The organism is Psychrobacter sp. S4(2024) (genome assembly GCF_036861305.1).
GTDB classification, from domain to species: Bacteria; Pseudomonadota; Gammaproteobacteria; order Pseudomonadales; family Moraxellaceae; genus Psychrobacter; species Psychrobacter cryohalolentis.
Genome location: NZ_JAZAQR010000001.1, coordinates 115,343 through 173,013 on the forward strand (window position 1 = coordinate 115,343; position 57,671 = coordinate 173,013).

General features: G+C 42.4%; 54 protein-coding genes and 1 pseudogene (2 of these 55 running past the window's edge). 28 read left to right on the plus strand and 27 right to left on the minus strand.

Annotation, left to right across the window (positions count from 1 at the left end; all coding sequences use genetic code 11):
• From VLA57_RS00465 to VLA57_RS00490, 6 genes are all read left to right on the plus strand, one after another.
• Nucleotides 1-150: the 3' portion of a methylenetetrahydrofolate reductase gene (locus VLA57_RS00465; protein WP_011513780.1), read on the plus strand. Its footprint begins 699 nt before the window's first position; 150 of the gene's 849 nt are visible here — the last part of the coding sequence; its start codon lies beyond the left edge, outside the window; it ends in the stop codon at nt 148-150.
• A gap of 173 nt (nt 151-323) precedes the next feature.
• Nucleotides 324-1,223 (plus strand): 16S rRNA (uracil(1498)-N(3))-methyltransferase, encoded by a 900-nt coding sequence (locus VLA57_RS00470; RefSeq protein WP_201532167.1) that lies wholly within the window; start codon nt 324-326, stop codon nt 1,221-1,223.
• Between the two features lie 233 nt (nt 1,224-1,456).
• The gene (locus VLA57_RS00475) at nt 1,457-3,181 is read left to right on the plus strand and encodes a putative bifunctional diguanylate cyclase/phosphodiesterase (protein WP_227673057.1); all 1,725 of its coding nucleotides are present in this window, start codon (nt 1,457-1,459) and stop codon (nt 3,179-3,181) included.
• 327 nt (nt 3,182-3,508) lie between these two features.
• Nucleotides 3,509-5,302, plus strand: coding sequence for an acyl-CoA dehydrogenase C-terminal domain-containing protein (locus tag VLA57_RS00480; RefSeq protein WP_149491699.1), 1,794 nt, complete (start codon nt 3,509-3,511; stop codon nt 5,300-5,302).
• Between the two features lie 292 nt (nt 5,303-5,594).
• Entirely contained in the window at nt 5,595-7,379 is a 1,785-nt protein-coding gene (locus VLA57_RS00485) for an acyl-CoA dehydrogenase C-terminal domain-containing protein (protein WP_201532165.1), read from the plus strand.
• A 366-nt stretch (nt 7,380-7,745) separates the two neighbouring features.
• Nucleotides 7,746-10,226: a site-specific recombinase gene (locus VLA57_RS00490; protein ID WP_133104607.1), complete on the plus strand. Its 2,481-nt coding sequence runs from the start codon at nt 7,746-7,748 to the stop codon at nt 10,224-10,226.
• Between the two features lie 45 nt (nt 10,227-10,271).
• On the opposite strand, the gene VLA57_RS00495 is transcribed toward VLA57_RS00490, so the two are convergent.
• Nucleotides 10,272-11,114, minus strand: coding sequence for a symmetrical bis(5'-nucleosyl)-tetraphosphatase (locus VLA57_RS00495; RefSeq protein ID WP_133104606.1), 843 nt, complete (start codon nt 11,112-11,114; stop codon nt 10,272-10,274).
• Nucleotides 11,115-11,194: 80 nt separating this feature from the next.
• Nucleotides 11,195-12,058, minus strand: coding sequence for a 16S rRNA (adenine(1518)-N(6)/adenine(1519)-N(6))-dimethyltransferase RsmA (rsmA, locus tag VLA57_RS00500; protein ID WP_011513787.1), 864 nt, complete (start codon nt 12,056-12,058; stop codon nt 11,195-11,197).
• Between the two features lie 408 nt (nt 12,059-12,466).
• Here rsmA and VLA57_RS00505 point away from each other — a divergent pair, with 408 nt between their 5' ends.
• Both VLA57_RS00505 and VLA57_RS00510 read left to right on the plus strand, forming a co-directional pair.
• Nucleotides 12,467-12,829, plus strand: a complete 363-nt coding sequence (locus VLA57_RS00505) for a hypothetical protein (RefSeq protein ID WP_020443286.1) — start codon at nt 12,467-12,469, stop codon at nt 12,827-12,829.
• Nucleotides 12,830-13,064: 235 nt separating this feature from the next.
• Complete coding sequence (locus VLA57_RS00510; protein WP_333954007.1) at nt 13,065-13,358, plus strand: hypothetical protein; 294 nt, start codon at nt 13,065-13,067, stop codon at nt 13,356-13,358.
• Between the two features lie 184 nt (nt 13,359-13,542).
• On the opposite strand, the gene pdxA is transcribed toward VLA57_RS00510, so the two are convergent.
• Nucleotides 13,543-14,652 carry a 4-hydroxythreonine-4-phosphate dehydrogenase PdxA gene (gene pdxA, locus VLA57_RS00515; protein ID WP_333954008.1) on the minus strand — a complete coding sequence of 370 codons (1,110 nt, stop codon included), beginning with the start codon at nt 14,650-14,652 and terminating at the stop codon, nt 13,543-13,545.
• A 323-nt stretch (nt 14,653-14,975) separates the two neighbouring features.
• Between pdxA and dnaB the strand changes: the two genes are divergently transcribed.
• From dnaB to argF, 3 genes are all read left to right on the plus strand, one after another.
• Nucleotides 14,976-16,379 (plus strand): replicative DNA helicase, encoded by a 1,404-nt coding sequence (gene dnaB / locus VLA57_RS00520; RefSeq protein ID WP_011513790.1) that lies wholly within the window; start codon nt 14,976-14,978, stop codon nt 16,377-16,379.
• Between the two features lie 127 nt (nt 16,380-16,506).
• Nucleotides 16,507-17,607, plus strand: coding sequence for an alanine racemase (gene alr / locus VLA57_RS00525; RefSeq protein WP_333954009.1), 1,101 nt, complete (start codon nt 16,507-16,509; stop codon nt 17,605-17,607).
• A gap of 200 nt (nt 17,608-17,807) precedes the next feature.
• Complete coding sequence (gene argF, locus VLA57_RS00530; RefSeq protein ID WP_011513792.1) at nt 17,808-18,725, plus strand: ornithine carbamoyltransferase; 918 nt, start codon at nt 17,808-17,810, stop codon at nt 18,723-18,725.
• 125 nt (nt 18,726-18,850) lie between these two features.
• On the opposite strand, the gene rpiA is transcribed toward argF, so the two are convergent.
• From rpiA to VLA57_RS00555, 5 genes are all read right to left on the minus strand, one after another.
• Complete coding sequence (gene rpiA / locus VLA57_RS00535; RefSeq protein ID WP_333954010.1) at nt 18,851-19,510, minus strand: ribose-5-phosphate isomerase RpiA; 660 nt, start codon at nt 19,508-19,510, stop codon at nt 18,851-18,853.
• Between the two features lie 147 nt (nt 19,511-19,657).
• Nucleotides 19,658-20,962, minus strand: a complete 1,305-nt coding sequence (locus VLA57_RS00540) for an arsenic transporter (protein WP_333954011.1) — start codon at nt 20,960-20,962, stop codon at nt 19,658-19,660.
• Between the two features lie 122 nt (nt 20,963-21,084).
• A complete protein-coding gene (arsH, locus tag VLA57_RS00545) occupies nt 21,085-21,831 on the minus strand; it encodes an arsenical resistance protein ArsH (RefSeq protein WP_333954012.1) in 747 nt (248 codons plus the stop codon).
• Nucleotides 21,821-22,225 (minus strand): arsenate reductase (glutaredoxin), encoded by a 405-nt coding sequence (arsC, locus tag VLA57_RS00550; protein ID WP_333954013.1) that lies wholly within the window; start codon nt 22,223-22,225, stop codon nt 21,821-21,823. The genes arsH and arsC overlap by 11 nt, the downstream gene beginning before the upstream one ends.
• Before the next feature lie 58 nt (nt 22,226-22,283).
• Nucleotides 22,284-22,655, minus strand: a complete 372-nt coding sequence (locus VLA57_RS00555; protein WP_333954014.1) for an ArsR/SmtB family transcription factor — start codon at nt 22,653-22,655, stop codon at nt 22,284-22,286.
• 297 nt (nt 22,656-22,952) lie between these two features.
• On the opposite strand from VLA57_RS00555, the gene ilvA reads away from it, so the two are divergent.
• From ilvA to VLA57_RS00595, 8 genes are all read left to right on the plus strand, one after another.
• Nucleotides 22,953-24,506, plus strand: a complete 1,554-nt coding sequence (gene ilvA / locus VLA57_RS00560; RefSeq protein WP_149409470.1) for a threonine ammonia-lyase, biosynthetic — start codon at nt 22,953-22,955, stop codon at nt 24,504-24,506.
• A gap of 23 nt (nt 24,507-24,529) precedes the next feature.
• Nucleotides 24,530-24,661 (plus strand): excalibur calcium-binding domain-containing protein, encoded by a 132-nt coding sequence (locus VLA57_RS00565; RefSeq protein ID WP_442968861.1) that lies wholly within the window; start codon nt 24,530-24,532, stop codon nt 24,659-24,661.
• 97 nt (nt 24,662-24,758) lie between these two features.
• On the plus strand, nt 24,759-25,199 hold the full coding sequence (locus VLA57_RS00570; protein ID WP_133104596.1) for an RNA-binding S4 domain-containing protein: 441 nt from the start codon (nt 24,759-24,761) through the stop codon (nt 25,197-25,199).
• A 225-nt stretch (nt 25,200-25,424) separates the two neighbouring features.
• Nucleotides 25,425-25,919 carry a low molecular weight protein-tyrosine-phosphatase gene (locus VLA57_RS00575; protein WP_333954015.1) on the plus strand — a complete coding sequence of 165 codons (495 nt, stop codon included), beginning with the start codon at nt 25,425-25,427 and terminating at the stop codon, nt 25,917-25,919.
• Between the two features lie 97 nt (nt 25,920-26,016).
• Complete coding sequence (murB, locus tag VLA57_RS00580) at nt 26,017-27,138, plus strand: UDP-N-acetylmuramate dehydrogenase (protein ID WP_333954016.1); 1,122 nt, start codon at nt 26,017-26,019, stop codon at nt 27,136-27,138.
• Nucleotides 27,122-27,901 (plus strand): YdcF family protein, encoded by a 780-nt coding sequence (locus VLA57_RS00585; protein ID WP_259275410.1) that lies wholly within the window; start codon nt 27,122-27,124, stop codon nt 27,899-27,901. The genes murB and VLA57_RS00585 overlap by 17 nt, the downstream gene beginning before the upstream one ends.
• 130 nt (nt 27,902-28,031) lie before the next feature.
• Nucleotides 28,032-28,334 (plus strand): cbb3-type cytochrome oxidase assembly protein CcoS, encoded by a 303-nt coding sequence (gene ccoS, locus VLA57_RS00590; RefSeq protein ID WP_333954017.1) that lies wholly within the window; start codon nt 28,032-28,034, stop codon nt 28,332-28,334.
• Between the two features lie 97 nt (nt 28,335-28,431).
• Entirely contained in the window at nt 28,432-29,253 is an 822-nt protein-coding gene (locus VLA57_RS00595) for a sulfite exporter TauE/SafE family protein (protein ID WP_149491711.1), read from the plus strand.
• A gap of 113 nt (nt 29,254-29,366) precedes the next feature.
• Here VLA57_RS00595 and VLA57_RS00600 read toward each other — a convergent pair whose 3' ends face one another.
• Nucleotides 29,367-30,521: a DEAD/DEAH box helicase gene (locus VLA57_RS00600; protein ID WP_333954018.1), complete on the minus strand. Its 1,155-nt coding sequence runs from the start codon at nt 30,519-30,521 to the stop codon at nt 29,367-29,369.
• A gap of 257 nt (nt 30,522-30,778) precedes the next feature.
• Complete coding sequence (locus VLA57_RS00605) at nt 30,779-30,994, minus strand: cold-shock protein (protein ID WP_333954019.1); 216 nt, start codon at nt 30,992-30,994, stop codon at nt 30,779-30,781.
• Between the two features lie 480 nt (nt 30,995-31,474).
• Between VLA57_RS00605 and aroQ the strand changes: the two genes are divergently transcribed.
• Together aroQ and VLA57_RS00615 are read left to right on the plus strand one after the other, a co-directional pair.
• Nucleotides 31,475-32,011 (plus strand): type II 3-dehydroquinate dehydratase, encoded by a 537-nt coding sequence (aroQ, locus tag VLA57_RS00610; protein WP_333954020.1) that lies wholly within the window; start codon nt 31,475-31,477, stop codon nt 32,009-32,011.
• A gap of 191 nt (nt 32,012-32,202) precedes the next feature.
• A complete protein-coding gene (locus VLA57_RS00615) occupies nt 32,203-33,504 on the plus strand; it encodes an ABC1 kinase family protein (protein WP_333954021.1) in 1,302 nt (433 codons plus the stop codon).
• A gap of 44 nt (nt 33,505-33,548) precedes the next feature.
• Here VLA57_RS00615 and VLA57_RS00620 read toward each other — a convergent pair whose 3' ends face one another.
• On the minus strand, nt 33,549-34,379 hold the full coding sequence (locus VLA57_RS00620; RefSeq protein WP_011513809.1) for an ion transporter: 831 nt from the start codon (nt 34,377-34,379) through the stop codon (nt 33,549-33,551).
• Nucleotides 34,380-34,732: 353 nt separating this feature from the next.
• Between VLA57_RS00620 and VLA57_RS00625 the strand changes: the two genes are divergently transcribed.
• A complete protein-coding gene (locus tag VLA57_RS00625; protein WP_011513810.1) occupies nt 34,733-35,482 on the plus strand; it encodes a YebC/PmpR family DNA-binding transcriptional regulator in 750 nt (249 codons plus the stop codon).
• 92 nt (nt 35,483-35,574) lie between these two features.
• Here the strand turns inward: VLA57_RS00625 and VLA57_RS00630 are convergent, their stop codons facing one another.
• Both VLA57_RS00630 and ftsY read right to left on the minus strand, forming a co-directional pair.
• On the minus strand, nt 35,575-36,147 hold the full coding sequence (locus tag VLA57_RS00630) for a methylated-DNA--[protein]-cysteine S-methyltransferase (protein WP_333954022.1): 573 nt from the start codon (nt 36,145-36,147) through the stop codon (nt 35,575-35,577).
• 66 nt (nt 36,148-36,213) lie between these two features.
• Nucleotides 36,214-37,308: a signal recognition particle-docking protein FtsY gene (ftsY, locus tag VLA57_RS00635; protein ID WP_084674211.1), complete on the minus strand. Its 1,095-nt coding sequence runs from the start codon at nt 37,306-37,308 to the stop codon at nt 36,214-36,216.
• 717 nt (nt 37,309-38,025) lie between these two features.
• On the opposite strand from ftsY, the gene VLA57_RS00640 reads away from it, so the two are divergent.
• The 3 genes from VLA57_RS00640 to VLA57_RS00650 all read left to right on the plus strand — a co-directional run bounded on the left by VLA57_RS00640 (nt 38,026) and on the right by VLA57_RS00650 (nt 41,463).
• A complete protein-coding gene (locus tag VLA57_RS00640; RefSeq protein ID WP_333954026.1) occupies nt 38,026-38,178 on the plus strand; it encodes a hypothetical protein in 153 nt (50 codons plus the stop codon).
• Nucleotides 38,179-38,350: 172 nt separating this feature from the next.
• Nucleotides 38,351-39,832: a M16 family metallopeptidase gene (locus VLA57_RS00645; RefSeq protein WP_333954027.1), complete on the plus strand. Its 1,482-nt coding sequence runs from the start codon at nt 38,351-38,353 to the stop codon at nt 39,830-39,832.
• 83 nt (nt 39,833-39,915) lie between these two features.
• Entirely contained in the window at nt 39,916-41,463 is a 1,548-nt protein-coding gene (locus VLA57_RS00650) for a M16 family metallopeptidase (RefSeq protein ID WP_333954029.1), read from the plus strand.
• A gap of 83 nt (nt 41,464-41,546) precedes the next feature.
• On the opposite strand, the gene VLA57_RS00655 is transcribed toward VLA57_RS00650, so the two are convergent.
• Nucleotides 41,547-42,413 carry a D-Ala-D-Ala carboxypeptidase family metallohydrolase gene (locus tag VLA57_RS00655; protein ID WP_440824612.1) on the minus strand — a complete coding sequence of 289 codons (867 nt, stop codon included), beginning with the start codon at nt 42,411-42,413 and terminating at the stop codon, nt 41,547-41,549.
• Between the two features lie 333 nt (nt 42,414-42,746).
• On the opposite strand from VLA57_RS00655, the gene rodA reads away from it, so the two are divergent.
• Both rodA and VLA57_RS12545 read left to right on the plus strand, forming a co-directional pair.
• Nucleotides 42,747-43,889, plus strand: a complete 1,143-nt coding sequence (gene rodA, locus VLA57_RS00660; RefSeq protein WP_011513816.1) for a rod shape-determining protein RodA — start codon at nt 42,747-42,749, stop codon at nt 43,887-43,889.
• 1,290 nt (nt 43,890-45,179) lie between these two features.
• Nucleotides 45,180-45,527: pseudogene (locus VLA57_RS12545) on the plus strand (septal ring lytic transglycosylase RlpA family protein); the annotation flags it as partial.
• 165 nt (nt 45,528-45,692) lie between these two features.
• Here VLA57_RS12545 and radA read toward each other — a convergent pair.
• The 11 genes from radA to VLA57_RS00720 all read right to left on the minus strand — a co-directional run bounded on the left by radA (nt 45,693) and on the right by VLA57_RS00720 (nt 56,678).
• Nucleotides 45,693-47,138, minus strand: a complete 1,446-nt coding sequence (gene radA / locus VLA57_RS00670) for a DNA repair protein RadA (protein WP_133104583.1) — start codon at nt 47,136-47,138, stop codon at nt 45,693-45,695.
• A 243-nt stretch (nt 47,139-47,381) separates the two neighbouring features.
• On the minus strand, nt 47,382-48,092 hold the full coding sequence (lptB, locus tag VLA57_RS00675) for an LPS export ABC transporter ATP-binding protein (protein WP_333954461.1): 711 nt from the start codon (nt 48,090-48,092) through the stop codon (nt 47,382-47,384).
• A gap of 192 nt (nt 48,093-48,284) precedes the next feature.
• Nucleotides 48,285-48,854, minus strand: a complete 570-nt coding sequence (gene lptA / locus VLA57_RS00680; RefSeq protein ID WP_011513820.1) for a lipopolysaccharide transport periplasmic protein LptA — start codon at nt 48,852-48,854, stop codon at nt 48,285-48,287.
• Nucleotides 48,855-48,929: 75 nt separating this feature from the next.
• Complete coding sequence (gene lptC / locus VLA57_RS00685) at nt 48,930-49,514, minus strand: LPS export ABC transporter periplasmic protein LptC (RefSeq protein WP_333954032.1); 585 nt, start codon at nt 49,512-49,514, stop codon at nt 48,930-48,932.
• Complete coding sequence (locus VLA57_RS00690; protein ID WP_149409482.1) at nt 49,511-50,077, minus strand: KdsC family phosphatase; 567 nt, start codon at nt 50,075-50,077, stop codon at nt 49,511-49,513. Before VLA57_RS00690 ends, lptC begins: the two co-directional genes overlap by 4 nt.
• Nucleotides 50,078-50,116: 39 nt before the next feature.
• Entirely contained in the window at nt 50,117-51,109 is a 993-nt protein-coding gene (locus VLA57_RS00695; RefSeq protein WP_133104578.1) for a KpsF/GutQ family sugar-phosphate isomerase, read from the minus strand.
• A gap of 273 nt (nt 51,110-51,382) precedes the next feature.
• Complete coding sequence (gene hfq / locus VLA57_RS00700) at nt 51,383-51,934, minus strand: RNA chaperone Hfq (RefSeq protein WP_020443643.1); 552 nt, start codon at nt 51,932-51,934, stop codon at nt 51,383-51,385.
• 455 nt (nt 51,935-52,389) lie between these two features.
• Nucleotides 52,390-53,613, minus strand: a complete 1,224-nt coding sequence (gene miaA, locus VLA57_RS00705; protein WP_333954033.1) for a tRNA (adenosine(37)-N6)-dimethylallyltransferase MiaA — start codon at nt 53,611-53,613, stop codon at nt 52,390-52,392.
• Between the two features lie 103 nt (nt 53,614-53,716).
• A complete protein-coding gene (mutL, locus tag VLA57_RS00710) occupies nt 53,717-55,459 on the minus strand; it encodes a DNA mismatch repair endonuclease MutL (RefSeq protein WP_333954034.1) in 1,743 nt (580 codons plus the stop codon).
• 71 nt (nt 55,460-55,530) lie between these two features.
• A complete protein-coding gene (tsaE, locus tag VLA57_RS00715; protein WP_333954035.1) occupies nt 55,531-56,073 on the minus strand; it encodes a tRNA (adenosine(37)-N6)-threonylcarbamoyltransferase complex ATPase subunit type 1 TsaE in 543 nt (180 codons plus the stop codon).
• A 5-nt stretch (nt 56,074-56,078) separates the two neighbouring features.
• Nucleotides 56,079-56,678: a 6-pyruvoyl trahydropterin synthase family protein gene (locus VLA57_RS00720; protein WP_020443647.1), complete on the minus strand. Its 600-nt coding sequence runs from the start codon at nt 56,676-56,678 to the stop codon at nt 56,079-56,081.
• Between the two features lie 224 nt (nt 56,679-56,902).
• Here VLA57_RS00720 and VLA57_RS00725 point away from each other — a divergent pair, with 224 nt between their 5' ends.
• Entirely contained in the window at nt 56,903-57,025 is a 123-nt protein-coding gene (locus VLA57_RS00725) for a hypothetical protein (protein ID WP_020443648.1), read from the plus strand.
• 257 nt (nt 57,026-57,282) lie between these two features.
• Here the strand turns inward: VLA57_RS00725 and VLA57_RS00730 are convergent, their stop codons facing one another.
• Complete coding sequence (locus VLA57_RS00730) at nt 57,283-57,615, minus strand: YnfA family protein (RefSeq protein WP_020443649.1); 333 nt, start codon at nt 57,613-57,615, stop codon at nt 57,283-57,285.
• 3 nt (nt 57,616-57,618) lie between these two features.
• On the minus strand, nt 57,619-57,671 hold the end of the coding sequence (locus tag VLA57_RS00735; protein WP_333954037.1) for a PhzF family phenazine biosynthesis protein. Its footprint extends 760 nt past the window's final position; only the last 53 of its 813 coding nucleotides appear in the window; its start codon lies beyond the right edge, outside the window; it ends in the stop codon at nt 57,619-57,621.

The window sequence follows — 57,671 nt, forward strand, 5'->3', positions numbered from 1 at the left end:
AGTAAGGCGATTCGCGAGTTTGGCTTTGAAGTGGTCTACCGTTTATGCGAGCGTTTAATTAGCGAGGGCGTACCTGCCATGCATTTTTATAGCATGAATAAGGTTGAGCCAAACAAGCGCTTAATTGAAGCCTTAGGTTTGATTGCTTAAATATTTACCCAATGTATTGCTTAATGACTGGCGTTCCTAGGAGCGCCAGTCTTTTTTGGTATGGGAATTGCAGTTATGCGAATTCCATTAGTGACAATCCCTTTACCCACTCAAATGATATTCTGCTAAGATATTGAAAAATATCATGACCCTCATTATAGGAATAAGTAATTTTGCGACGTTTCTTTTATGCCACTAATAGCAACATTAGTAATGACGTTACCAATGAAAAGGCTGCGACCTACCCTCAGCTTGGCACCTTGCCTATCGGTGCCAGCGTCGAATTAACTGAAAGTATCGTCCATCATTGGTGCCGTGTATTACGAGCAACTATTGGTGACCAAGGTGTTTTGTTTGATGGCTTTGGCGGTGAATATCAGGTACAGCTACTGACCATCAGTAAAAAAAACGCGACTGTGACCCTGCTTTCTCACACAAATAATGATAATAGTGCACCCATATTTACCAAAATCGGGCTGGTAATGAGTCGTGGCGAACGGATGGATTACGCCATTCAAAAATCTACCGAGCTTGGCGTCACTGCCATCCAATTGCTAAGCAGTCATCATGGCGAGGTCAATCTGAAGCCTGCCCAAGTAGAAAAAAAGCTTGCTCATTGGCAGCAGGTTGCGATTGCTGCCTGTGAGCAATGCGGTCTTAACCGTCCACCGCTTATTATTGCGCCTATTCCTATTAACGATTGGCTTAAGCCTATCACAACGACCACGCCTGTGAAGATAGAAGCGACTATCAGCTCTATGGTTACCACCCTTAGTCAGGATGCTTATTATCAAGTATTACAACGACCCGCTGATTTGCGTCTACAGCTTAGTGTACCAGCGGCAGGACAACCTGCTATGCCTGATTCGCTACTGACTGTATTACAGCAACCAGTGCCTTATATTGAATTGTTGATTGGTCCTGAAGGTGGCCTAAGTACTGACGAATGCGCTCAAGCAGCAGACGTTGGTTTTGAGCCTTGGCAAATTGGTGCGAGGGTGTTACGTACAGAAACTGCCCCAGTGGTCGCCTTGGCAACATTGCAAGCACTGTTGCCATGTGTCAATCCTTAGTAGTAGTACAAAGAGTCATATAGTCAGTTCACAATAAAAAATACAAATGAAATAGCATTTTACTGAGACAAATTTCGCTTGCTGTTCACTATGCGTATGAGCACCAGATTCTTCAAAAATTTGTCCTAGTAGCACTGTATCTTTTTAAACTGCACTAATTACATTAAAACAGCGCTAATTGCCAATACGAAAAGCTCTCTTTATCGATTTACCTCTATTTTATGAGTTCATTTATGACTGCTTTTACACCAATGCCACTGGCGGATAAACAGCAACTATTGGTCAAACTCTGTGAGCAATATGAAGATGCTATCTTTATCCTAGATGCAAATTTGTATTATTTATCGGTCAATGCAACTTATGAGCAAATGATCGGTTACACAGAAGATTTTTTGCTTGGGCGTCCGCTTGGCATATACGCAGCTGAATTGTTATCAGAAGATGAACAATTGGTATTAAAAAATCTGATTAGCAGTTTGGACAGCACAGGGTTCTGTGAAATTGATTTTTCCATGGCAAACCGTTACGGGCACAATGTTGATTGCCATATCACTTACCGCAGAATCTACCTAGATGATACGCCGTACTATGTCGGCACGATTCGAGATACCTCGATCGTTGTAAAAAATAAAAAGAAAATGGTGCATTTGCTCAATCATGATGAGGTGACTGGACTGCCAAACCGTAAGGTGTTTTTGAGTCAGACCAGTGAGCTGCTGTTAGAGAGCTATCAAGAAGTGGTGATTGTCCGTGTCAATATCGATCGTTATCGCAACCTTGCCACATTGTTAGGACCTGAATACATCAACACTTTGGTTGAGGATTTTGTATTGCGGATTAAAGCACTGGCACTTGATCATTTGCGCTGTTTTTCACATTTTGGCGGTGATGACTTTGCTTTATTGTTTGAGTGTAGTGACGCCAATATGGTGCGCCATCAACTAGATATTTTGATGCAAATGTGTGAGCGTCCTTTCTTTATTAGTGATAATGGAGCCACAAATACCGAGGTGTATTGTCATGTCTCTGTTGGGGTCAGTTACTATCCTGAAAATGATAATGAGTTTATCGGCTTATTAACCAAAGCTGAAAGAGCATTAAATTATGTCAAGCAGCAAGGTGGCGACGATGTCTGTTGGTATAACAAATCCCTTATTGAGCTCAATGCTGATCATTTGCAATTAGAATATGAGCTTAAAAGAGCCACTAACGAAGGTCAGTTTGTCGCCTATTATCAACCCAAATTCGCCCTAGATACAGGTGATATTTCAGGCTTTGAAGCTTTGGTACGCTGGCAGCATCCCATTCGCGGATTGCTGCAACCTATTGATTTTATTGATGCCATTATCTCTCACAAGTTATCGCTTGAGTTGTTCTCTCAAGTGGCAACCCAAATCGCTGAGCAGCTAAAGATTTGGCAAGGTTTGGGCTTTGACCAACATATTTGTATCAATGCCGATGCCGCTGAATTCAGCAATCCAGAATTTTTTGATGTGGTCAGTAATTTACTGGCACAGCATCAAATTGCAGCGCACCAATTACATATTGAGGTGACAGAATCTTCTTTGATGAAGCGCCACTCTAATGTTAAAGAACAGCTAAATTCGTTAAAAGCGCTAGGGGTTTGCTTGGCTTTAGATGACTTTGGTACCGGCTATGCTTCTTTGAGTTATCTGCAAGAATATCCCTTTGACTTCATTAAAATCGATAAAAGTTTTATCTCTAAGATTACCGCAGACAAAACTCAACGTGCCATTGTTAACGCTATTTTGGCATTAGCAGAAGCACTGGATATGCAGGTCATCGCAGAAGGTATCGAAAACGAGCAACAGCGCGATTTGCTCTTGGCTATGGGTTGCCAGTATGGTCAAGGCTATTGGTTTGGCAAACCTATGTCTGCTGAAGTTACAACCAACATGTTAATGCAACAACATTTGTCCAAAAATAACAATGGCTAGAGAGCGAGTATAAAACATCCTCATATCGTTCCTCTACCATATCGATAAACGTGCTTAGCGTGTAGGCTATATTGTACATAGGATGCAAGATAGGTTGATGACTTATCAGTATTGTCTCCAAACTTGTATATTTTCCAGTGAACGCCTATCTTTTACCAAGAATTTACAGATACGGTCTTAATTCTTTTCTCAATGTTATTTCATATGATCGGTATCGTTGTTTGTTAATAATGCAGACACACTCCATGCCAGCAAGATACTAGCAACTCAGACTTACAACAGTCATCCCATCGCTGTCGGTCATACACCAAAAAAGGACAGGAAGTTATGCAATACAAAGCACCCTTACGTGATATCCAATTCGTGATGCATGAGTTACTTGACAGCGAAAGCCATTATAAAACCTTACCAGCATTCCAAGAAGCAGATCGTGAGCTAATGGACAGTCTGTTTGAGATGGCCGCAAGCTTTGCTGAAAATGAGCTATCACCACTCAACCAAAGCGGTGATGCTGAAGGCTGTCAGTTCAACAATGGTCAAGTGACGACGCCAAAAGGCTTTAAAGAAGCATACAAAGCGTATTGTGAGCTTGGCTTCCCAGCCCTATCTGCTGAAGAAGACTTCGGCGGTCAAAACATGCCCTTTTCATTATCGACCGTCATTAATGAAATGGTTGGTACAGCTAACTGGTCATTCTCTATGTACCCTGGTTTATCTCATGGTGCCATTCAAACCATCGAGCATCACGGTACAGACGAGCAAAAACAAACTTACCTAGAAAAAATGGTCAGCGGCGAATGGTCAGGCACCATGTGCTTGACTGAAGCACATGCAGGTTCTGATTTGGGTATTATCCGCACCAAAGCCGAGCCTAAAGAAGATGGCAGCTATAGCATCACTGGTCAAAAAATCTTCATTTCAGCTGGTGAGCATGACTTAACGGACAACATCATTCACATTGTATTGGCTCGTCTACCAGGCGCGCCTGCTGGTACAAAAGGCATCTCACTGTTTATCGTTCCTAAGGTAACGGTCAACGAAGATGGCAGCCTAGGTGAAAACAATAACGTCGTTTGTGGCTCTATCGAACACAAAATGGGCATCAAAGCCTCAGCCACGTGCGTGATGAATTTTGATGGCGCAACGGGTTATCTAATTGGCCCAGAAAACCGTGGTCTACAGTGCATGTTTACCTTTATGAACGTGGCGCGTATTGGTACCGCAGTTCAAGGTTTGACAGCAGCAGAATATGCGTTCCAAGGCTCATTAACTTATGCCAAAGATCGTCTAGCGATGCGTTCATTATCTGGTGTTAAAGCCCCTGAAAAAGTAGCTGACCCTATCATTGTACATCCAGCGGTTCGTAACATGCTGTTGACTGAAAAAGCCTTTGCTGAAGGTGGCCGTGCTTTAGTCTATTACCTCTCACATTTTGCAGATACTGTCGCAAAAGGCGAAGGCGATGCGCTTAAATTTGCTGACCAAATGCTGTCATTATTGACGCCTATTGCCAAAGCATTCTTGACTGAAACTGGTCTAGAAGCGGCTAACCATGGCGTACAGGTTTATGGTGGTCATGGCTTTATCAGCGAATGGGGTATGGAGCAAAACGTGCGTGATACACGTATTGCATGTCTTTACGAAGGTACCACTGAAATCCAAGCGCTTGATCTATTAGGTCGTAAAGTATTGGGTTCACAAGGCAAGCTGCTAGCAAACTTCGTCAAAATCATTCAGACATTCTGTGAAGAAAACAAAGAAAACGACGAGATGGGTCAGTTTATTCGCCCACTTGCCAAACATCTTAAAGAATGGGGCGATTTGACTGCACGTATCAGTATGCAAGCGACTGAAAATCCAGATGCAGTTGGCGGCGCGGCGGTTGATTATATGTATTTCAGCGGTTATGTGACGCTAGCCTACTTATGGGCACGCATGGCATTAGTGGCACAAACTGAACTTGCTAACGGTAGTAGCGAACAAGCATTCTACGACGCGAAAGTCAAAACTGCGCAGTTCTACTTTGCCAAACTGTTGCCACGTACCACCACTCACGTACAGCGTATCAGCACTGGTGTTGAGCCGTATATGAGCATGGATGTTGATCAATTTGCGTTTTAATTAACACCAAAAAACATTGATCGATCATTTTTTTGTAGCGCTAAATAATGTATTTTTTATCGGCAACATACCAAGGTGTGTTGCCGATTTTGTTTACTATCACTTAAAATCTGCCATAGTCATTTTTTAAATAAAATAATCCATACTTTTGGTGTACGCATAATTCACGAACAAATACACCCGTGCGCAAGCTAATTTGCTAAACTTTAATAATGAATATTAAGCCCAACTCAAAAGATCTCTTATAAATTTGTTCAACTCACTTTTATTTATTTGAACCAAAGGAATGTTTATGGCTGTTTATAATGCCCCTCTTAATGACATGCGCTTTATCTTAAATGATGTATTTAACGCGCCTAAATTTTGGCAAAATAACGAGAATCTTGCTCATGTCGATATGGAAACGGTCGATATGATTTTGGAAGAAATGGCAAAACTGACAAAAAACGTTTTGTTACCTATCAACCGTAGCGGTGATGAAGAAGGCGCAACCTTCCAAGGTGATGGCGTTGTTACGACTCCAACTGGCTTTAAAGAAGCTTATAAGCAGTATGCTGAATCTGGCTGGGTCGGCTTAAGTGGTAATTCTGAATACGGTGGTCAAGGTTTCCCAAAAATGGTGACCATGCTAACTGAAGAAATGGTTTTTACCGCCAACCAATCATTTGCTCTCTACCCTAACCTAACCGTTGGCGCAACACTGTGCCTAAACGCGGCTGCCTCTGAAGAGCAAAAGCAAACTTACTTAGAGAAAATGTACAACGGCGAATGGGCTGGCACCATGTGCTTGACAGAGCCACATGCTGGTACTGACTTAGGTATCATCAAAACCAAAGCTATTCCTAATGATGATGGCAGCTATGATATCTCTGGTACCAAAATCTTTATCACTGGCGGTGAGCATGACCTAACTGACAATATCATTCATCTGGTACTCGCAAAAACCCCTAACGCGCCAGAAGGCTCAAAAGGTATCTCACTATTTGTCGTACCGAAATTCTTGGTCAATGAAGATGGCAGCTTAGGCGAGCGCAACACCTTAGCAGTCGGCTCTATCGAGCATAAAATGGGTATCAAAGCCTCAGCCACTTGTGTCATGAACTTTGACAGCGCTAAAGGCTGGATGGTTGGTGCCGAAAACACTGGTCTGTCATCAATGTTCATTATGATGAACTATGAGCGTGTCACCATGGGTCTACAAGGGCTTGGTGGTTCTGAGCTTGCTTATCAAAATGCGGCGTTATATGCCAATGACCGTGGTCAAGGTCGTAGCGATACCCAACTGCAAAGCCCAGAAAAACCAGCGGATGCCATCATTCATCATGCCGATGTACGCCGTATGCTATTGAATGCCAAAGCCAACACTGAAGCGTCACGCTGCTTTGCGATGTACGTTGCCAAAAACCTTGATGAAGAGAAGTTTAGTACCGATCCAGAGGCCGCTCAAGCTGCTGCCGCACGTGTTGCACTATTGACGCCCGTGGCTAAAGCATTCTTGACTGACAAAGCATTAGAAGCCACTATTGATTGCCAGCAAGTATTTGGCGGTCATGGCTATATACGTGAATGGGGTATGGAGCAAATCGTTCGTGATACGCGTATCGCCCAGATCTATGAAGGTACCAATGGTATTCAAGCACTTGATTTACTAGGTCGTAAAGTGGCGAAAAATAACGGCAAATACGTTACCCATTTCTTAGGTGAAATTCGTGATTTTGTCAATAATATGCAAGCAGAGCACGGTATCAAGCAAGCGACGCTAGATGCTGCTGATACAATTGAAGCACTAACCACAACGGTGCTAAATAATATTGGTGAGCGTAAGAATGAAATTAATGGCTGTGCCGTTGACTACATGCATGCCTTTGGTTACCTAGCCTACTCGTATATGTTTGCGTTGATGGTTGAAGCAGCTGATGGTAAAGAAGGTGATTTTTACACCAATAAAGCCAAGCTTGCTGATTATTTCGTTGGTCGTATCTTGCCACGTATCGATGCCCATGCTCAGATGGTTCAAGCTGGTAGTGATCCGATGATGAACTTTGACCTGAATTACTTTGACGTACCTGCTAGCTAATTGGTTACTTTTATAATAAAGTAAGCCCTGCCGCACTATGATAAAGGGACAGTCACGCTACTGTCCCTTTTTTTGCCAAAAATATCTTCATAAAATTGACACAATAGTCATCAAAATACCTGCTAACAAAATAGTTGACTATTGATGAGCCGTTACGATTAAAATAACGCAAAACCAGATGCCTTAAACTTAATAAAAATATACTAAAACTTATAAATGAGGGCGCAGTACATTAACAAGCGGTAAATTAATAAAGATATGTACCGCCATAGTGATAATTACAGCCAGTCACTAAAAGAAGAATATGTCTTATTTCATATACTACATAATAACGATGATTGAAATAACTACCATAAGGGATACGATGTGTCAGAGATAAAACACATTTTACAACAGATTACTGCCTTAAGTGATGTACCAGATCCCGCGGTACTTAAGCGCTTAATCGATGAGCTACGAGTAAGTGATAAAGAGCCTACTTTAGCCAATCAGAATATTCAAAATCTTATTGAGGTTTTACGTCAGCATCCAGAATATGGCGATGGGCTGTCGAGTTTCGTCCTAAAACTTATTATCGAATACCGCCAGATCGCTCTTTATACCGATACTGGCATTATGTCAGATCAGGGTTTCTTTTACAGTTTGCGCCGTTTGATTGGTCATCGTTTTTTGCCACTACTGCCACAAGAAGATTCTGTCGTAGAATTGGTCGGTTATTTATTTGATAAACGCTCTGATGAGCGCTGGCTTGCCCATATCGAAAAAGAAAAATGGGATGAGCTGGTCGGGCTACTCAAAGTCCATGAGCAGCATCTAAACTTAGTCGCGACGGCAAAAAACAGTATTTTGAACGCGATTATCATTTTATCGTATCGTATTAGCGGTATTGGCTTGCATCCAGACTTGATGGAATCTTACCCGCAAATGCTGAATTATTCAGCGTCGTTTGTGGCACAAAATCAAGAAGCAGTCTTGTACGTCAATCAGTACCGAGAAGCACATGAGCTCGACACCTTAACCGACATTATTCCTGAAAAAGCCGTGGATCCAGCGCCTCTATTGGTCATGATTGAGCAATGCGAAGACATCGTTGCCACCATACGCAAGCGCATTTACAAAACCGGTATCTCTATTCGCTTAACCAACATGATGCTACGATTAGATCAAAGCTTACAGCGCATGCGCATATTGACTGAGCTGGTAGCAAACAACTACGATAAGCGTGATCGGGCAATAATTGAATTGATTCAAGCGCTAATTACGACTGCCAGTCATCGTTATAGTATTGGCTATTTGATTGACAATAATACTAAGCTGCTATCGCGAAAAGTCACTGAAAACGCCAGCCGCGTTGGCGAACATTATATTAGTACTGATAAATCCGGTTATCAGAAGATGTTTAAAAAAGCCTCTATCGGTGGCTTTATTATTGCTTTTATGGCGACGACTAAGATATTGGCATATCACTTAGCTCTCGCACCAATGGGTCGCGCCTTTGTCAATAGTATGATTTATGGTTTGGGCTTTGTTTTCATCCATATCGTCCATGGTACAGTCGCTACCAAACAGCCTGCCATGACAGCGGCAGCTATCGCCTCAACCATATCAGACAGCTCGGGTAAAAAGTCCCATCAGTTAAATAAACTGTCTGAATTGGTGGTCGATATTTTACGCACCCAGTTCATTGCCATTATGGGTAATATTATGATGGCTATACCAGTCGCCTTGATCATCTCTTTTGCTTGGTTGCAATATACCGGCGCGCCGATGATTGATACCGATAAGGCCGCTCACCTACTTCATGATCTCGACCCTTTTCGCTCACTAGCTTTGCCACATGCTGCTATTGCTGGTGTGTATTTATTCTTATCGGGTCTGATTGCTGGCTATTATGATAATTTGGCGGTCTACAACCAGATAGGCGCCCGTATTCAGCGTCATAAGCTATTACAGTATTTATTGCCCAAAGCATGGCTACAACGTTTAGGCGGCTTTATAGAAGCCAATCTTGGTGCCATCATGGGCAACTTTATCTTTGGGGTTTTCCTAGGAAGTACTGCAACGATTGGTTTCTTATTTGGCTTACCAATTGATATTCGCCATATTGCCTTTGCTTCAGCGAACTTGGCTCATGGCTTATTTAATATGTCGTCCAATCAGCTAGAGTGGCAAGTGGTGCTGCTTTCTGTCTTTGGCGTCTTATTTATCGGTATGGTCAACTTGATCGTCAGTTTCTCACTGGCACTTCTTGTCGCTTTACGCTCAAAAGAGGTGAAATTCGTTGATTGGAGTCGCTTAACTAAGCAACTCTTCAGCCACTTAATGACGCATCCTTCTGACTTTTTTTGGCCACGCGACAAACCGATGAAGTATGCACGTATTGATAGCCAAGGTCAGATGATTTTCGATGATACCGCCCCACAAAATAGCAATCAGCCACTTCCCAAAAACTATGTGGTAAGGCGCTTATCTGATGTCAAAGTGCTCCCAAAAGCCTTGCAGAAGAAGACAGAAGGACAGCAGGCGGTCACTGATATACATTATGCTAATCCATCAGCAGAACATCAGCTGAGTCCTGAACTAAACAACCGCGAAGCTCATATTACCGTCAATAAACCAGCCATCAATAAAACCATTGAGCTTGATGATGGTCTGACAGAGGAAGCACTTAGCAGCGTCCCTTATAGTCAGGATATTCAATATGGTAAGACACATGCTGCGTTTGATGAGAATAATCAGACGGTATCTGATGCGATTAGTCAAGACAGCACTGCTGATAGCAAAGTTGCAGGCGACGCCAAAACGCCACTACCTAAGCCAAAAAAGCCACCAAATCTACCCAGTTAATGGGTTAATTTGATGGCTTGATTGGTTTTTGGAATCACTAAAAAATTAAGAAGATATCGGCAAGCACTGCGCACTTGACGTGATGGTCTTGCCATCACTTAAGCGATAGGCTAGCAAATGATTGCCCCAAACACAGCCACCATCTAGTGCACGAGCATAAGGCAGATCAACCTCACCTTTGAGCGCGGCCCAATGCCCAAATAACACCTTACGCGTGCGCGGCACTTGCCATTCAAACCAAGGCAAAAAATCCTCTGGCATGCGCTCATCTAGCCCTGAGGTAAAGCTAAATTCAAGCAGCCCATCCTGCTGACATAAGCGCATGCGAGTAAAATAATTGGCAATCGCTCGCATTTTCGTAAATCCATGAATGTCTGCATGCCACTTATCTGCCGTCTTGCTATAGAGATTTGGCAACAATCTATCAAGCTGTTTTAAATGACTGCGCAACTGCGACTCTAACTGATGTGCATATTTTTCGGCGTCTTCAATACTCCAATGCGGCGGAATACCGGCATGCACCAGCACCGTATGCTTATCAGGATAAACCAATAATGGCTGATGACGTAGCCACTCTAGCAACTCATCACAATCATCGACCGCAAAAATCGGTGCTGTCTTATCTTTTTTCTTAATTTTTGTCGCCCCACGCCATACGGCTAGCAAATTGATATCATGATTGCCAAGTACGGTCGCGGCTGCCCCTTGCTCACACAAATCTTTGACATGACGCAAGGTATTTAAAGAGTCCTCGCCACGTGCCACTAAGTCGCCTGCAAACCATAATTTATCTTGCTCAGGATCAAAATCCAACGTTTCAAGTAGCTGAAGATACGCAGCATAGCAGCCTTGCAAATCACCGATGACATACTGATGACGATAACTCATAAGCTCTCAATCTTTCTTGTGGATATTGTAGATACTACTTAGCAATCAATGATATCTGCGGTATGAATAACACTGATAAATCAGCCTTCTACTTTACGCGCTTGATTGCTCAAATTGACAAAATCTTTCACGCTTAAGGTTTCAGGACGGGCTTGTGGATCAATGGCGCAAGCTGCAAAATCGTCTTCGCTCAACGTCGGCAATAAAGTTGATTTTTTGAATATAGCGCGCAACGTTTTACGGCGATGATTAAAGGTTTCGCGCACCACCAATGCGAAATACTCTTCATCTTCTGCCACGACTGGCTTAATAATGTGCGGCGTCAGACGAAATACGGCACTGGTCACTTTTGGCGGCGGATTAAAAGCACCGCGTGGTACGGTGAGCAAATAATCCGTATGGCAGTGATACTGCATAATGACCGATAGGCGACCATAGGTTTTGCTACCGACGTCAGCGGTGATACGTTCAACCACTTCTTTTTGCAGCATAAAGTGCATGTCTTCAATCACATCGGCATAGCTGAGTAAGTGAAAGAGTATGGGCGTTGAGATGTTATACGGTAGATTACCCACCACGCGTAATTTGCCGCGCTCATCGCTATAAAGCTCCCGATAATCTACATGCATGGCATTGTTTTTGATAATCTCAAAATTTGGATGACTATTAGCCCCGATACGGATACGCAAGCTATCTGCCAAATCACGATCCAACTCGACTACAGTCATCGCATCTACTTCTGCCAATAGCGGCTCAGTCAGTGCGCCCATCCCTGGCCCAATCTCAATCAAATTGTCATCACGCTCTAAGCGAATGCTCTCAACAATCTCACGGATAACACTACGGTCATGTAAGAAGTTTTGACCAAAGCGTTTACGCGGTTGGTGTTTGGCAGCACGTAGGCTGTTGGTAATAGATTGAGCATCAAATGTAGTTTTTGACATAGAATAGTCTTAATGAGTAAGAGGTAAAAGTGAGCAATGACGATAAAATGAGTGTTTTATTGGGATGAATTATATCACAGCTTATTATTTGACTGTGTTTTTGAGATATTTGATCTATAAACTACCCATACCTTGGCGCAACCAACACAGTAGCTTTTTGTTCTAAACTATTTGATATAATACGGTTCCCTAGTGAGGACTTGAATGTCCGGCTGTAGGCTATATACGATAATTGATCAAACTATTTAGGGAGACATAGTGTACTTAGTAATGTACATCATGTGAGCTTTTCGAAAAAAATTATCTCTATGATTTGTTATAACGAACCTAATTTCCACTTGAGCTATCCATAAAATTATGAAATTTTACTATATTATTCTAATGAACTAGCTCTAACAGAGAAGGAAAATGGAGTTAAATAATCGCGAAAAATTAGCACTACTGAATAATTTTGAAATCGACTTCGAGTATGGTGAGGTTACGCTTTTGGATAATTTCGATTACTTTTTGATTTTTAATAAAGAAAGATTCTCTAGAAATACAGACTTTGTAGCAAAGGTATATGATAAAGCAGGTACTTATGTATTAACTATCCCATTTCCCGAGGTTGAAATGCATTATCAAAAGCTTAAGCTTATATTTAGCTGGTGTTGGGAGGTTGAACGTGGAGTTAGGATAGTATTCAATGCAGATGACAGAATCATGTGGGATTTCTGGTATGAATTTGATTTAATAAGTCGTAAATACACTAATTGTAATAGAGCTTATTAATGTTAAATCCTGATCGGTGCGCTATACAGGCATCGAACAGTAGGTTTCAGATATAATCTTAATACCTATGAGGTCATTGATTGAAAACTATTAAGTTAGCTTTTGCAATCTCTCCATCGTAGCTTATGTTGAGGGTGCTTTAAGCTATATTCTAGATATGTTTGGATATTTATTTTCTGGAACTTAAGTAGAGGTATAAGTGAATATCTGTAGCGTTAGTACTCAAATTAGGAAAATGTCTGAAGCAAAAGTAGATGCAGATATGGGGGCATGGAGAGATGTTTTCAGTAAATTTGATAAAGCAGTAGAAGAATGCTTCGATGTTGATATGTTAGTTAATTGCTTATTAGAAGATGACTCATGGTATATACCTTTTGATTCTAGAATGAAGCTTATGGAAAAAGCAAAATCTTTAGGCGGATGCTCATTGGATTTTTTGGCAGATTACTATTCATTTAAAACAGCATTTCTAGATCCAGGCAAAGAATATGATGATGCTGTCGCAAAACTAGATGAGCTATTTCAATAGGTTTGGTTAGACTATAACCTAAGGGAACCATCTAAAAAGCCCCAAAAACCTATTAACAGACCACTTAAAACAGACTGGTATAATGGAACCACTTATATTAGGAAGTGTTTGATGATTCATAAATAGGCATGGTTGATTAAGAAGTTGCCCAATATTGCGTAATAAACCTCGCTAAGGCATCGACTTATGCAAGAGGTCTATTTATGAGTGATTTATCCGCCATCTCATTTGCCATGAGGAGTGCCTGATATAGACTTGTGGCACTGGCACCGCCGCGTCCTGCTAAATCAAGCGCAGTACCGTGATCGACAGAAGTACGAATATAAGGCAGTCCCAAAGTCAAATTGACTGTATCACCAAAGCCATGTGACTTGAGTACAGGCAACCCTTGGTCGTGATACATGGCAATCACTGCATCGCAGTTGGCTAAATGTCTCGGCGTGAATAAAGTATCCGCTGGCATCGCCTCTGATATATCTATCCCAATATTGATAAATTCTTGTAGCACTGGATTGATAATCTCAATCTCCTCAATGCCCAAATGCCCGCCCTCGCCCGCATGCGGATTTAGACCGCAAACTAAGATACGCGGCTGCGTCAAGCCAAATTTCTCACACATATCATCGATAACAATTTGCACTGTTTGGCGTACGTTATCGGCAGTGATGGCTGCAGGGATATCTTTTAACGCCAAGTGCGTTGTAACAAGTGCCACTTTCATGGCTTCATTAGCAAGCATCATGACGACTTTATCACAGCCACTTTGCTGCATAAAAAATTCGGTATGACCGCTGAACATAGTGCCATCTAACAGTTTAATATCAGCCTCTATCAATGCAGATTTTTGTAGTGGTCCGGTGACGATAGCGGCGACTGTTTTGTTTGCTGCCAGCTTATGCGCTATTTCCAACTGCGTTACCACCATTGCGGAGTTATTGATATCAATTTTCCCACAAGCGACGGGCGCAGCACAGGGAATATTGAATAAGATAAAAGCATTATCATTATTAATAGTGCCACTGTTAATACTCTGCTGTGACATTTGATTTAAAAAATCATCGTCTTCTATAATTGCCTCATTTGCATTGATCGTTTTCCAAGGTGGGCAGCTTTTTAATATGCCCGCAGCAATGAGCTCATCGGCACGTTTTTGCATTGCCTTGCTATCTGCCGTGACCCAAACTGGACGATCAAAATCCTGTAACTTACCCTCAGCCGCTAGCAGCAGTACGATATCCATACCAATACCCGCAGGTTCACCAGTCGTGATTAATAATGGCAATTTTTTTTGCATAGCACTAACATCCTATTATTATATTAAGAAGCTGATTCTATTGTATTTTTTATGATAAATGAGCGTATTTGAAGCTGTGTTATATGCCATGAACTTCATTTCATAGAAGCAAGCATTTTTATAGATAATTACTTATCTGAGCTGAAAAAATCACATAATGTGTTAAACTTTCGCTTTTGATTGTAGCATTTACTGGCACGCGTGAGATGACGTTTTGGTACTTCTCTCATCGAGATGCATTGCGCTTGCTTTGCTGTATCATGACTAAAATAAATACTTACAACAATACCCATCTATACCGACTTTTGAAATATTAGGCACTCATGGCAGATACTGAAAAAACCGACGACTTACTCAATCAAACACCGCCGCACAATATCGATATTGAAAAGGCGCTGCTGGCGTCTTTGATGAGTATCGAAGAGGCATACGATAAGATTGCAGATATCGTCACCAAAGACGATTTTTATGCTGGGCGACATCAGTATATTTTTGATGCTATTGCGCATTTAGCTGCAGTCAATGAGCCTTATGACACGGTTATGGTACATGATTGGTTAGAGGCACAAAAGCTGCTAAAAAGCGCAGGCGGCGACAGCTATTTGGCGGATATCTTGAGCCAAAGTCCAGCAACTTTGTTTAACCTGACGGCTTACGCCCAGCGTGTACGCGAGCTATCTACACTACGTCAGCTGATTACTACCGGCAATGATATGTTGACCTTAGCCTATAATCCTAAAGACCAAACCGTCAGCGATATTTTGGATAACGTAGAAGCAAAGATATTTAGCATCAATGAGCAGCATAATAAACGTGCAGAGCAGCGTGGACCTGTCGGTATTACTGCCGTATTGACCAATGTCATTGATAAAATCCAAGAGCTCAAATCAAATCCAGATGGCATGATTGGACTGCAAACCCCATTTGTTGAGCTCAATAATAAAACCCAAGGCTTGCAAGCAGGCGATTTAGTCATTGTGGCTGCGCGTCCATCAATGGGTAAAACCACCTTTGCGATGAACTTAGCAGAAGGGATTTTATTTAATGAAGATTTGCCCGTAGTGGTATTTTCAATGGAGATGCCCGCAGAATCTATCGTGATGCGTTTGCTATCATCTTGGGGCGCAATCAACCAAACACATCTGCGGTCAGGGCAAATGAATGAAGATGAATGGGCAAAAATGATGAACGCCATTCAGCATTTGCAGTCAAAGCATCTATATATTGATGACAGTACTGCCCTGCCACCCTCTGAGCTGCGTTCACGCTGCCGCCGTATTGCCAAAAATCATGATGGCAAGCTTGGCGCTATCATTGTCGATTATCTACAATTAATGAAAGTACCCGGTCTAGATGGCAACCGTGTTGGGGAAATCTCTGAGATTTCTCGAAGTTTAAAAGCCCTAGCACGTGAGCTTGAATGTCCAGTTATCGCCTTGTCGCAGCTTAACCGTAGTCTAGAAAATCGCCCTAACAAACGTCCTATTATGTCGGATCTGCGTGAATCTGGTGCGATTGAGCAGGATGCCGATTTGATTATGTTCATCTATCGTGATGAGGTTTATAATGAAAACTCAGATCACAAAGGTGTGGCTGAAATCATTATTGGTAAGCAGCGTAACGGCCCTATCGGCACCATACGTTTGGGTTTTGAAGGACAATTTACCCGCTTTATCAATTTGACGCCAGAATACTATCAAAATGTCAGTTTTGAGAACGACGAATAATAAAACTGACAGATAATTACGCATCAAAATTGCTCGTAAAAATGGCCAGTGACTCATCAACTCAATTGATGAATTACTGGCTTTATAAATTTATTCCTTCATAACTTTGCTAAAAAAGAAGACGATTATGCGCACAATCACTATCAAGCCTGCCGCCATTACTCATAATCTTAGTCAAGTAAAAGCGTTAGCACCAAAATCTAACGTCCTTGCGATGGTAAAAGCCAATGCCTATGGACATGGTGTCGCCGCCGTCCTACCAGCGTTACAGCAAGCAGATGGTATCGGGGTCGCTACTTTAAGAGAAGCGTTAGAAGCACGGCAATTGGGCTGGGATAAAACTATTGGGCTTATTGAAGGGGCCTTTACTGTTGATGAATGGCGACAAGCAATTGAACACGATATCAGTTGCGTGATTCATCATGCGCCGCAATTGGACTGGGCATTAGAGCAAATACCACCTGTTGATAGTGCCACTAGAGTGGTTTGGATAAAGTACAACACGGGTATGAATCGTTTAGGTTTTAATAACCAAACGCTTATTTCAGCCGCAAAATCTCTGCATGATGCTGGCTATCAGCTGATTTTGACCACCCATTTTGCCAATGCCGACAATCAAGATCACCCATTAAATGCCATACAAATCCAGCGTTTTAATGACATGCTAAGTACTTTACGACAAACAGTCAGTACTAATATTAAAGGATCATTGTGCAACTCTGCTGGTATCGTTAATTTCCCAGAGCATCATCATGATTGGGTACGTCCAGGCATTATGTTATATGGCAGTGCGCCTGTCATCGACCAAAGCGCGTATACGCTAAATTTGCAGCCAGCCATGGAATTTAGCGCACAAATTATTGCCTTGCAGACCGTACAAGCTGGCGACGCCATCGGTTATGGCAGCCGCTGGATAGCCCAGCAAGATGTTAAAACGGCTCTCGTTAGTATTGGTTATGGTGATGGATATCCCCGCGTTGTCAATGAGGATGCTTATGTTTCAGTCATTGACGCCGTAAATCAGCAACGCTACTCATGTGCAGTGATTGGGCGTGTCGCAATGGATATGATTGTCATCGATGTGAGCGCTGTACCAGAGAGTAGCGCTTTAAATAGCAAGGTCATACTATGGGGTGATGCGCCGCATGTTGATGAAGTTGCCACCCATGCTGATACGATTGGCTATGAGCTACTATGTCGTCTAAGCGTACGCCCAAATCGTATATAAATGTTATCGCCATGTCAGATAATGTCTCATCGAATGCAGGTTTGCATGACTGATAAATCATGGCAAATTGGATATTTACATTGAGAGTAATTGCGCTATACTAAAAGTTTGTTGTCATTCCAGTATACGCATTGACGCGATATCATTGCCGGCTGATAACGTATCATTTTCATTGACTTTGTTCGACTGCTAGGATTGCTATGAGTTTGCGCCATTTTTTGACCTTATCTGATTTAACCAAACAAGAACTAGAAAATCTCATCAAACGCGCCAGCGAATTGCGTCATATGCAACATGCAGGCGAGATATACCAGCCCTTTGTTGGTCGTACGCTCGGTATGATATTTGAGAAGTCATCCACCCGTACACGCATCTCATTCGAAACCGGCATGGGACAGTTTGGTGGTAGCGCTATCTTCTTATCGCCAAATGATACCCAACTTGGACGCGGTGAGCCAATTGAGGATTCCGCGCGCGTTATCTCTAGCATGGTCGATATCATTATGATTCGCACCTTTGGTCACGAAAAAGTCGAAACCTTTGCAAAGTACTCAAGCGTACCAATCATTAATGCCTTAACGGATGAATTTCATCCCTGCCAGTTGTTAGCTGATATGCAAACTTATTACGAGCATCGCGGTAGTATCGAAAATAAAATCGTCACTTGGGTCGGTGATGGCAACAATATGTGTGCATCCTATATGCAAGCTGCCAATCAGTTTGGCTTTGAGCTACGAGTAGCCGCGCCTTATGGCTTTGAGCCTGACCCTGAGCTGATGAAACGCTTCTCACATTGCGTGAGTATCGTTGAAAACGTACAAGAAGCGGCAAAAGACTCTCACTTAATTGTCACTGATGTGTGGGCAAGCATGGGACAAGAGTCTGAACAAAACACGCGTGCGCGTCGTTTTTCCTCTTATCAAGTGACACCATCACTGCTAGATAAAGCCGATTCTGAAGTGGTCTTTATGCACTGTTTGCCAGCGCATCGTGGTGAGGAGATCTCTCATGATATGCTTGACGATCCACGCTCAGTGGTATGGGATGAAGCTGAAAACCGCTTACATGCGCAAAAAGCCTTGATGGAGTTTTTGCTAAAAGACAAAATCAAAATATAGGTACACATTTTCAAAAGTTATTTATACAATCATAGATATTAAAAAAGGCAGAGCACATAACTTGTGCTCTGCCTTTTTTAATATGTGATAATCAAGTTAGTGTCTAATAGACAAGCGCTTATTGATTATCGAGTCAGCACTTCAACCCCATTACTGCTGGCTTTTAACAACACATCGGCTTGATTGGCAGCAAAGATACCATTACAGACCACACCGACGATATTATTAAGCTGCTGTTCAAGTGCTATTGGATTACTGACATCTAAATCATAAGTATCCAAAATCACATTGCCATAATCGGTGACAAAGTCTTCACGATAAACAGGCTCACCGCCCATTTTGGCCAACTCGCGCGCCACATATGAGCGGGCTTGTGGCAATACCTCTATCGGCACTGGGAATTCGCGCCCTAGTATCTCAACACTTTTACTAGCGTCAACCATACAAACAAATTTGTTCGATGCAGCAGCAACGATTTTTTCACGCGTGAGCGCACCGCCGCCACCTTTAATCAGTTGCAAATGCGCGTTTACTTCATCAGCACCGTCAATATACACATCAAGCTGACCGGCAAAATTTAAGTCAATAATCTCGATACCAAGTGCACGCAACCTATCTTCTGTCACCTGCGAGCTTGCAACTGCGCCAGCGAGCTTTACTGTTGGTAATAACTCAATCAGACAGTTCACTGTACTTCCTGTCCCTACGCCAAGTATCATATCATCTTCGATATAGCGTAGGGCGGCGCGGGCGGCGGCTTGCTTTTGTGCTTGCTGATCACTCATCATAAGTCCTTGGCAAAATAAACGTATCGCTTTAAAAAAAAGTAAAGGGTAAAAGAGGTAAAATGCGCCGCTATTATAACCGATGACTTTGAGTGATGTCAGCGTAATAGCACCTCTAGTAATAAGATATGACGTTAATTTTTAAGACTAAGACAAATAGGGCAACCAAAATACTAAAGCTAACAAGGTGACTAATAACACTGGCGGGGTGATAATCAAACCAATCTTCATATACTGCCCCCAGCTGATTTTATAATCTTTTTCTGCCAATACATGCAGCCATAGTAAAGTCGCAAGACTGCCCATAGGCGTAAATTTGGGTCCTAAATCATTGCCAATAACGTTGGCATAAATCATAAGCTCACGAGTGGCGGTCGGTACTTGGGCGCTATCAATCGCTAGTGCGCCTATCAAGGTAGAGGGCATGTTATTCATAATAGATGCCACGATAGCAGAGAGGAATCCTGTGCCCAAGGTTGCTATTAGATTGCCTTGTTGCCCTAACCAATTCAAGATCTGAGCGCCGTAGGCAGTTAATCCGGCATTGCCCAAACCATAAACAACCAAGTACATGCCAATAGAAAATAAAACAATCTGCCAAGGTGCTCTACGCACAATATCAGGCACGGACATCACCGCCCCACGACCGCCTTGCCAAAATCGCCCTGCAATCGCCATGAGCAGTACTGCAGCCGCGCCAGTAACGAGCGAGATAGGAATACCAAGCGACTCTGTCGCAAAATAAGCGACAAGCAGCAAAGCCAGTAGCGGAAAGGCAGCTTTAAAAACCAAAGTGTCTTCGATCGCTGACTCAGGTGCGCTAAGGTTAGCCATCGAGTAGTGTGTTGGAATGTGGCGTACATAGAATATCCATAGCACCGCCAGAGTCGCTAGTACAGAGACAATATTGACTGGTACCATAACCAAAGCATAACGTCCAAAACCAATATCAAAGTAGTTAGCACTAACGATATTAACGAGGTTAGATGTGACCAATGGCAAACTTGCAGTATCAGCAATAAAACCAGTCGCTATGATAAATGCCAATGCAGATGGCGGCGAAAAATTTAACCGTAATAAAATCGCAATCACAATCGGGGTCAGTAATAATGCCGCCCCATCATTGGCAAAAAACGCAGAAATAAAAGCGCCTAATATCACAATCATAGGGAACAATAGACGCCCTTGTCCATTACCCAATCTCGCTACATGCAGGGCTGCCCAAGCAAAAAACCCAGCCTTATCTAAGATAAGAGAGATGATAATCAGTGCGACAAAGGTAAAAGTAGCATCCCACACTATGTCCCACACGACACCGACATCAGATAATTGCACCACACCAAAAGCTAGGGCGACCAACGCCCCGCCCATCGCACTCCAACCAATGCCTAAACCTCTAGGTTGCCATATGACTAGCCCTAAAGTAACGATAAAAATAATCAATGCGAGCATGAACAACCTTACTTAAAAAAATTAGTGACATTTATTCAAGTAGGCTTCATGAAGCCTACTTGATTTAGCCTATTTTATTGAATAAGTCTCCAATCGATATTAGGTCAATTTAGAATTAAAAATTAAATCGATTTTTGATTAACGCGTTTTGATACTTCTTCAGCACTTTCAACCCGTTCAGAATAGCGATCAGTCAGATAGGCTGAGCGTCCACGAGTAAGCCAGGTAAACTTTACCAGCTCCTCACAAACATCAACAACGCGCAGATATAAAGGCGACTTATCCATGCGATTATCATCGTTAAATTCCAAAAAGGCTTTTGGAATAGACGACTGATTTGGGATAGTAATCATGCGCATCCAGCGCCCAAGAATACGCAGCTGATTGACCGTATTAAAGCTTTGACTACCTCCACTGACTTGCATTATCGCTAAAGTCTTGCCTTGGGTTGGTCGGACGCCGCCCAATGACAGCGGGATCCAATCGATTTGCGCTTTCATGATACTGGTCATACTACCGTGACGTTCGGGACTGACCCACAGCATACCCTCTGACCACTGCGCAAGCTCACGCAGCTCTTGCACTTTAGGATGGTCTGCATCAACAGCATCCGGTAATGGCAAGCCAGATGGATCAAACATCTTCACCTCACAACCATACCAGCGCAATAGACGACTCGCCTCCTCGGCTGCTAGCTTTGAAAAGGAACGCGTGCGCAATGAGCCGTATAACACCAGTATTTTTGGCGCATGACGTGGGTCATTTGCGCCTATTAAAGACTCAATATCGATAGGATGAATAAGACTTGAATCAATATTGGGCAAATTATCCAAATCGACCACATTCAAATCTGCTGTATTATTTGCCATAATAAACCACTTCCCCATCTTCTTTAGTGAAGCTATTCACGGGGTTATCTAGTAACTCAAACACTCGCTCTGATGGTCGGCACAATGCCGCGCCCTTATCTGTGACTACGATAGGACGATTGATTAAGATAGGATGGTCAATCATGGCATCGATAATTTCGTCATCAGATAGCGTAGGGTTGTCTAGACCCAGCTCATCATTAATCGACTCTTTACTGCGTAACAGCTCTCGTGGAGAGAGAGCCATTTTTTCTAATAGCTCAACCAAATACTCACGACTCGGCGGTGTTTTAAGGTATTCAATCACCTCTGGATTATCCCCTGACGCTTGCATAATGGCTAAGGTATTACGAGAAGTACCGCATTTTGGGTTGTGAAAAATCAACGATGTCATAGTAATCTCACCTATTTTTTATGAATATAGAATTGGGATGTTTTTGATTGATAGCAGTTTAACAATGGGGCAGGTTTTCAACATCATCCAGCTCATTAATGCCACCGCGACTATCGATTGAACAGCCATTTAAATTATTAACAAGAGCCGCACACAGCTCTGGATGTCCAGCGCAGCAATCTTGTAATAAAAACTCAATGACGGTCTGCATATGTGATAAAGAGGCACGATAGATAATCTGGCGACTTTGGCGCTCTGATATCACCCACCCAGCTCGTGCCAGCACCGATAGATGTGTGGACATCGTATTATGCGGCACAGACAGTTGGCGAGCTATTTCACCCGCAGGTAATCCTGTAGGCTCGTGACTGACCAGCAGTCGAAATGCCTTTAAGCGGGTTTCTTGTGAGAGGGCGGCAAAACTTGTCATAGCATCAATCATTTCCATATGTCCAATAATACAGACATATGGAAATGACTCAAGTTTTTTTGGATAAATAAGCAAAAAAACTGGTTTTGTTGATAATTTTATTTGACTTAATAAACATCAATGACTAAACCACCGCAAAAACTGTAATTGTGTCTTGCAACATGTTTAAAATCAGCATAGGCTAATCTATTTGATTTTTATCATTCTCTGCATTTTTTGTCGCTAATAGCGACTCGCTTATTTACTTATAATTCACCGCACTTTTTCACTCATACATTCACAAGTTTAGGAATCATTATGCTGTCACATTGGGTACGAGCCATCTTACAAGCCACCGTCTATGATGTTGCTATTCAAACACCACTTGAAGCGGCACCCAAACTGACCCAACGTTTTGCTAATGACATTCGTTTTAAACGTGAAGACCTGCAACCGGTAAAGTCTTTTAAATTGCGCGGTGCTTATAACCGCATTAGCCAATTAAATGATGAGCAAAAAGCACGTGGCGTGATTTGCGCATCGGCAGGTAACCATGCCCAAGGGGTTGCCTACTCTGCTCGTAAACTTGCTCTTAATAACATTATCGTTATGCCAACTACTACTCCTGATATCAAAGTAGATGCCGTCAGAGCACTTGGCGGCAATGTCGACTTGTACGGTGATAGCTTTGATGAAGCCAATCGCTATGCCATTGATCGCGCTGAGCGTGAAGGTCTGACTTTTATCCCACCATATGATGATGAGCTGGTGATTGCTGGACAAGGTACCATCGGGCTTGAGCTCACCCAGCAATGGCGCAATATGGATTACGTTTTTGTAGCAGTTGGTGGTGGTGGTCTGATTTCTGGCGTCGCTGCATTTTTGGGCGAAGTTGCCCCGCATGTCAAAGTCATCGCTGTAGAAGCCGACCAATCAGCGTCACTAAAAGCGGCACTTGAAGCCAATGAGCGAGTCAAACTTGAACAAGTAGGACTGTTCGTCGATGGTGTGGCAGTTGCCCAAATCGGCGAATTACCGTTTGATATTGTTCGTATGCAGAAGAGCGATAAGTCCGGTCCTGTCGTCGATCCTGAAGTCGTCACTTGTACCAACGATGAAGTTTGCGCTGCTGTCAAAGATATCTTTGAAGAGAACCGTAGTATCGTTGAGCCTGCTGGCGCGCTGCCAGTTGCTGGTATGAAAAAATACATCGAGGCTCATAACCTACAAGGCAAAAACTGCGTCGCCATCATTTGCGGTGCCAATATGAATTTTGATCGCTTGCGCTACATCGCTGAGCGTACTGAGATTGGTGAGAAAAAAGAAGCCATCTTTGGCGTAACGATCCCTGAGCAGACTGGCGCTTTCTTAAATTTCTGTCGTAGCCTACACGGTCGTAATATTACTGAGTTTAATTACCGTGCTGATAGTAAGAAATCACCTGATTCTATGGAACCTGCAGCAATATTCGTTGGGATTGCATTAAAAGAAGGTGACAAAGAGCGTCAAACCATCCGTACGCAATTGGTAGCTGATGGCTATACAGCACACGACTTGACCGATGACGATGTCGCCAAATCCCATATCCGTCATCTGATTGGTGGCCATGCTCATGTTGAAAATGAGCAGTTATTACAAGTCACTTTCCCAGAACGTCCAGGTGCTTTATTAACCTTTTTAGAAAAATTGGGTGACGATTTTAATATTACCTTGTTTCATTATCGCAATCATGGCGCTGCTGAAGGTCGAGTATTGGTCGGTTTACAAGCCTCTGAGGGTAACTCTCGCCAGCTACAAGATGCGCTGCTCGATATCGGTTACGATTGCACCATGCTTAATGATAATGTTGGTTATCAGTTATTTTTAAAATAAAACTAAACGTAGACTATCAATTTATCAGTGGCCGAAAGCATTGCTCCCAAATGACATCCTGCGCAGAAGCCACTTACTTTATACAACATTGCCCTGATACGAAAATGGATGGCAATAATGATGGCATACCTTGTGAAAAACAATGGTGTCAATAACTTCAATGACAAAAACGATGTTAATCGCTTACTGCTCTTTTAATTATTAAAAATACCACCATTATAATCTTACGTTATTGATATCTATGAGGTTTTGATGAGTAAACATAATAAAAACCACAATCAGCCCAGTCATAGCAATCCTGATGCTGTTCGTATGCGTCTTGATAAATGGTTATGGGCTGCACGCTTTTACCGCACTCGCACTCTTGCCAAAGAAGCCATCGAAAGCGGGCGCGTACATTACGCAGGTAGCCGCGCAAAGACCAGTAAAGAGATTACCGTTGGCGATGAATTGCAGATTCGTCAAGGATCAGCCACTGCCATGACTGAAAAGACAGTCGTTGTTGAAGCACTAACGGCGCAACGCGGTAACGCAACAGCAGCTGAAGTATTGTATTCAGAAACCGAAGAAAGCATCGCTCGCCGTGACTATTATGCCGAGCAGCGTAAACTTGCTAACCTTGCCCGTCCAGACAACAAACCCAATAAAAAAGAGCGCCGTGATTTACATCGCTTTAAGAGCAATCAAGATTAGCTCTGTTGGTAAGATCAGTAATAACAGCACCTCATCTTAATTAATAATACGGCTAGCGAGTATGTATGAACTGCTGACCCTATTGTTTACTCTCTGCCCTTGCCATTCAAGGTATTAACCGTTACGCTATCACCCATTAACTTACACTCTATAGCATGCTTATAAATCACATTTCTAGTGTTGATTTTGATAGCATGTTTTTTTATTGCGACAAAAGGTCATCATATGCCCATCAAAGCATCTACTCCGTCATCTGTATTATTGGTCTGTTTGGGGAATATCTGCCGGTCACCGACCGCCGAAGAGATTTTTCGTCAGCAAGCAGCGATCGCAGGGCTGTCGATGAAGGTAGATTCGGCAGGCACTGGGAATTGGCATATTGGGCATGCACCTGATGAGCGCGCGCAGCGTCACGCCAAAGCTCATGGTTACAACATCAATAAATTGGTCGCGCGCCAAGTCAGTGCTGATGACTTTCGCGATTTTGATTTAATCTTGGCGATGGATGCACAAAATTTAGCAGACTTGCAGAGTATTAAAAATGGTATAACAAATACCGATACAAAATTAGCCAAATTGGCTTTATTTAGTGAGGAAGATCCCACTTACGGCGGTGATGATGTGCCAGACCCATACACTGGTGATGGCGATGCTTTTGAAGAGGTAATCGAGCGTATCGAATCAAGTGCACAAGCTTGGATTGAAAGCTGGAAGATATAGTAATCATAAGGCGCTATATTTTTGCTACCTTTATACCTAGCATCCTTTATAATAAATACCATATGACTTTTTGTTTACTTGCCCCATAGGCTATGTTATGACTTCAGCTTTATGCTCTAAACCCAGTGCACCACATACTCTATCTGATGACGTAGCTGATTTGTCTCATAGCAATACCATGGCTTTGGCATGTATGGCTGACTCTGTAGTTACCTTAACGGATGAGGTGCAACTTGATGAGTTTATAGCATATTATGAGCAAGATACTCAGCATAGAAAGCCATTATTTGTCTTGTCCGGTGGTAGTAATGTGTTATTACCAGCCAAGCTCAATGCGATTGTCTTACGACCACAAATGCGTGGTATACAGGTGACAGCGCAAACAGACTCTCATGTCGATATCGAGGTAATGGCAGGTGAAAACTGGCACGACTTGGTGGTACATACGGTCGCTCAAGGCTGGTATGGACTCGAAAACCTTGCCCTCATACCTGGTCTGACGGGCGCCGCTCCCATACAAAATATTGGCGCTTATGGTGTTCAGCTAGAGGACTGCTTACAGTCTGTACGTGCTTACCATCTGCCAAGTCAAACGTGGCATGATTTGACCACGGTCGACTGCGATTTCGGCTATCGTGATAGTATGTTTAAACGTCAGCCGAATACGTGGCTAATCAGCCGTGTGGGTTTTAGATTGCATACTGATGCGACAAAGGTGCTGGCAAGCTATGGCGATGTACAGACCGTCGCACAGAGCTATGCGACACAGCAAGGTCGCACCAAACCGATGCCCGCTGACGTAATGCATGCCATCATTGAGATTCGTCAGCAAAAGCTGCCTGACCCGAAGCAATTACCAAATTGCGGCAGCTTTTTTCAAAATCCTATTGTCCCTCAAGATCAATTTGCTACGCTGCAATCATCTTATCCGGCTATCGTTGGCTACCCAATGCCTGACGCAATGACTAAAGTGGCAGCCGGCTGGCTTATCGAACAAGCGGGTCTAAAGGGCGGCGGTATAGAGCCTATTTTTACCCATCAGCAGCAAGCGCTAGTACTGACCAATCACGCGCCGTATATTGCTACCAAACAAGATGTCGCCGCTGCTCAAAAATATATTATAGATACTGTCTATAAGAAATTTGCGATTCAACTGTCGCGTGAGCCAGTATGGGTAAATGCCGATGGCTCCATTGGATACGATGAGCATGTGGTCTAAGCAGTCATGGTCTAATCGCCTATGGCGACATTATTTACGTTCAGCTGAGCGTATGATCAAGCTGTTTCGTATTATCAATGCCACGTTTTTGCTGGGTGCAACGACAGTTATTTTAGTCCTCATCAGTTTATTCACGCCGCTATTTTCTCAAGCAGTAGTCTATATATTGGCTCATCTGCCATTACCAAAAATGCCATCTGCTGCTATGAGCTCGCCGCCTACCGCTTATGTGGTATTGGGTGGCGGTCTGACCAATGATAATAACAACCAAATTATCCTCAATCGCTATAGCCTTAATCGTGCCCGTGCTGCCGCTACAGCCTATCACGACCTTCCTCTGCCCATTGTACTCAGTGGTGCTGAAGCGCCTTGGCTTGGTCAATGGCTGATTGAGCATGGTATTGATGGGTTAATCAGCGAAAACGCCAGTATGAATACTTGCGAGAATGCGCGATTTACGGCAAAACGTATCCCTCTGCATCATGTCTATCTCATCACCGACAGCTACCATATGGCACGTGCTCGCAGACAATTTGCCTTAAACGGCATCAATAGCACAGCGATTAATGCCCCCTTACCCGTTATACGTGACTGGATGGAGCCAGCACAAAACTTAAGCCATTCTAGGCGGGCGGTTTATGAAGTTGCCGCCTATCTACGCGATGTGATACGACCTCAAGCAAATTGTCGCCAAGCTAAAGAAGTGACGTCGCAGCAGCTGTTGACTCCAAGAGGTAAAGTTGCCAAAACTGCTGACGACTAGAGTCTGTACCTCAATTTTAGAAACATACCCTCATAACTATCTACCTTTTTCCCTTTGTCCTTACAGGTCAACCATCTCACTGGCAACAGGTGTATAATAGTAAAAGAAACTGCGATTAAAGAGATGTGCCATGCTCAGTATATTTTTACTAATTCCATTAAGTCTCATGCTGTTTGTGGTCGCGATTTGGGCAGTACGTTATGCGGTCAAATCCAATCAATTTGAGGATTTGGATAACGCCTCCCAGCGCATTATTTTAGATGATCGTCAAGAACGTCGACAAGTCATACAAGCTCAAGAAAATGTAACACCTATTCAAGAAGTAAAAGAAGTGAGCGATACTACTTCGATTGAAAAAGAATCTAATAAGCTAAATAGTGCGCATATTGTCGCCCCTCCTCTCTCTGATACAGACAAGAACTCAAAAACATAGCCTTGGGCTATTTTACTAATGCGTTACCCACTTATTCTATCTGCATAAGACAGTGGTAAGTCGGTACGCTTTTTACCATTTTTAGGAGTACCTTCCCATGACCACAGCTTTACTCGTTGCGGCATTATTAATGGGTTTTTTTGGTTCACCGCATTGCTTAGGTATGTGTGGCGGCTTAGTAACTGCCTTTGGTCTGTCGATGAAGGATGTCAGCCCCGCCAAGCGCCGTGCATTGGTGGCGACCTATCATTTCGGTCGCTTAACCAGCTACGCATTTTTGGGTTTGATCGCAGGACTGTTAGGTACTGCCGTATTACAACCGTTGATGCAAGGCAATAGTGCACCGCGTATTTTGCTTGGTTTGGTATTGGTGTTCGTCGGCATGACCATGCTTGGTGCACCATTTTTAAAGAGACTTGAGCGTTTTGGTATGCGATTTTGGCAATACCTAAGCCCTATTCGTCAAAAAGTATTTCCACTCAATACTTTTCCGCGAGCATTGTCTGCCGGTCTTCTATGGGGATTCTTACCTTGTGGCTTAGTCTATGGCGCCCTACTTATCGCTGTGGTCGCGCACAATCCTCTCAGCGGTGCTGCCTTGATGTTCGTCTTTGGCTTAGGAACCGTACCGATGTTAGTCGCTACTCATGAGACCGTTGGTTGGTTACGGGATAAGATTGGACGTTTCCGCCTAAGACAGCTTAATGGTGCTGTGATGGTATTATCAGGTTTGGCTGTGGTCTTCGTTCCTATCGCCATGTCCAGTATGCATGGTGACCATGGCGGCGGTCATAGCATGGGCATGGCGCATGGTGATACTATGATGATGACTGATACGGATAATACGACTCACCATGATATGAGCCAAATGGATCACAGTATGCACAATATGAATAATGACTCGGAGACGATGGAATAGCATTACTAATCAATGATAATTGCTTAATGTTATGTGCATAAAAAAAGCCCTTAATCATTTATCAAGGGCTTTTTACTGTTTAAAGACTTTAGAGCTTAATTAAAAAAATCTGATTAAGGCTGCCACTGCTCAAGCTTAAACTTCGTATCCAAATGCTTCTCTAATGCCGGTATATTAAAGGCATCATCTTCGCTGACAAAGCTAATACTAATACCGGTTTGCCCAGCGCGCCCAGTACGACCAATACGATGTACATAGTCATCTGGCTGGTCTGGCAAGGTATAATTAATCACATGACTGACATCATCTACATGAATACCGCGCCCTGCTACATCCGTCGCGACCAAAACAGAGGCATGCCCGTCTTTAAAGCGCTGTAAATATTTTTCGCGTTTTTGTTGAATCACATCGCCTGATAACATGACAATTTTATGTCCCTGACGCAGCTTATGATATAGGCGCTTTACTTGGTCTTTACGATTGGCAAAAATAATGACCTTTTCTACCGTACTATCCATGATAATACGCTCAACCGCTTCTAGCTTCTGATCTTCGGTTAAGAGATAAAAATGTTGGTCTACCAGCTCACTGGTTTTATGCTCAGGCTCAATCTCAACAAACTCTGGCTCATGTAACCAGCGATAAGCCAAACCCATCACATCTTGGTTAAAGGTAGCAGAAAACAATAAACTTTGACGGTCGGTATTGGGCGGCATGCGACCGACTAAGCGTTTGATATCGGGTATAAACCCCATATCGAGCATGCGGTCTGCTTCGTCTAATACTAGCACCTCTACGCGGTCTAAATAGACTATACCTTTGTGCATCAAATCAATCAAACGACCAGGTGTGGCAATCAATATATCGACGTATTGACGCTCAAGCTCATGCTGCTGGGTTTCATAATTGGTACCACCCATAATACAGACGCTATGCAAAGAAGTATATTTGGTCAAAGCGATACAATCATCGAATATTTGCTGAGCAAGCTCACGGGTAGGTGCCATAACGACAGCACGTGGCTCACCTAAATGACGTTCTTCATCAGCAGCAAATGGACGCTTAAGTAACGCCTCCATAATGGTCAATAAAAATGTAGCCGTCTTGCCCGTACCCGTCTGCGCCTGTCCGATCGCATCTTGGTTTGCCAGCGTATGCGGCAGTATTTTTGCTTGAATCGGCGTCAATTCAGTAAAACCTAAGTCACTTACTGCACGCAAGGTCGCTGCTGAAAGTGGCAAATCCGTAAACGTCGTAAAGTTACTCAAAAAAATATCCTTTTATATAAATCGCTTGTGTATCATAAATAAATGAGAGGCTATAAGGCTTAACGATTTATATCAACCATTAGCCAACAGGCAAGCCCTATAAAACTGATAAGCATAAAAAAGCCAAGCCCGATGTCGATGCTTACCAAATACGCTGCGTTAAAATCAACATAAGTAAGACAGGACGGGCTTGACTCAGTAGTATATCAGTAGTTTGTACAGACATTATAGCTAAACTGCACGAATGACTGTTACGATTACTCTTCTACTTTTCTGACTTCTTCAGCTTGTAGGCCTTTATCACCTTCTACCACACTGAACTCAACTTTTTCGCCGTCTTTTAGAGAGCGATAACCATCACCTTGGATCGCGCGGAAATGCACAAAAATATCTTCTCCGCTATCACGTTGAATGAAACCAAAGCCTTTTGAGTCATTAAACCACTTAACGATACCTTGCTCGCGAGCTAACATAATATTACTTCCTAAAAAGTTTACTTAGTCCCAAATTCCTTTGCATCATTGCATATAAACGGGTACCAAGATGATGAAATCAAAACTTAAAAGTGACTATCTAATACAGTATTAGCGAAATATGAAAGCCTTATACTTACTTTTAGTATTTAGTCATTTTAATGCCTCTAGTCTTTAATGGAAACTAAAACTACTTTATCAAAAAAGTGTTAATTATCTACCAAACTAGAGTTAGCAACAAACATGTAATGTTTATTGTGTAAAAAATATCATAACACGGGTTTTTAGCAACACAAAGGCTTTTAAGATGATTTTTATACCTCGATCTATTTTTTGGAATTATTTTTTTATAAGTTAGCTTGCAAGCTGTTAATATAAAAGGATAGAGAGCGCTATGTTTCCTAACACCTGTTATTGTAGTACGCTTATACTCACCAATAATTTATCTTGACATATTCATTGCTACTCATAGAGACCATTATGACCGCCTCATCTCAATCAGCAACGACCAGCACTGCTTCCCATAAAAAAGCCAATAAAACCCTTACTCATAAGCTATTATTGATTAATGGTGTCAATCTAAATCTACTCGGCAAACGTGAGCCTGATATTTATGGTCATATGAAGCTTGCTGATATTGAGAGTGCTTTAATCAAGCGCGCCGCGGCACATGGTATTGAGCTAATTTGTAGTCAGTCGAATCATGAAGGCAAACTGGTCGATGATATTCAGTATTACGGTCTATTGGCAGAGCCAAGCGCACAGATCGATGCCATAATCATCAATCCTGCTGCTTTTACTCATACGTCTGTTGCGATACGCGATGCGCTACTTGCTACCCAAAAGCCATTTATAGAAGTACATTTATCTAACGTCCACGCACGCGAGTCGTTTCGCGAGCATTCTTATTTATGTGATGTAGCGGTTGGCGTGATTTGTGGTTTGGGGCATTTGGGCTATGATATGGCATTGGATTATTGGCTGACCCATACTTATGCAATAACACTGAATAAGTAGTTTAATGGCGTTAAGGTTTTTATCTAAATAATACTGCCGAACACATGACAAAAATTACTGCGACAAGTACTACACAAACCGTTATTGCGATACTTTTTAGCACAGTAGTTAAACAGCATTCATTCGATTAAAATAATAATATTAGGGGTTAGATAATAACCCACTAAATACCCCACTAGATGGTGATAGGCATGGCAAAATCGTCCGGAACGCGCTTTATGAAACTTGCTGGTATGACAGTAAGTATTGCTGGAAAAGCAGCTAAAAACTCCCTAAAGCATCTCTCAAGTGACGAAGAAAAACGCCTACAAGCGCGCTCAGAATTGATGCAAGATGTCGGTATTCAAATCGCTGAAACTTTAGGTGAGATGAAAGGTGCGGTCATGAAGGTAGGTCAAATTGCCTCGCAGTATAAAGATGTGTTTCCACCTGAAGTTGCAACCGCATTAGAGAAACTGCAAAAAGATGCACCGGCGATGCCCTATGCGCAGATACGCGTACAAGTTGAACGTGAGCTTAAAGCGCCTATTCATGAATTATTTACTGAATTCGAAGAAATTCCATTTGCTGCAGCTTCCATCGGACAGGTACATCGCGCAATTTTGCCATCTGGGCAAAGGGTTGTGGTTAAGGTGCAATACCCTGATGTCGACAAAAATTGTGATAGCGACCTAAAACAAGTCCGTATGGCACTAAAAATCGCTGGCGTGCTCAATATGAGTAAGCAATTGCAAGAGCAATTATTTCACGAAATTCGCCAAAGCTTACATGATGAGCTTGATTATATTAAAGAGGCGCATAATCTGCGGGTATTCGGCGCTTTTCATGTCGAAGATACGGGTCTCATTATCCCAAAAGTGATTAGCAGTCACTCTTCTAAAAGAATCTTGACCTTGACAGAAGAGAGCGGCGAAACCTTAACAGTGGCAGCAACGTGGGATAATGATATTAAGCAGAAAATCGCAGTGCGCTTGTTTCATTTTACCGCAGGGCAGCTGTTTGGGTTATATCGAATGCACTGCGACCCTCATCCGGGCAACTTTGCGTTCCGTGATGATGGCAGTGTGGTTGCCTATGATTTTGGCGGGATTCGTAGCTATAGCGACAGCGAAGTTCAATTATTTCGCCGATTTGCCAAGCATGCCTTAAAAGGTGATGTCACTGCCCTTGAGCAAGATTTGGTTGCTCTGGATATACGCCGTGAAGACGATAAAATCGTACCGGGTGAGTTTTATGGAAAATGGTTAGAGATTGGGCTGAAACCCTTATCTATCAAACCCTATCAAGACGGTGATTTTGATTTTGCAAGCAGTCAAACCCATCATGAAGCCATCGCCCAAATGCGCACTTCTTTGAAATACTTTGGACAGTTTCAACCATCAGCCTCTACGATGATGCTCGACCGTACTATATCAGGACAATACTGGAACCTAGTCAATCTAGGAGTGACGATAGATTTGTCGCCACTGGTACATGAATATATAGGTTTTTAGAGCGTTAAATGGCTATAAATATATAGGACAAGTTTTAGTATTGGTTATACATGCAAGGCATGTCCACAGCGGTCACAAAAATCCGCACCTACTGCGTGACCAAATTTACCACAGTTCGGACACGTGACAGGATTGAGCTGCGGGCGCATATTACGTGCAAGCTCTGAGGTGAAAATCCCTGTCGGTACAGCAATGATTGAATAACCTGTAATCATGACCATGGTTGCAATGGCTTGCCCCAATGGTGTTTTTGGTGACATGTCGCCGTAACCAACCGTCGTCATAGTAACAACTGCCCAATAGATAGATAGCGGAATACTGGTAAAGCCGTTTTCTGGTCCTTCTACGACATAGATAATCGAGCCGAAAATGGTGACCAGTAACACCAGTGACAAGAAAAATACCGTGATTTTTTGCTGACTGGTTCTAAGCGCAGACGCCAAAAACCCTGCTTGTTGCATATAGGCTTCAAGCTTAAGTACCCGAAAGATACGTAAAATACGTAAGATACGAATGACAAGTAAGTATTGTACGCCCACAAACATTAAGCTTAAATAGCTCGGTAGTACGGACAATAAATCCACTATCCCAAAAAAACTAAACACGTAACGAAAGCGATTGGGCGCTGAGAACAACCTGAGCATATACTCAATCGTAAACAAAATAGTAAAAAACCATTCTGCATATAGAAACAGCGTGCCATACTGCAAGCGCATATAGAGCACACTATCGAGCATCACGACCGCCACACTGGCCAAAATCGCGATCAACAATACAATATCAAACAGCTTACCCAAACGAGTATCTGTACCTTCAATAATAATATGAATGCGGTTACGCAAATGAGTAACGGCTTCGGTATTCGGCTGCTTCATAAAGTCAATCAAATCATAGGATCAATGGATATCTAAAACCGGACAACTTAGGCGTATATGCATAAGCTAAGATTGGTCAAAATACGTGAAAGTGGTTTATAATATTGAAAGTAATGTGGTTATCGGCTGCTATCCGTCACTACGATAATAATCGATAGCGGCTCAAAAGCCAGAACATAGCAGTGTAGCAAAAAAGCGCTATTAACAACATACAAATCGTTAACTTAGCGACAGATCACTTACCTGAGCTTAACAGCGCAATCAGGTAATAAAACTGCTGTAGCTATAAAAAATTTTTACCAATAAATGTTTTAGCTGTACAATACATCACTCGTAATACTTAAGGACGTCATATGGCAGGCCATTCAAAATGGGCAAATATCAAACACCGTAAAGCCCGTCAGGATGCGGTAAAAGGTAAAGTATTTACCAAAATTATTCGTGAAATTGTTTCTGCTGCCAAGCAAGGTGATCCTGACCCTGATAAGAATCCGCGCCTACGTGCGGTTATTGAAAAAGCCCTGTCCGTCAATATGACAAGAGACACCATCAATCGTGCGGTAGCTCGTGGTACAGGCGGTGATGACAATGACAATATGGACGAAGTTAGCTATGAAGGTTATGGCATCGGCGGCGTCGCAGTATTAGTCGAAACCATGACTGACAATCTCAATCGGACAGTCAGTGAAGTACGCCATGCTTTTACCAAAAATGATGGCAATCTGGGTACTACTGGCTCTGTGGCTTACCTATTCAATAAACGCGGTGAAATAAGCTTTAATGACACAAGTTTAGAAGATGAAGTTATGCTAGTGGCATTAGATGCAGGCGCGCTTGATATCGAAAATGATGGCGAAAGCTTGCTGGTCATCACTGAGTGGGAAAATTTCGGTCATGTTAAAGACGCGCTTAATGCTGCTGGTTTAGTCTCTGACAATGCTGAAGTAACTATGTCGCCATCCACCAGTGCTGAAATAGACAACGTTGCAGATGCCGAAAAAGTCATGAAGATGATTGATATGTTAGAAGATATTGATGATGTGCAAGAAGTTTATAGCAACGTCAATTTTTCAGACGAAGTCATGGCACAGCTTGAGCAGTAATTTTTGTGCTTTGTATTAAAAAAGCCAAACGTTTTTAGCGTTTGGCTTTTTTGTTCAACAATATGTGACATGTGACGAGCAATTACTTCAAACTAAGCTTTGCACGTGACGCCTTCAAGCGCTAACAAATGCGTTTTCTTATCTAAGCCGCCTGTATAACCACCAAGTTTGCCGTCGCTTGCAATAACACGATGACACGGAACGACAATACTAAAAGGGTTTTTACTATTGGCATTCGCAACCGCACGAAAGCCTTTGGGACTATCGACATTTTGTGCCAGCGTTGCATAGCTAATCGTCTTGCCATAACCAATATCTTGTAGTGCTTGCCAAACTCGCTGCTGAAATTTAGTTCCTAGGCTCATATCTAGTGACAAATCGAACGCTTGACGCTCACCGTTAAAATACTCCGTTAATTGTGCTATAGCCTCTATTAATAATGCTTGAGTAGGTTCATTTTTGCTTAGGCTATCTTTATCTATGAATGTAAAACTCTGATCGTCAATACCATAATGCTTTTTAAGCTTGGGAATAGATTTCGAACTGTGCCAAGAATCACCTGCCAGCAGCCAATTGACCTCAACCAGCTTAGGACTGCTATGCTCATTGGCACTCGCAATTAATGTTAACTGATTAGATCCAAAAGCGGCTGTGGTGACTATCATGACTACTCCTTTTCAAATCGTTATATTTTCAAGACTTGAGTATTGACTAAAATAAACTGTTGAGCGCTATTCTTTGTCATCAGTTTCAAACAGCGCGGCGACAAATTGTTTTGGACTAAAGGCACGCAGATCATCAATCGACTCACCTACGCCAATATAACGAATAGGTACATCTGTCGTTTCGGCAATATTAAAGACCACACCGCCTTTGGCAGTCCCGTCTAGTTTAGTAATCGTGATTCCGGTTAATGGTACCACTTTATTAAATAATTCCACTTGATTAATGGCATTTTGACCCGTGCCAGCATCAAGCACAATCATGCCTTCATGTGGCGCGCTTGGATCAGCTTTGCGCATCACACGTACGACTTTTTCGAGCTCTGCCATTAGATGGGTTTTATTCTGTAAACGTCCAGCAGTATCGGCAATTAACACATCGATATTTTTTGCTTTAGCAGATTGCATGGCATCAAAGATAACTGATGCACTATCAGAGCCATGACCTTGCGCCACAACTGGAATATGATTACGCTCACCCCAGATTTGCAGCTGTTCAGTAGCAGCTGCGCGGAAAGTGTCCCCTGCTGCTAACATCACAGACTTACCCTCGCCTTGCAAACGTTTGGCAAGTTTACCGATAGTCGTCGTTTTACCTACGCCATTCACTCCTACGACTAAAATCACAAATGGTTTTTTACTGCTATCAATAATAAGCGGCGCAACTTTCGGCGTTAAGATATCGACCAATTCAGTCTGTAATGCCTTGTATAATGAATGCGCGTAGATTAAATCACCGCGATCTGTCTGCTCAGTAAGGCTTTTGATAATACGATTGGTCGCATTGACACCGATATCAGCCACCAACAGTTGGTCTTCAACCTCTTCTAATAGCTCATCATCAATCTCTTTGCCTCCAATAAGGATACTGACCATCCCTTCGGCTAAGTTCTTACGCGACTTACTTAAACCGGTTTTCATCCGGTTAAACCAGCTGCCTTTTTTGCTGCTTTCTTGTTCCTCTTGCAACGCTTTATTTGCTTGCGACTCTACTGGAATCGTTTGCTGTGGCTCAGAAGACGCTTGATTACTACTACTATTAATGCTACTTGCACTGCTAGGCGTAACGCTTGGCAGATCCCCTAATTGTGCTTGTAAGGGCATAGTAGGGATTTTTGATCCAGAGACAGCTGGTGTTGTCTTCTCTGTTTCATTGGTATTTGCAAAGCTCTCTGAGGTATTGTCTGTATGACTCTGCTTTTGCGTCATGAGGATAGGCGCGCCTAGGGCAATGCTCTCGGCTGCATCGGTGCTTGATACTTGCTTATTGACTGTAGGCGTTGGCTCATCACTATTACTTACCTCATTTTTTTCAGGTGCATCGATAATAGGGACAGATTGCACTGGCAGACTGGGTAAGGTAATATCATCGTCATCTAATTCATCAAGTCCGCTGTCAAGATTAATGACCACACGATTGCTATTATTGGGGTTATTCATAAGTTTGCCCTAAAGTTCATCAGTATCAGTAATGTGTTTATGGTAAAACCGGATCTGTATATCGTTGTATTGTCCGTTTTCTATGATTCAATGCAGAGATTATTTTTAGTCTAGTTTAGCATAATTCAAGTTGAGCTCAGCCTTTCGCATCCTAGATTGCTTATAAATGGCAAAAATCATCAAGTGATACAAAAGCGCTATTAAACCTTTAGCGTGAAAAAGATGATAAATAAGATCGCTCATTGAGCAAGTTTCGCTTAAGGTTTGGACACATAAATCTGACCTTTGCGATGGCAAACTTCGCCTACTCTTAGCAAGGTTAATTAAATACCTGTTTATACCTTTTATCTCCATGCTTCTTACTTATATTAGGAATGTCTTATGTTGTCTTCATCCAATCATTATAAAAACATTACCCATATCACTGCTGCTTTATTACTGGCGACGATGGCACTATCAGCGACAGGTTGTAACACGACTCAAGAATTCAAGCCGACTGCCAGTGTCATGGTTGGTGCGCACAAATCTTTATGATGGTATAAGTATCAGTACTATGATGAAAATAGATATGTAGTCAATTGAATTTAAAAATAACACAGTACTGCTATTCTGAACGTAACTCTTTTACATTGAACTTACTATACGCTCTCATCCATTTACAAGCTGCCCGTTTAAAAGTCTCCCTTTTATATAAGTAGAACATATCATGTCTGTCCCTTTATCTCGAACCACACTCTCTTTACGTCTTGCATCTGCCTTAGCCATGGCGACCACACTTGCCGCTTGTCAAACCAGTACCATTAACGCCAATTCCGTGACTGCGGTCAAGAATCCAGTGCCTGAAAACATAGTTACCAAGGACATTCAGCCATCATCAGCTCTGACTATGGATATGTCTGGTCGCCATGAATATCAGTTGGAAAACGGTTTAAAGATAGTGGTAAAAGAAGACCATCGTGCGCCTGTGGTGATGACTCAGATTTGGTATCGGGTGGGCTCAGCAGATGAGCCACTCGATAAAGGTGGTATCTCGCATGTGCTTGAGCATATGATGTTTAAAGGCACTAGTAACGTTTCAAGCGCTGATTATGAACGCCTAATTGCTAAGTTTGGCGGCGTCAATAATGCCTTTACTAGCTATGATTATACGGGTTATTACGAGCTGTTCCCTGCTAACCGTTATCCTTTAGCACTTGAGCTTGAAGCAGATCGGATGAAAAACTTGGTATTTAATGAAAAAGAGTTTGTCAAAGAGCATCAAGTTGTCATGGAAGAGCGCCGTCAACGTACCGATGACAATCCACTTGCCAAGGCTTACGAATCATTTCGTTTGCTGGCCTTGCCAAATAGCCCTAAGGGTGAATCGGTTATCGGACCCATGAGTGAGCTTGAATCGATTACGCTCTCAGACTTAAAAGACTGGTATAAAACATGGTATGCACCAAATAATGCCACCTTGGTTATCGTTGGCGACGTTGAGCCCGCTGAGGTTTTAACCCAAGTAAAGCGTTATTTTGATGAGCTAAAACCGAGTAAGCTGCCAAAACGTCCTGAAGTGAGTCAAAAAGGCTTTCGCGGTTATCAGCAAGTAGAATCTGAGCAAGCAGTACAAGTGCCTGTATTGCTGATGGGTTATAACGTACCAAGCCTTGTGACAGCAGGCGCAAGTAACGAAAAACAAGCCTACGCGCTATCCCTTGCGCAAGACGTATTGGATGGTGGTTTATCGGCGCGACTTGAGAGCCGATTGGTACGTGAGCAAGGGCTGCTGACCACAGTGGGTACCTCATATGACTTATTAGATCGCGGTGATGGGCTGTTCTTGATACAAGCGACTCCGCGTGAAGGCGTCAGCTTAGCGCAAGCGCAGCAAGCCATCATCTCTGAAATAGAAAAGCTTAAAACCGATCCAATTGCCACCGATGAAATCGAGCGCGCCAAAACCAATACGGTCACTGGTCTGATATACGCGCAAGACAGCATGGAAGGTCAAGCGCGTATAATTGGCTCACTACAATCTATCGGTCTCGATGATAGGTTACTTGCTCAGCTACCCACCAAAATGGATACCGTAACGGTTGCAGACATACAAGCAGCTAGTAAAAAGTATTTGGTCAAAGACAATTTGACGGTCATGCATATTATCCCACCTAAAGAACCGGTCAAAAAGGTCGTTAAGAAAAAATAAGGTTAATATAATATCAGATGATGTTATCCAATATTATGACTCAAAATACCAATGACTAAAACGCTATTAATAAGAAGAAAGATATGACTCAAAATCCTACTATCCATGCTAAAAAGAATACTGTTCTGGTGTCATCAATAAAGCCAACATTTAAGCGACTACCCTATTTGAGTATGGGCTTATTTTTGGGGCTGACTACTTTGACCATGACCGCGCAGGCTGATGACATTACTGGTGAGGATTATCGTACTCAAGCATCTGCAGTCGATGTTAATGCACCTATTGCTGCTTTGTCTAAGTTAACTAGCCTTGATAATGCCAAGGCTTTAAAAGTCACCGTTCCAAAGATTCAACAGTTTAAGACCAAAGCGGGTGTGCCAGTACTTTTTGTACCGACGACGGCATTACCCATTGTCGACATCGATTTACGTTTTAATGCTGGTAGCGCGCGCGATGGCAGTATCAGTAGCACAGGTTTTGGTATCGCCAATATGACAGCGACCATGCTCGAACAAGGCTCAAAACGTTTAGATGAAAACGAATTTACTCGCGCGGTTGAAACCTTAGGCATCAATCTGGGTAGCAGTGCCTATAAGGATATGTTTACGGTCTCATTACGCAGTCTATCTGACGATAAACATTTATTACCTGCCATCGATTTGATGACCCAAATGCTTACCGAACCAAGCTTTGATGAGCAAATTTTAGCCCGCAATAAAGCCCGTTTATTGGTCGGCTTGCAGCAGCAAAAACAAGACCCAAACAGCCTTGCCAGCCTTGCTTTTGATAAAGCACTCTATGGCGCCCATCCTTATGCTCATCCTTCTGTTGGTACACTTGAGACAGTACCTAATATCACAAGACAACAGCTGATAGACTTTAAAAATCGCTATCTGGTTGCCGCCAACGCTAGCCTTTCTATGACAGGTAATCTCACTTTAGCGCAAGCCAAAAAACTGGCAGAAAACATCACGGCAGGTTTACCTACTGGTCAAGCAGCGCCTATTCTGCCTGAACCAAAACCATTGACGAAGTCTCAGCATATTCATATTCCCTTTCCTAGCACTCAAACGACAGTACTGATGGGGCAACTTGGTGATAAGCGTGCAACGGATCTGCAAGCGCAGCAAAAGCAAACCAGTTTTGCCGTTGGCAACGAGGTGCTCGCAGGGGGCGATTTTAATGCACGACTGATGACGGAAATCAGACAAAACCTTGGCTATACTTATGGTATTTCAGGCTCAATGAGTCCGATGCTGACACGCGGACCATATCAGATAGGTTTTTCGACGCGCAATGACAAGGCTCGTGCTGCGATTGATGCTAGCTTAGACGTTATTAATGACACGTTAAAAAATGGCATTACTAGTACTGAGATGAAGCTGACCACGGATAATTTAAAAAACAGCTTCCCAATGGGTTTTGCCAGTAACGCTGGTATTAATGGTTTGCTTGGTATGATGAATTTTTATCAGCTACCAACAAGCTATCTTAGCAACTATGTCAATCGTATCGAACAAGTCAAATTAGCAGAGGTGAATCAGACCCTGCGTGATACCTTAAAGCCTGATGACTTCTTAATTGTGACCGTTGGTGAGGTCAATCCTTGGGATAAGAAGGCGGCTAAATAGTTAATTTATCTTTCATAGTGCTATAAAAAAGCTCAGCCCATTATATATACGGGCTGAGCTTTTTTTCTATCTTAGAATTATCGTCAGTAGCGGCAGGCAGAGCTGCTACTGGCATGATTAAAGCCCCATTTACGATAACCATCGGTATCTAAATGTATAGCACCAGTGGAATATAATCCTAGACCAAAATTGTGCGACTGACCCTGATATTGCCAAAACTCACATAAGCTGTCTTGCATTCGGCTCAGCTGCCATGGACTACTTTCATAATCTGGCACCCAAATATCAATCGCGCCAGCTGTCATATGCTTACTACTACTCGCGCCGCCCGCGCAGTCATTTAATCCGGGACTACGATATACCGAGCGTATCTCACTGTTTGCTGGCAGAATCCCTTGGCTTTTCAGCTGACTATATAGCTGCAATGTCGGTACAATGTTTGACCACAGCTCCTGAGGAGGCAGTTGATACGGCTCATAGCCACATTTGTCCCAACTGCGAGCGGTGGTCAGCAGCTGTGACAAAGGCGGTACGTTTCGAGCGCCGACACGCGCGCTTAAATAGCGTTGATAGTTTGCTACTTGGCTTGCGCGATAGCTATTACTGTTGAGCCAAGTATTAAAATCCATGCTGATAAAATCATTGTAATTGTTATTACCTGTGCTATAGGTGGTGTTATAGCGCGGCGTACTTCTATTGGTAATGACACGTTTGTTCTCTTCTATGGATAAGCTGGCATCAAATTCAAACTCACGCTGCTTTTGCTGAATGAGTCCTTGCATACTATCGCCGCCTGACCCACTTAAGATAGTGACACCTGCATTATAAGGCGCTCTTTGTGCAGATGGCGTGATATAGGTATTAGCGTTGCTGTTGTTCACGCTGCTACCCTGACGTACTTGGATACGGCGCTCGCTATTATCACTAATAATAGCGGCATGGGCACTCATAATACTGGCACAAATACAGAGTGCAATAATAGGCTTGTGGATTTGCCTGTAAACTTGTTTTGTTATTTCGATCATTGCAACAAACACCGCTAAAAACGTTTTATCGATACTATCAAATTTTAAGCAAGCAAGCTAAACTATCGTCACCAATTGACAGCGACTTATTCGTTATTAACACTTATCCTCATTATTTTTATATTGACGTTACTTTATTACCGACAAGTTACTTTTTTTATCATCTAATCGGTTAAATGCCCTATAATTATCGATTTTCTTAAGTCTTCTGCTAAATATAGCCCTTCTTCCACGCCAACTGCCAGTCACACTTTGCCTATGTCTTCTAACCCGCAATATCGTTTTTCCCGACAGAGCCACCATTTCGGTCAAGGTCAGACACCGACCTTTTGGCAACGTAGTCATATTGACCCTTGGTTGACCCTTTTATTATTGACCGTTTGTTGTATTGGGCTAACGATTTTATATAGTGCAGCCGCTCAAGATACGAGTATGGTGCTACGACAAATGGTCAGCTATGGTGTCGCTTTTACCGTTATGTTTATCATGGCGCAGATACCACCGAGCCTTTATCGTACTTTTACGCCCATCTTTTATGTATTAGGTCTGATACTACTGGTGTTGGTTGATATTATCGGTGAAGTACGTATGGGGGCGCAGCGCTGGATTAATCTACCAGGATTTGGTAGTGTGCAGCCCTCAGAGTTTATGAAGCTTGGCATGCCTATGATGTGTGCGTGGTTTTTGTCTAAGCGTGATCTGCCCCCTTCACTACCCAGTATTGGCATTACCTTGGCGTTAATTGTGGTGCCAGTCTTATTAATCGCTAAAGAGCCAGATCTTGGCACTTCATTATTAGTCGCTGCTAGCGGTATCTTTGTGCTGTTTTTGGCAGGGCTATCGTGGCAACTGATAGCTGGTGCGGTTGCTTTGTCGATCCCGCTTGTTGCCTTTGCTTGGAATTTTTTGTTACACGACTATCAGCGTACCCGTGTACTCACACTATTCAATCCTGAGGCAGATGTGCAAGGTGCTGGCTGGAATATCATTCAGTCCAAAACTGCTATCGGCTCCGGCGGTCTAACGGGTAAAGGCTATTTAGAGGGTACACAGTCGCATTTACATTTCTTACCAGAAGGTCATACCGACTTTATTATCGCGGCTTTCTCTGAAGAGTTTGGCTTGCTTGGTGTCATACTATTGATGTTTATTTATGCATGCTTATTGACCCGCGCCTTATATATTGCCTTTTCTCATCCTGATACTTATAGCCGACTATTAGCAGGCGCGATTGCGATGTCGTTTTTTGTGTATGTTTTTGTCAATGTTGGTATGGTCGGCGGTATTTTACCTGTCGTTGGTGTACCTCTGCCTTTTATCAGTTATGGTGGTACTGCCATTGTTACTTTAATGGCAGGTTTTGGTTTACTGATGTCCATTCATACGCACAAGTCAGACTAAGTATCTCCATTTCTATACCTAAAGAGACAATATTTTAATAATACGGTCTCTTTTTTATACCCTTTATAAGCCCTATCAAGGTGCAATGAATTTTTCAGAAATTAAATATTCAATAGCTTATGTCAGTATCTAAAATAGTGAAAATGGCGATGATACATAGATGGCTGAATACATAAAGAAAACATAACATAGCATGTTTAAAAATTGAATCGATTAACAAATAACCGCACAAATTTGACTTAAAATCTAGTTACTAAGTAACTATACGTAAAGATAGAATGTGCAAAAATCTTAGTAAATAAGTTCATTTTTGCCCATTTTATTTGTAATCAATTATATATGAAGTATTATAAAAACTATAATTTTATTACGCCTTATTCTATCATAAGATTATGATTTAATTAATAATATTTTCAAATACCATCCTTGCAAATTATACCTAATATTCAGTATTTAGGATTGAATACCAGTCTGTTTTATTCCTTGTCTTTTACAATTATTTGCGTTAATCTCGTCTTAGTGTCATTTATACATAACCCGTACAGACCTACTAAGAAAGTTAGCATTTAATTATATTGTCGTTGTAGCTCATCCGTATAGTTAGCAACTTGTAGATTTTAGACTTTCAAAGTCACTACTTAATTAACGGTTTAATAACAAACTCATACGTAAAACTCTCGAAACCCTTTATTAACTTAGCAATGTTAAAAAGGCTGTTTATCGAATATTAGTATCTGATTTTAGTTGTTGATGAATATTTTAATTAAGATTGTTAACTATCATTTGAGCGTGTCATAAGTGGATTATTTACAATCATCAATCCAGTTATGATCATGAATTAAAAATTACCATACGTTAGAACTTATAAAAGCCGAACGATAAAATCAGTCATTATAAAGAAGATAGATTGATATCGGTTTTGGAGTTTGCGGTATTGTTAGATTGGTCTAACATTATCTCGCTCAATCTAAGATGTTTTTAGAGTTAGGTTCTAAGGTATAAGTCATAGAGGTATTTATGAATAAGCGTTTATCTGGTTTACTTACAATGTCAGCGGTACTATTTGCTGGCTCTGCAATCGCTTCTAATGCAAATGCTGTAGAATCAAGAACCTCCCTTGCTATGATCTCGCAAGATAACGCCTCCCATATCGACCGTGTACTTGGTGAACTTAGTCGTCAACATGACGGCGCATCAAGCTTAGTCAAGTCTGCACGCCAACCTGCTTCATTAGCGCTTAGCAGCTCACTGTTAGCCAGTGATACTGCCCAAGTCAGTAATGATGAAGATGTGTTAGAGCGTTTAACAGCTGTTGCCTCTAACTCTGTCAGTAAATTCAAGCAAACCGGTTTAGCTTCTTGGTATGGTCGCCAGTTTCATGGTCGCAAAACCGCCAGTGGCGAAACTTTTGATATGAATGGTTTAACGGCGGCACATCGCTCATTGCCATTAAACTGCTATGTTAGAGTGACCAACAAAACCAATGGTAAAAGCGTCATCGTTAAAGTAAATGATCGTGGTCCGTTCCATGGTAATCGTGTGATGGATTTATCTTATGGTGCTGCCAAAAAACTTGGTATTACTGCTAAAGGTGTCGGCAACGTCGCTATTGAACGTGTTTCAGGACCTTCTTCTTAAACCATTAACGTTTTAGACCATTCGCGGTTTAAGCCTTTAACGGTTTTGTACAAATATTTTTAGATTTAAATAAAAGCGCCTAACTAATTGATAGTTAGGCGCTTTTTATGTCTTAAATTTACAGTGTTTATTTTTCTAAATATTAACTTAACAAAATACAGAAAACTATAGTTCAAATGCACTGGCAATGGCATCATCAAGACGTTCAACTGCGATCACATTAATACCTTTAAACTGCGGCGCATCTTTGGCAGGCGCATTAGCTTTAGGAATAATAGCATGTTTAAAACCATGCTTCATGGCTTCCTTTAAACGCTCTTGTCCATTGGGTACAGGACGAATTTCTCCTGATAACCCCACTTCACCAAAAACCGCCAATGACGATGGCAAGGCTTTTTCTCTAATGCTAGATGCACAGGCTAATAATACTGCCAAGTCTGACCCTGTTTCTATGACTTTGACACCGCCAACGACATTGACATACACATCTTGCCCGCTAGTATGGATACCGCCATGGCGATGCATCACTGCTAACAGCATAGACAAGCGCTGAAAGTCTAATCCTAATGCCATACGTCTTGGTGAGCCTTGCGAGTCATCAACTAAGGCTTGTACCTCTACCAATAGCGGTCTTGTGCCTTCTCGGCTAACCATAACCACAGAACCCGCCACGGGCTTGTCATAGCGACTCAAAAATATCGCTGATGGATTGGCAACCTCTTTTAGTCCCATATCCGTCATGCCAAAAATACCTAGCTCATTAACCGCGCCAAAACGGTTTTTAACGGCACGAATCATACGAAAACGCGAATCAGATTGACCCTCAAAGTACAATACCGTATCAACCATATGCTCAAGAACGCGTGGACCAGCAAGCGTGCCTTCTTTAGTGACATGTCCTACCAAAAAAAGTGCCGTACCCGTTTGCTTAGCATAACGCGTCAAAATCGCCGCTGACTCTCGAATTTGACTGACCCCGCCTGGTGCAGAGTTAATCGCATCAGTATAAATAGTCTGAATGGAATCAATAATAGCAATCGCTGGCTGCTCTTGAGTCAAGGCGGCACAAATAGTCTCGACATTGGTTTCAGCGAGCACACGAAGTCTGTCCGCAGGCAAATCCAAGCGCTTTGCCCGCATAGCAACCTGTGCCAATGATTCCTCACCAGTCACATACAAAGCGCTTCCTGCCAGTGAATCCGCTTTTGCCATATTGGTCGCAGTTTGCAGTAGAATGGTCGATTTTCCGATACCGGGATCACCGCCAATCAGTACCACAGAACCTGCAACCAATCCACCGCCCAACACACGATCAAATTCACTAATACCAGTCGGCAACCTAGTATCTAAACCTACGCTCACCGCATTGAGCGGCATCACAGCACTATGCGTTCCTGCATAATTGCCCGCCGGTGTACCAGCACCACTTGCATTACGAGGTATGGCGCGACCAGCATTGGGCTTTGCTACGTTTTTATTATGATGTGGCATACTGACGTTAGGCGCTTCAGTCAAGGTATTCCATTCGCCACAATCACTGCATTGCCCTGCCCACTTGCCAAAATGAGCACCGCAAGCTTGACAGACATAACTGGTTTTATTTTTTGCCATAATATAGAAGCCTTATGCAGGTGTTCAAGTTTAAAAGAGAGAGTATATGAAAGGGAATGACGCTTATAAGCGTATTTTTGAAGATAAGAACTAAAGTATAAATATTAAGATAAACAAGCAGTTGCTGTAAGAAGCAATGTTTTATAGAAGGATTTTTGCGAACGGCACAATATAGAGATGGCTGACTAAGAATGCAAAGTAACAAATCTTATGTCAGCATAATTCAGTAATCAATCAATTAGTCTATACCTGAAAGTCTTTACCAAGATACACAGATTTCACCAGCTCATTTTCCAGAACTTCTTCTGAGGTACCCTCAGCAATGATAGCGCCTTCTGAAACAATATAGGCTTTTTCACAAATCGCTAAGGTCTCACGAACATTGTGATCAGTGATTAACACACCGATACCACGTCGTTTGAGCGCTAAAATGACATCTTTGATATCACCGACAGAGATAGGATCTACACCGGCAAAAGGCTCATCTAATAAGATAAACTTGGGGTCAGCTGCTAGAGCGCGAGCAATCTCACAACGACGACGCTCACCGCCTGATACGCTCATGCCTAGAGATTTTCGTACATGTTCTAAGTGAAAATCATTAATGAGCTTTTCAAGCTCTTGACGCTGCTGGTTACCATTCAAATCTTTACGAGTTTGTAAAATGGCTAAAATATTGTCTTCAATGGATAGCTTACGAAAAATAGAGGCTTCTTGCGGTAAATAACCAATACCGGCACGCGCACGCTCATGCATAGCATATTTAGATAAGTCCATATTTCCCAAGGTGACACGGCCTTTATCCATATTGACCAGTCCGACTACCATATAAAAGCTGGTCGTTTTACCGGCTCCATTTGGACCTAACAATCCAACGACTTGCCCTTGCTCAACAGAGAATGAGACATCTTTGACGACCCAGCGCTTACCATAGCGTTTACCCAAGTTTTGCATCGACAAACGAGCGACCGGCTCAACAGCAGCATGCGCTGTTATGGTTTGGTTTTCTACTAAACTGGCATTATTTTTATTATCATTCATAACTTACTCATAAGGTGGTCGCATTTAAATGGATAGCAACCACTGAAATGTTTAGTCGTTTGTTTATATTTATCGCAGGTGTTATGACTTAAGTCGTCATATAGCCTAACGTATACCACTCTGGCTGGTACTATTGTTAGGCGGGAATACCAATTCGACGCGCTGATTGCCGCCAGCAGTCGCTTCCACATCACCAGCTTTTAGGCTATAACGAATGACATTACCTGCGAAGCTTGCACCATTTTGTACCAATTTTGCATTGCCCGTTAGCGTCACGATACCCGTCACAGCATTATAGTCAATCTTATTTGCCTGACCTTTTGCCAGACCTTTTTCTTGCGTCACAACTTGCTGCATCGTCGCTGGACGCCCTGTTGCTACTGCAGAATTGATACTCCGACCTTGTGATAAATTGACCGTGATATTATCAGCGGTCATCTTAAACGTACCTTGAGTAATAACTACTGTACCAGAATAACTTGTGATACCGCTACGCTCACTATAAGTGGCTTTGTCTGCCAATAATTTAATAGGCTGATTGGCATCTGATGGCAGAGCATGGCTGTATAGTGGCAGCGCCAACAGCATAACCACTGGCAGTGCACGCAATCTATGCGACACTTGAATAGAGCGTGTCGATAGCAAGCGTAAAGTAGGCAAAGAATTAGATTTCATGAAAATTACTCGTTTTATAATGGGTAGTAGAGTTTGCAAACTTCCTGCTAGATGCTTCACTGAATAATATGCTAATTAAAACAGGGCTTTGTCTTGACGATCAGCGGGCGTAAAAGAGACAGCCACTTGACCAAATTCATAGTCGCCCGTTTCAAGATTGGCTTTCATACTCGATGCCTCAAAACGGTTCATACCTTGTTCAACCTTAACTGGCTCATTACTATACACTTGACCTGACTTGGTATTGCCTTTCAATGTGGCACCAGTGACTTTAATAGGTTCAACATTGGCATTGGCCGTCTTACCCTCACTGATTAAAGAGAAACCGCCCGATAAGCTCAGCTCGCCCGTCTGCTGACTGATAGCCGCTGTACCCGCTTCAATACGATAACGCTGCTCATCCGAAGGCTCCCAGTTCATGGTAATGCCTTTCATCTCATCTTTATTGGTCACCGGATTGTGCGTCAATGACTCAGCGCTCAGCTCATATTCGGTCTCACCTTGCTCATTGGTTTGTACCGCTTTAATATCTGTTGCTTCATAATCGACATCAGAGGTTTCAATATTGACTGGCGGCGTGATTTCCCCTTGCTGCTTAAAAAACCAACCAGCAAGACCAGCGATGATCAAGGTAATGACTATTAAAACACGAGTATTCACGATAAGTCATCCTGATTTTTTACTTCATCAAGCGTATAGTGCGCGATAAAGTCTTGGTAATGTCCATGACCCTTTAAAATGAGATCACATACTTCACGTACGGCGCCTGTACCGCCGGCTCGCGTGGTTACCATATCACTGCGATTGATAACCTCTGCTTGGGCATTTGGCACAGTAGCAGCAAATCCTACTGTTTGCATGGCTTTGATATCTGGCAAATCATCACCCATATAAGCGCAATCAGCAGCCGTGATATTAAGTGCCGGATCAAGGCTTGCAAGCAGCTCGTTTAATGCTACTAACTTATCATCACGTCCTTGGACAATATAATCTACACCAATTTCAGTGGCGCGTTTATCGACCATAGAACTGCTACGACCGGTAATAATCGCAGTCAAAATACCATAACGGGCTAATGACTTGATGCCTACACCATCATAGACAGAAAACGCTTTGGTCTCAACACCATTGGCATCATAGATAATTTGACCATTTGATAAAATACCATCAACGTCCATGACCAATAACTTCACTTGTCCGGCTTTCTTGATTAAGTCTTGCATCAGTCATCTCTTTTATTAATAGATATTCTAATATAACGTTTATTTTACACCAGCTTGTAGTAAATCATGTACCGTAATAATTGCTTCTAGGCGCTGGTCATCATCGATAATAAGCAATTGACTGATAGCATTCTCATTCATCACGCTAAGCGCATCTGATGCTCGCATGGATTTACTGATACGACGAGGGCTACTCACCATCAGCTCACGCATCGGGGTCTGCAAATCAATGCCTTTTTCCAATCCTCGCCTTAAATCACCATCGGTAAATATACCCACTACTTTTTTCTCAGCATCTGTGACCACCGTCATGCCCAATCGCCCAGCTGACATGATAAATAGTGCTTCTTGTAACGGTGCCTGCTGATTAATGAGTGGCAATTCCTCTGTCTTAGTATGCATCAAATCTTCTACGCGGGTCAGTAATTGACGACCCAATGCACCTGCAGGATGTGATAACGCAAAATCTTCTGAGGTAAAATTGCGGGCATGCACTAAGGCAACTGCCAATGCGTCACCGAGTGCTAGAGTTGCTGTGGTACTTGAGGTAGGAGCCAGATTGAGCGGGCAAGCTTCTTGCGACTTACCAAGAGTCAAGATAATATCCGCAGCATGTGGCAGCATACCTCGTTTATCTCGACTGATACTAATCAGCGGAATATCTAAGTGCTTGACCACAGGCAAGAGCATTTTTATCTCATCTGACTCGCCAGAGTTAGAGATGGCAAGCAACACATCCCCTTTGACCAACATTCCGAGGTCACCATGCCCTGCTTCACCAGGATGCATAAAGAACGATGGCGTACCAGTGGACGCAAATGTCGCCGCTATCTTACGACCAATCAATCCCGACTTACCCATCCCTGTCACAACCACACGACCTTGACATGCCAAAATGATGTCACAAGCCTGAGCGAATCTATCATCTATTTGCTCGGTCAGTAATGCTAGTGCCGCCTTTTCAGTATTGATGGCATCAATAGCGGTACTAATAAATTGCTCATGGGTTAGATTGCGTTCAGGACTATTCATACAGTGGCTCTATATTTTATTAATTTTTTTGTTTTCAATGACTCTATATTTTTGGCTATATTCTTATAATTTGATGAATCATTTTACTATACATTTTATAATACTATGAACCATATTAATAATTATGGTCAATATTAATATGATGCTGTAGGAATACAGCCATAAGGCTATCGTGGGTGCATTAAAATGTTATTACTTATAAGAGTATCAATACAAAAAAACCCACTATAATAGTAGGTCTCAATATGATATCTCATGTCTTAGTAGGAGGGTCTAAGAGTTGCTATCATCAGACTCGTCATTAGGTTTGTTGTCATAACCCACATTCTCTGACGGCGCTTCAAAACCACGATCTTGACCAAAACCACCACGCTCAAAACCGCGATCTTGACCTTGACCAAAGCTACCGCGCTCAAAGCCGCGCTCTTGGCCTTGACTAAAGCCACCACGATTAAAGCCACTACGATTGGCAAAACCACGTTCTTCAAAGCCGCCGCCAGTAGCTGGATTTGCGCTACTGCCGCGCTCAAAACCACCGCTCACGCCGCCACTTTGACTTGGATAGCCCATTGGTGCTGCGCCTTGACTTTGAGTAGTCGCGCTTGGCGTTGTGCTGCTACGAGGATTACGTGCTGGGACGACTGTTGAGATAGCATGCTTATATACCATCTGACTGACGGTATTTTTCAGCAAAACCACATACTGATCGAATGATTCTATTTGACCTTGCAGCTTAATACCGTTCACTAAAAAAATAGAAACAGGAATGCGATCTTTGCGTAGTGAGTTCAAGAACGGATCTTGTAAAGTTTGTCCTTTTGACATGAAATCTCTCCTAAATATTATATAATTATTGTTAGCGCCAATTATTCTAAGGGTTACTGCAATTATAATGGCTAAGGGTAGATACAATAATAAGTTTTATTTATAAAACGTATCTAAATAAGTGCTAAAGCTTGTTAAGTCATTCTACTTTATCGTGAATATGTCATTATTTTCATAGATTAAGTAACCAAGTGTTGCATGGGTCACCTCTATCACCAAATGTTGATGAATAATCACTAAAAAACAGTTAACGTTTGCAACAGTTAACACTTTCATATAATCAAATTATAACAGTTATATACATTATACTTTGAAACTAATTGTCATTACTTTCGTATCTTTGTATGATGTTATACGGTCATGCTGTGTTTTTATTACTACAGCTCGACCATTAATATTACAGAACACTAATGGTCTGACAAATCTAGATATAGGCAAACGACTGATATCACTCATTAAACCAAATACGCTCTTGCCTGCTCCATAGTGCTAAATGAGTGCAATATTAACTTATTTTTTTGAAGATCTGTTACATCATCAGAGCCAACAATGGTTGTCGACGACGCTGTCATTGATTCTGTTGTAGGCACTGCTGCCGTATTAGATAATTGCATCACTTTTCGCAGCCACGTGTATTGGCGCTTTGCTAACTGCCTTGTAGCATATAATGCCTTATTTTGCATTTGCTGACAAGCAAGCGCTTCGGTTTGGTCAGTTGCCATTGGTAGATGCGTCTGAGTTATGCTACTTTGAATCGTAGTATCTTGCTCTTTACTTTCGTTACTTGATGGTTCCAATTGAGCAAAAGCATCATAAAACTGCGCTTTATCCAAATGGGGCTGTTCAAATACAGGGTGATTAATCTGTACCAGATACTGTAATACTTGTCGATAACCAACACAGCGCATCGAAGGTAAGCTTGGGATCAGAGGATAGTGCTCAAGCAAACTGATAACCTCTGCTACCAATCCTTCACGCCACATGATATCTAATCGCTGCTCAATACGCGTATGCAACCATGGACGGTCTGGCATAACCGCCAAAGCATGCCACTGCTGATTGGGATTATGAGCCAATGCTTGCTTGGGCTGACGCTGCCAGTCACTAATAGGAATATCAGTTTGCAAATATACTTCAACAGCACGGGTAATACGCTGGGTATCAGTTGCATTAAGACGCTCATGGCTGATAGCATCAACTTTACCAAGATAATCATATAGCGCACTGATACCCTCATCTTGGCGCCACTGCTCAACGCGCGCGCGAACACTGTCATCACTATCAGGCACTGGTGAGAGTCCGTCGAGTAATGCCATGTAATACATCATCGTACCGCCGACCAACAAGGGTATTTTGCCATTCTGATGACAGCTATCAATCAGTCTTGCTATATCATTGACAAACTCAGCGACACTATAGCTTTGCATAGGATCAATGATATCGACCAAATAATGGGGGTATCGTGCCAGCTCAGCAGCATTTGGCTTTGCTGTACCGACCGTCATGTCACGATACACCAATGCTGAATCTACCGAAATCAGCTCATAACGACCGCTATCATAAAGCTCATAAGCCAAAGCGGTCTTACCACTCGCGGTTGGTGCCATCAAGCACACCACGCTATTGTCCGCCAAATTGGGAATCAAGTAAGAAGATAGGCTATCAGACGAAAGTCGCATATACTTGCCTTTGATGGTCATGGTTTTAAGAACAATAAGGTAAATTATTGATAGCTCAGCGATATGTCTTAACTATAGAAAATACCCTATTTTCACAATACCGCTATTTAAGCGCAGATGATAACATCAATGTGACTAATTGTTGACTATCTATAGAGTGGATAGCATATTTGCTCAGTATAGCTTCCATATCTGCTACAAAAGCTCGTGCATCTTGTTCAGACATTTGCATGGTTATCTTCGCCAATTGTTGATTGGTAGTAGTACTATTTAATAATTTGGCGTTGTTATACATAGTGCTGCTAAAGACACTTGACTCAAACAATACTTTTAATCTTGACTGCCATCTCTCAGCACTAATTAGCGCACACTGCCCTTGATAATAAAATAGTAGCCAAGGCAGCGCTTTATCGTCATTGCTATATATAACTGAAGAAGCTACCAGACCAGTAATACTATCTATAACTTGTAAGCAAACTGGTAAAGGTGGTGTGTTTACAGGGTAACTGTTAACAGCATGACGACTGTCTTCTACAGGCTCATCAATATGTAAGTCTTTAATACTTTCGGATAACGACTCATTTTCTGACAGCTGATATGGTTGCTTAGGAGCTTGAACTTGCTGACTTGCCGTTGCATTGTTGGTATATGATGCTATTGCGTCTAACGCATTAAACGACTTTCTTGTGGAGATATTATCATTTGGTGCTCGCTCTTTAGAGCGAACAATTTTCGCGGTATTAAGCCCTCTTAACTTCGCACGAATCGCATGACTTAAATGCGCCATGATATTGTTCAGTGGGCTAATCTTGATACGCTGCTTGGAAGGATGAACATTAACATTGAGCCACTGAGTTGGTAACTCAAAATAAAGCGCATAACCCATACCTGCTAGCTGTACACTTTGAACCATTTGACGAAGCTGATTGCTAATTAATGCCTCTTTTACCAATCTGCCATTTACATAAATAAGCTTGGGTAAACTATGGTTGGCATCATAACTTGCCCACAACCAACCGCCAATACTTGCCGGTTGCATAGTGCGTACATTATCAGCATATTCACCATTAGCATGAGTAGCAGAAGAACTTCCAAATTGCTGCGTTAGGCTAGATAAATCAACCGCGACTTCAATGGCCTGCTCTATAAGTGCCAATCCAGTCGCTTGCTCCAAACGTGATAGCGGCAGATAATTTTCAGTATCTTTATTTATAGTGTTTACCGACAGTGATAGCCGTTTTTTATTATCATGAAAAAGCGTCAGCGCCACATCAGCGCGTGCTAAAGCCACTTCACGGACAATCGTTTCGATATGACCAAACTCAGTCGCGATAGATTTCAAATTACCGCGGCGTGCTGGTACGTTGAAATATAAATCTTTGACTGTAATAGTAGTACCGCGATGATGCACAACGGGTATTAGTTTTGGCGTATCGCCCAATATACCGGCAACTTGCAACTGACGCCCAATCCCGCTGCTATCATGACTACTGGTTAAGGTCAAACGGGAAACAGCAGCCGTCGCTGCCAGTGCTTCCCCGCGAAAACCCAACGTTGTAATACCATGCAAGTGTGCCACATCAGCGACTTTGCTAGTGGCATGACGTGTGACTGCCATGACCATATCATCGGGATGAATCCCAACGCCATTATCAATCACCTCAATCATACCCATGCCACCTTGGGTAATGCGCACCTCAATATCTGTGGCATGAGCATCAATTGCATTCTCGAGGAGCTCTTTAACCACTGCTGACGGACGCGTCACGACCTCACCCGCTGCTAATTGATTAATAAGCAGCGGCGATAGTTTTTTGATACGAGTATTGGTGTGGCTATGTAGCATCGATGGGTATCATATATTGAAAATAATAGAGGCAAATTTTAAGGCTTTAAACATCTGTAGCACGATTTGGACTAAAGATTTAGACTGGATAAGTCAAAACCTTGTACTTGTCCTGCCTTTGACAATCGTATTGCAACTTGGCGAGATTCTTTATCATCATTGCTATTACTTTGAGTCATATCAATAAACATAGTAGGCAGCGGCAAATAGCTGTGCGCACGGCTCGCCCATTCAATGATAACCAACGCATTTGGCTCATCCAAATACTCATCAAAGCCAATAAAAGACAGCTCTTCTGGATCTTGCAAACGATATAAATCAGCATGATAAACAGATTTAATTGAGCCGTCATTTTGGGTAATACTATAAGGCTCAACCAAGGTATAAGTCGGACTTTTCACCGATCCTTTATGCCCTAGCGCTTGCAACCAATAGCGTGTTAATGTGGTTTTACCTGCACCCAAATCTCCTGCCAGCCACACACTACCTGTCAGCAGCAAAGCTGCCAATTGCTCAGCCAAACGCTGAGTATCTTTTTCTGAATGCAGCGTCAAAGTCTGCAAGTTCTTACCACCACTTATAGCTGCGTCTTCAATCGTTTGATTATTATTCATTAAACTCAATCTACCTGTACTTGCATTGTGACTGCTGGATTAACGAAACTCTCACCACGTATCAGTTTGGCATATAGCTCAGGGTCATGCCACTCTGCACATACTTGCTCGCTAAATTCAAACTCTTCTAAAACCAACTTACCCATTTGCTCATTGCTCACATCATCAGCAAAACACTGCGCGTAACCAGTTGCAGTTTCATGGGCAATCACCGAATACACGCTGACATCCGCTTCGCCATTTTGCATTTGTGTCTGTTGCAAAATCTCTTGCGCCCAAAAGAATATCACCCGCGAGAACTGCTCTGCTGATGGCGATACCGGCAAGCTGATCCAGCGTGCACTGAATTTCTTACAGGCAGCGATGTACTCAGGATCGTCTTTACTCCAAAAACAAATCGCATGATCAAAGCTGTCGATAATGTCTTTAATAGAGGATTTTAATAAGCCAAAATCATAGACCATCTGCCCATGATCTAAACGCTTGGCCTCAAGTATCAGCTCAATCTGATAGCTATGACCATGAATCGAGTGTTTGCAGCGCTCAGAGCTACAGTTACGCACAATATGGGCGTTTTCAAATTTAAACAGTTTACGGATACGCATAATAATTAATCAACCAAAACAGTAAGCATCATTGTGCTAAATAATAATAGGATAAAGGTTTGCCGCGATTTATCGGCTTGGGGCTCATTATAGCAAATCGTGATGTATTCGTAAGTAAGCACTTATTAACGCCAGCGTCCATTTGCTTGAAGCTAGCTATTAATCACCCTTAGGGCTATACTGATTTTAATAAGTATTAATCGGTCACATAAAAGGACAACATCATGAGTAAAGGTCAAGATAGTAAGAAGAATGTCAAAAAGAAGCCGCTGTTAACGGCAAAAGAGAAAAAAGCGGCTAAACAATCAAAGAAAGATGATAATGGTAGCATCTTAGGAAAGCATTAATAGTAAATGCCTTAACATGCCAATCAAGCTTAATGGTTTGATTGGCATTTCTTTATTTATATGATTAGTGAGAAGCAATATCGATACCTTATTGTACTGCTGGTATGAATTTTTCTTGCTTACTGTGCCTACGCAGACAGAGACTGCAAAAAATTCATACCAGCAGTACTGTAGCGTTTTTAGGGTATTTTGACTGTATATTGAATTTACTAAATCTTGAATTAATAAGCTTTAATTTGCGCACTTTGACTCATAATCTAGGCACTGCGCGGCGCAAACATAATAATTGCCATGCCCAGTAAAGCAATAGCAGAACCTACAATATCCCAAGTCGTTGGACGTATCCCGTTCACTGTCCACAACCATAAAATCGCCATCGAAATATAAACACCGCCATAAGCGGCATAGACCCTACCGGCAGCAGCTGGATGTAATGACAGCAGCCATACAAAAGCTATCAAACTCAGGGCACCAGGTATGAGCAACCAAACTGACTTACCCTCTCGTAGCCACAGATAAGGCAGATAACAACCTGCGATTTCAGCCAATGCAGTAAGAGCAAAAAGCCCCACTGTTTTTAATTCAGACAAAACTTACTCCTCGACCGTGATAAATCCCGTCAAATAATGCACAGCATGACCGGAGA

What these genes read in the sequence shown, in the direction of transcription:
- VLA57_RS00475 (WP_227673057.1), top strand. Translation starts at nt 1,457, where the DNA reads ATGACTGCTTTTACACCAATGCCACTGGCGGATAAACAGCAACTATTG.
- VLA57_RS00480 (WP_149491699.1), top strand. Translation starts at nt 3,509, where the DNA reads ATGCAATACAAAGCACCCTTACGTGATATCCAATTCGTGATGCATGAG.
- VLA57_RS00485 (WP_201532165.1), top strand. Translation starts at nt 5,595, where the DNA reads ATGGCTGTTTATAATGCCCCTCTTAATGACATGCGCTTTATCTTAAAT.
- VLA57_RS00495 (WP_133104606.1), bottom strand. Translation starts at nt 11,114, where the DNA reads ATGAGTTATCGTCATCAGTATGTCATCGGTGATTTGCAAGGCTGCTAT.
- rsmA (WP_011513787.1), bottom strand. Translation starts at nt 12,058, where the DNA reads ATGTCAAAAACTACATTTGATGCTCAATCTATTACCAACAGCCTACGT.
- VLA57_RS00505 (WP_020443286.1), top strand. Translation starts at nt 12,467, where the DNA reads ATGGAGTTAAATAATCGCGAAAAATTAGCACTACTGAATAATTTTGAA.
- VLA57_RS00510 (WP_333954007.1), top strand. Translation starts at nt 13,065, where the DNA reads ATGTCTGAAGCAAAAGTAGATGCAGATATGGGGGCATGGAGAGATGTT.
- pdxA (WP_333954008.1), bottom strand. Translation starts at nt 14,652, where the DNA reads ATGCAAAAAAAATTGCCATTATTAATCACGACTGGTGAACCTGCGGGT.
- dnaB (WP_011513790.1), top strand. Translation starts at nt 14,976, where the DNA reads ATGGCAGATACTGAAAAAACCGACGACTTACTCAATCAAACACCGCCG.
- alr (WP_333954009.1), top strand. Translation starts at nt 16,507, where the DNA reads ATGCGCACAATCACTATCAAGCCTGCCGCCATTACTCATAATCTTAGT.
- argF (WP_011513792.1), top strand. Translation starts at nt 17,808, where the DNA reads ATGAGTTTGCGCCATTTTTTGACCTTATCTGATTTAACCAAACAAGAA.
- rpiA (WP_333954010.1), bottom strand. Translation starts at nt 19,510, where the DNA reads ATGAGTGATCAGCAAGCACAAAAGCAAGCCGCCGCCCGCGCCGCCCTA.
- VLA57_RS00540 (WP_333954011.1), bottom strand. Translation starts at nt 20,962, where the DNA reads ATGCTCGCATTGATTATTTTTATCGTTACTTTAGGGCTAGTCATATGG.
- arsH (WP_333954012.1), bottom strand. Translation starts at nt 21,831, where the DNA reads ATGGCAAATAATACAGCAGATTTGAATGTGGTCGATTTGGATAATTTG.
- arsC (WP_333954013.1), bottom strand. Translation starts at nt 22,225, where the DNA reads ATGACATCGTTGATTTTTCACAACCCAAAATGCGGTACTTCTCGTAAT.
- VLA57_RS00555 (WP_333954014.1), bottom strand. Translation starts at nt 22,655, where the DNA reads ATGACAAGTTTTGCCGCCCTCTCACAAGAAACCCGCTTAAAGGCATTT.
- ilvA (WP_149409470.1), top strand. Translation starts at nt 22,953, where the DNA reads ATGCTGTCACATTGGGTACGAGCCATCTTACAAGCCACCGTCTATGAT.
- VLA57_RS00570 (WP_133104596.1), top strand. Translation starts at nt 24,759, where the DNA reads ATGAGTAAACATAATAAAAACCACAATCAGCCCAGTCATAGCAATCCT.
- VLA57_RS00575 (WP_333954015.1), top strand. Translation starts at nt 25,425, where the DNA reads ATGCCCATCAAAGCATCTACTCCGTCATCTGTATTATTGGTCTGTTTG.
- murB (WP_333954016.1), top strand. Translation starts at nt 26,017, where the DNA reads ATGACTTCAGCTTTATGCTCTAAACCCAGTGCACCACATACTCTATCT.
- VLA57_RS00585 (WP_259275410.1), top strand. Translation starts at nt 27,122, where the DNA reads ATGAGCATGTGGTCTAAGCAGTCATGGTCTAATCGCCTATGGCGACAT.
- ccoS (WP_333954017.1), top strand. Translation starts at nt 28,032, where the DNA reads ATGCTCAGTATATTTTTACTAATTCCATTAAGTCTCATGCTGTTTGTG.
- VLA57_RS00595 (WP_149491711.1), top strand. Translation starts at nt 28,432, where the DNA reads ATGACCACAGCTTTACTCGTTGCGGCATTATTAATGGGTTTTTTTGGT.
- VLA57_RS00605 (WP_333954019.1), bottom strand. Translation starts at nt 30,994, where the DNA reads ATGTTAGCTCGCGAGCAAGGTATCGTTAAGTGGTTTAATGACTCAAAA.
- aroQ (WP_333954020.1), top strand. Translation starts at nt 31,475, where the DNA reads ATGACCGCCTCATCTCAATCAGCAACGACCAGCACTGCTTCCCATAAA.
- VLA57_RS00615 (WP_333954021.1), top strand. Translation starts at nt 32,203, where the DNA reads ATGGCAAAATCGTCCGGAACGCGCTTTATGAAACTTGCTGGTATGACA.
- VLA57_RS00620 (WP_011513809.1), bottom strand. Translation starts at nt 34,379, where the DNA reads ATGAAGCAGCCGAATACCGAAGCCGTTACTCATTTGCGTAACCGCATT.
- VLA57_RS00625 (WP_011513810.1), top strand. Translation starts at nt 34,733, where the DNA reads ATGGCAGGCCATTCAAAATGGGCAAATATCAAACACCGTAAAGCCCGT.
- VLA57_RS00630 (WP_333954022.1), bottom strand. Translation starts at nt 36,147, where the DNA reads ATGATAGTCACCACAGCCGCTTTTGGATCTAATCAGTTAACATTAATT.
- ftsY (WP_084674211.1), bottom strand. Translation starts at nt 37,308, where the DNA reads ATGCCCTTACAAGCACAATTAGGGGATCTGCCAAGCGTTACGCCTAGC.
- VLA57_RS00640 (WP_333954026.1), top strand. Translation starts at nt 38,026, where the DNA reads ATGTTGTCTTCATCCAATCATTATAAAAACATTACCCATATCACTGCT.
- VLA57_RS00645 (WP_333954027.1), top strand. Translation starts at nt 38,351, where the DNA reads ATGTCTGTCCCTTTATCTCGAACCACACTCTCTTTACGTCTTGCATCT.
- VLA57_RS00650 (WP_333954029.1), top strand. Translation starts at nt 39,916, where the DNA reads ATGACTCAAAATCCTACTATCCATGCTAAAAAGAATACTGTTCTGGTG.
- VLA57_RS00655 (WP_440824612.1), bottom strand. Translation starts at nt 42,413, where the DNA reads ATGAGTGCCCATGCCGCTATTATTAGTGATAATAGCGAGCGCCGTATC.
- rodA (WP_011513816.1), top strand. Translation starts at nt 42,747, where the DNA reads ATGTCTTCTAACCCGCAATATCGTTTTTCCCGACAGAGCCACCATTTC.
- radA (WP_133104583.1), bottom strand. Translation starts at nt 47,138, where the DNA reads ATGGCAAAAAATAAAACCAGTTATGTCTGTCAAGCTTGCGGTGCTCAT.
- lptB (WP_333954461.1), bottom strand. Translation starts at nt 48,092, where the DNA reads ATGCAAAACTTGGGTAAACGCTATGGTAAGCGCTGGGTCGTCAAAGAT.
- lptA (WP_011513820.1), bottom strand. Translation starts at nt 48,854, where the DNA reads ATGAAATCTAATTCTTTGCCTACTTTACGCTTGCTATCGACACGCTCT.
- VLA57_RS00690 (WP_149409482.1), bottom strand. Translation starts at nt 50,077, where the DNA reads ATGCAAGACTTAATCAAGAAAGCCGGACAAGTGAAGTTATTGGTCATG.
- VLA57_RS00695 (WP_133104578.1), bottom strand. Translation starts at nt 51,109, where the DNA reads ATGAATAGTCCTGAACGCAATCTAACCCATGAGCAATTTATTAGTACC.
- hfq (WP_020443643.1), bottom strand. Translation starts at nt 51,934, where the DNA reads ATGTCAAAAGGACAAACTTTACAAGATCCGTTCTTGAACTCACTACGC.
- miaA (WP_333954033.1), bottom strand. Translation starts at nt 53,613, where the DNA reads ATGCGACTTTCGTCTGATAGCCTATCTTCTTACTTGATTCCCAATTTG.
- mutL (WP_333954034.1), bottom strand. Translation starts at nt 55,459, where the DNA reads ATGCTACATAGCCACACCAATACTCGTATCAAAAAACTATCGCCGCTG.
- tsaE (WP_333954035.1), bottom strand. Translation starts at nt 56,073, where the DNA reads ATGAATAATAATCAAACGATTGAAGACGCAGCTATAAGTGGTGGTAAG.
- VLA57_RS00720 (WP_020443647.1), bottom strand. Translation starts at nt 56,678, where the DNA reads ATGCGTATCCGTAAACTGTTTAAATTTGAAAACGCCCATATTGTGCGT.
- VLA57_RS00725 (WP_020443648.1), top strand. Translation starts at nt 56,903, where the DNA reads ATGAGTAAAGGTCAAGATAGTAAGAAGAATGTCAAAAAGAAGCCGCTG.